Source organism: Paenibacillus sp. LK1 (assembly GCF_002750415.1).
GTDB lineage: Bacteria > Bacillota > Bacilli > Paenibacillales > Paenibacillaceae > Paenibacillus > Paenibacillus taichungensis.
Genome location: NZ_PEII01000016.1, coordinates 1 through 57,671, shown reverse-complemented (window position 1 = coordinate 57,671; position 57,671 = coordinate 1). Strand labels below are relative to the sequence as shown.

At 43.2% G+C, this 57,671-nt stretch carries 45 protein-coding genes and 1 pseudogene (1 of these 46 running past the window's edge); 30 read left to right on the top strand and 16 right to left on the bottom strand.

Translation table 11 applies throughout. The features are described 5' to 3' along the window. From CS562_RS27975 to CS562_RS33235, 14 genes are all read left to right on the top strand, one after another. Positions 1-2,405 carry the final stretch of a golvesin C-terminal-like domain-containing protein gene (locus CS562_RS27975; protein WP_099858855.1) on the top strand. 2,662 nt of this gene lie to the left of the window's left edge, so the window shows 2,405 of its 5,067 coding nt (coding positions 2,663-5,067); the start codon falls outside the window, past its left edge; the stop codon is at positions 2,403-2,405. A gap of 460 nt (positions 2,406-2,865) precedes the next feature. Next, positions 2,866-3,432, top strand: coding sequence for a class I SAM-dependent methyltransferase (locus CS562_RS27970; protein ID WP_099858854.1), 567 nt, complete (start codon positions 2,866-2,868; stop codon positions 3,430-3,432). A gap of 513 nt (positions 3,433-3,945) precedes the next feature. Continuing rightward, positions 3,946-4,872, top strand: a complete 927-nt coding sequence (locus CS562_RS27965; RefSeq protein WP_099858853.1) for a GNAT family N-acetyltransferase — start codon at positions 3,946-3,948, stop codon at positions 4,870-4,872. Positions 4,873-5,219: 347 nt separating this feature from the next. Beyond that, positions 5,220-5,990: a beta-glucanase gene (gene bglS, locus CS562_RS27960; protein WP_099858852.1), complete on the top strand. Its 771-nt coding sequence runs from the start codon at positions 5,220-5,222 to the stop codon at positions 5,988-5,990. Positions 5,991-6,280: 290 nt separating this feature from the next. Then, positions 6,281-7,159, top strand: a complete 879-nt coding sequence (locus tag CS562_RS27955; protein ID WP_099858851.1) for an AraC family transcriptional regulator — start codon at positions 6,281-6,283, stop codon at positions 7,157-7,159. A 133-nt stretch (positions 7,160-7,292) separates the two neighbouring features. After that, positions 7,293-8,246, top strand: coding sequence for an ABC transporter permease (locus tag CS562_RS27950; RefSeq protein WP_099858850.1), 954 nt, complete (start codon positions 7,293-7,295; stop codon positions 8,244-8,246). Positions 8,247-8,268: 22 nt separating this feature from the next. Continuing rightward, the gene (locus tag CS562_RS27945) at positions 8,269-9,162 is read left to right on the top strand and encodes a carbohydrate ABC transporter permease (RefSeq protein ID WP_063563722.1); all 894 of its coding nucleotides are present in this window, start codon (positions 8,269-8,271) and stop codon (positions 9,160-9,162) included. Between the two features lie 72 nt (positions 9,163-9,234). Then, on the top strand, positions 9,235-10,878 hold the full coding sequence (locus CS562_RS27940) for an extracellular solute-binding protein (protein ID WP_099858849.1): 1,644 nt from the start codon (positions 9,235-9,237) through the stop codon (positions 10,876-10,878). Between the two features lie 107 nt (positions 10,879-10,985). Next, positions 10,986-11,978 (top strand): N-acetylglucosamine kinase, encoded by a 993-nt coding sequence (locus CS562_RS27935; protein WP_099858848.1) that lies wholly within the window; start codon positions 10,986-10,988, stop codon positions 11,976-11,978. Then, entirely contained in the window at positions 11,963-13,270 is a 1,308-nt protein-coding gene (locus CS562_RS27930; protein ID WP_099858847.1) for a 6-phospho-beta-glucosidase, read from the top strand. The genes CS562_RS27935 and CS562_RS27930 overlap by 16 nt, the downstream gene beginning before the upstream one ends. A gap of 679 nt (positions 13,271-13,949) precedes the next feature. Beyond that, on the top strand, positions 13,950-14,042 hold the full coding sequence (locus tag CS562_RS32685) for a hypothetical protein (protein WP_257219627.1): 93 nt from the start codon (positions 13,950-13,952) through the stop codon (positions 14,040-14,042). A gap of 363 nt (positions 14,043-14,405) precedes the next feature. Continuing rightward, a complete protein-coding gene (locus CS562_RS27925) occupies positions 14,406-15,107 on the top strand; it encodes a response regulator transcription factor (protein ID WP_076291338.1) in 702 nt (233 codons plus the stop codon). Positions 15,108-15,196: 89 nt separating this feature from the next. Then, positions 15,197-16,543, top strand: a complete 1,347-nt coding sequence (locus CS562_RS27920; protein ID WP_180287233.1) for a sensor histidine kinase — start codon at positions 15,197-15,199, stop codon at positions 16,541-16,543. 225 nt (positions 16,544-16,768) lie between these two features. Then, on the top strand, positions 16,769-18,808 hold the full coding sequence (locus tag CS562_RS33235) for a subtype B tannase (RefSeq protein ID WP_218966752.1): 2,040 nt from the start codon (positions 16,769-16,771) through the stop codon (positions 18,806-18,808). Positions 18,809-18,954: 146 nt separating this feature from the next. Here CS562_RS33235 and CS562_RS27910 read toward each other — a convergent pair whose 3' ends face one another. Then, entirely contained in the window at positions 18,955-20,427 is a 1,473-nt protein-coding gene (locus CS562_RS27910) for an MFS transporter (protein WP_099858940.1), read from the bottom strand. Between the two features lie 149 nt (positions 20,428-20,576). On the opposite strand from CS562_RS27910, the gene CS562_RS27905 reads away from it, so the two are divergent. The 3 genes and pseudogenes from CS562_RS27905 (at position 20,577) to CS562_RS27895 (ending at position 23,646) form a co-directional block, all read left to right on the top strand. Then, on the top strand, positions 20,577-20,999 hold the full coding sequence (locus CS562_RS27905; RefSeq protein ID WP_099858845.1) for a MarR family winged helix-turn-helix transcriptional regulator: 423 nt from the start codon (positions 20,577-20,579) through the stop codon (positions 20,997-20,999). A 697-nt stretch (positions 21,000-21,696) separates the two neighbouring features. Then, positions 21,697-22,013 (top strand): annotated as a pseudogene (locus tag CS562_RS33610) (MMPL family transporter); the annotation flags it as partial. 601 nt (positions 22,014-22,614) lie between these two features. Further along, positions 22,615-23,646, top strand: a complete 1,032-nt coding sequence (locus CS562_RS27895; RefSeq protein WP_099858844.1) for a phosphotransferase — start codon at positions 22,615-22,617, stop codon at positions 23,644-23,646. 253 nt (positions 23,647-23,899) lie between these two features. Here the strand turns inward: CS562_RS27895 and CS562_RS27890 are convergent, their stop codons facing one another. Further along, positions 23,900-24,277, bottom strand: coding sequence for a MerR family transcriptional regulator (locus tag CS562_RS27890; RefSeq protein ID WP_099858843.1), 378 nt, complete (start codon positions 24,275-24,277; stop codon positions 23,900-23,902). 18 nt (positions 24,278-24,295) lie between these two features. Here CS562_RS27890 and CS562_RS27885 point away from each other — a divergent pair, with 18 nt between their 5' ends. After that, positions 24,296-25,927: a glycoside hydrolase family 3 C-terminal domain-containing protein gene (locus CS562_RS27885; RefSeq protein ID WP_373561769.1), complete on the top strand. Its 1,632-nt coding sequence runs from the start codon at positions 24,296-24,298 to the stop codon at positions 25,925-25,927. A gap of 61 nt (positions 25,928-25,988) precedes the next feature. Here CS562_RS27885 and CS562_RS27880 read toward each other — a convergent pair whose 3' ends face one another. From CS562_RS27880 to CS562_RS27860, 5 genes are all read right to left on the bottom strand, one after another. Beyond that, positions 25,989-26,585 (bottom strand): class I SAM-dependent methyltransferase, encoded by a 597-nt coding sequence (locus tag CS562_RS27880; protein ID WP_257219626.1) that lies wholly within the window; start codon positions 26,583-26,585, stop codon positions 25,989-25,991. A gap of 34 nt (positions 26,586-26,619) precedes the next feature. Then, a complete protein-coding gene (locus CS562_RS27875) occupies positions 26,620-27,726 on the bottom strand; it encodes a sensor histidine kinase (RefSeq protein WP_099858842.1) in 1,107 nt (368 codons plus the stop codon). Next, positions 27,713-28,393 (bottom strand): response regulator transcription factor, encoded by a 681-nt coding sequence (locus tag CS562_RS27870; protein WP_079693707.1) that lies wholly within the window; start codon positions 28,391-28,393, stop codon positions 27,713-27,715. The genes CS562_RS27875 and CS562_RS27870 overlap by 14 nt, the downstream gene beginning before the upstream one ends. Positions 28,394-28,482: 89 nt before the next feature. Beyond that, positions 28,483-29,049: a class I SAM-dependent methyltransferase gene (locus CS562_RS27865; RefSeq protein ID WP_099858841.1), complete on the bottom strand. Its 567-nt coding sequence runs from the start codon at positions 29,047-29,049 to the stop codon at positions 28,483-28,485. Positions 29,050-29,094: 45 nt separating this feature from the next. Further along, positions 29,095-29,598 carry a DedA family protein gene (locus CS562_RS27860; RefSeq protein ID WP_099858840.1) on the bottom strand — a complete coding sequence of 168 codons (504 nt, stop codon included), beginning with the start codon at positions 29,596-29,598 and terminating at the stop codon, positions 29,095-29,097. Between the two features lie 316 nt (positions 29,599-29,914). On the opposite strand from CS562_RS27860, the gene CS562_RS27850 reads away from it, so the two are divergent. The 3 genes from CS562_RS27850 to CS562_RS27840 all read left to right on the top strand — a co-directional run bounded on the left by CS562_RS27850 (position 29,915) and on the right by CS562_RS27840 (position 32,711). Then, the gene (locus CS562_RS27850) at positions 29,915-30,394 is read left to right on the top strand and encodes an HIT family protein (RefSeq protein WP_099858838.1); all 480 of its coding nucleotides are present in this window, start codon (positions 29,915-29,917) and stop codon (positions 30,392-30,394) included. A gap of 114 nt (positions 30,395-30,508) precedes the next feature. Next, positions 30,509-30,844: a hypothetical protein gene (locus tag CS562_RS27845; protein WP_099858837.1), complete on the top strand. Its 336-nt coding sequence runs from the start codon at positions 30,509-30,511 to the stop codon at positions 30,842-30,844. Positions 30,845-31,208: 364 nt separating this feature from the next. Further along, entirely contained in the window at positions 31,209-32,711 is a 1,503-nt protein-coding gene (locus CS562_RS27840; RefSeq protein WP_099858836.1) for an alpha/beta hydrolase family protein, read from the top strand. A gap of 262 nt (positions 32,712-32,973) precedes the next feature. Here CS562_RS27840 and CS562_RS27835 read toward each other — a convergent pair whose 3' ends face one another. Further along, complete coding sequence (locus CS562_RS27835) at positions 32,974-34,737, bottom strand: methyl-accepting chemotaxis protein (RefSeq protein WP_099858835.1); 1,764 nt, start codon at positions 34,735-34,737, stop codon at positions 32,974-32,976. Between the two features lie 703 nt (positions 34,738-35,440). Here CS562_RS27835 and CS562_RS27830 point away from each other — a divergent pair. The 5 genes from CS562_RS27830 to CS562_RS27805 all read left to right on the top strand — a co-directional run bounded on the left by CS562_RS27830 (position 35,441) and on the right by CS562_RS27805 (position 41,507). After that, complete coding sequence (locus CS562_RS27830; protein WP_099858834.1) at positions 35,441-36,097, top strand: hypothetical protein; 657 nt, start codon at positions 35,441-35,443, stop codon at positions 36,095-36,097. Between the two features lie 262 nt (positions 36,098-36,359). After that, positions 36,360-37,352, top strand: a complete 993-nt coding sequence (locus tag CS562_RS27825; RefSeq protein ID WP_099858833.1) for a phosphotransferase enzyme family protein — start codon at positions 36,360-36,362, stop codon at positions 37,350-37,352. A 97-nt stretch (positions 37,353-37,449) separates the two neighbouring features. After that, positions 37,450-38,232 carry an SDR family NAD(P)-dependent oxidoreductase gene (locus CS562_RS27820; RefSeq protein ID WP_099858832.1) on the top strand — a complete coding sequence of 261 codons (783 nt, stop codon included), beginning with the start codon at positions 37,450-37,452 and terminating at the stop codon, positions 38,230-38,232. 277 nt (positions 38,233-38,509) lie between these two features. Beyond that, a complete protein-coding gene (locus tag CS562_RS27815) occupies positions 38,510-40,249 on the top strand; it encodes an ABC-F family ATP-binding cassette domain-containing protein (protein WP_099858831.1) in 1,740 nt (579 codons plus the stop codon). 787 nt (positions 40,250-41,036) lie between these two features. Further along, positions 41,037-41,507: an NUDIX domain-containing protein gene (locus CS562_RS27805; protein WP_099858830.1), complete on the top strand. Its 471-nt coding sequence runs from the start codon at positions 41,037-41,039 to the stop codon at positions 41,505-41,507. 393 nt (positions 41,508-41,900) lie between these two features. Here the strand turns inward: CS562_RS27805 and CS562_RS27800 are convergent, their stop codons facing one another. Continuing rightward, on the bottom strand, positions 41,901-42,773 hold the full coding sequence (locus CS562_RS27800) for a helix-turn-helix transcriptional regulator (protein ID WP_076291315.1): 873 nt from the start codon (positions 42,771-42,773) through the stop codon (positions 41,901-41,903). Between the two features lie 207 nt (positions 42,774-42,980). On the opposite strand from CS562_RS27800, the gene CS562_RS27795 reads away from it, so the two are divergent. Further along, a complete protein-coding gene (locus CS562_RS27795; protein ID WP_099858829.1) occupies positions 42,981-49,370 on the top strand; it encodes a rhamnogalacturonan lyase family protein in 6,390 nt (2,129 codons plus the stop codon). 128 nt (positions 49,371-49,498) lie between these two features. Here the strand turns inward: CS562_RS27795 and CS562_RS27790 are convergent, their stop codons facing one another. From CS562_RS27790 to CS562_RS27780, 3 genes are read right to left on the bottom strand one after another with little or no spacing between them, the layout of a single operon-like run. Next, entirely contained in the window at positions 49,499-50,962 is a 1,464-nt protein-coding gene (locus CS562_RS27790; protein WP_099858828.1) for a serine hydrolase domain-containing protein, read from the bottom strand. A 51-nt stretch (positions 50,963-51,013) separates the two neighbouring features. After that, positions 51,014-52,063: a HAMP domain-containing sensor histidine kinase gene (locus CS562_RS27785; protein WP_257219625.1), complete on the bottom strand. Its 1,050-nt coding sequence runs from the start codon at positions 52,061-52,063 to the stop codon at positions 51,014-51,016. Between the two features lie 29 nt (positions 52,064-52,092). After that, positions 52,093-52,767, bottom strand: a complete 675-nt coding sequence (locus CS562_RS27780) for a response regulator transcription factor (protein WP_099858937.1) — start codon at positions 52,765-52,767, stop codon at positions 52,093-52,095. Positions 52,768-53,115: 348 nt separating this feature from the next. On the opposite strand from CS562_RS27780, the gene CS562_RS27775 reads away from it, so the two are divergent. Together CS562_RS27775 and CS562_RS27770 are read left to right on the top strand one after the other, a co-directional pair. Next, positions 53,116-53,412 (top strand): immunity 53 family protein, encoded by a 297-nt coding sequence (locus tag CS562_RS27775; protein ID WP_099858826.1) that lies wholly within the window; start codon positions 53,116-53,118, stop codon positions 53,410-53,412. 310 nt (positions 53,413-53,722) lie between these two features. After that, positions 53,723-53,938 carry a hypothetical protein gene (locus CS562_RS27770; RefSeq protein ID WP_076291310.1) on the top strand — a complete coding sequence of 72 codons (216 nt, stop codon included), beginning with the start codon at positions 53,723-53,725 and terminating at the stop codon, positions 53,936-53,938. A gap of 210 nt (positions 53,939-54,148) precedes the next feature. On the opposite strand, the gene CS562_RS27765 is transcribed toward CS562_RS27770, so the two are convergent. Further along, the gene (locus tag CS562_RS27765) at positions 54,149-54,535 is read right to left on the bottom strand and encodes a hypothetical protein (protein WP_257219624.1); all 387 of its coding nucleotides are present in this window, start codon (positions 54,533-54,535) and stop codon (positions 54,149-54,151) included. A gap of 243 nt (positions 54,536-54,778) precedes the next feature. Next, the gene (locus CS562_RS27760) at positions 54,779-55,330 is read right to left on the bottom strand and encodes a TetR/AcrR family transcriptional regulator (protein WP_099858825.1); all 552 of its coding nucleotides are present in this window, start codon (positions 55,328-55,330) and stop codon (positions 54,779-54,781) included. A 149-nt stretch (positions 55,331-55,479) separates the two neighbouring features. Here CS562_RS27760 and CS562_RS27755 point away from each other — a divergent pair, with 149 nt between their 5' ends. After that, positions 55,480-56,400 carry a ketopantoate reductase family protein gene (locus CS562_RS27755; protein WP_099858824.1) on the top strand — a complete coding sequence of 307 codons (921 nt, stop codon included), beginning with the start codon at positions 55,480-55,482 and terminating at the stop codon, positions 56,398-56,400. A gap of 316 nt (positions 56,401-56,716) precedes the next feature. On the opposite strand, the gene CS562_RS33230 is transcribed toward CS562_RS27755, so the two are convergent. Further along, the gene (locus CS562_RS33230) at positions 56,717-57,058 is read right to left on the bottom strand and encodes a hypothetical protein (RefSeq protein WP_218966751.1); all 342 of its coding nucleotides are present in this window, start codon (positions 57,056-57,058) and stop codon (positions 56,717-56,719) included. Positions 57,059-57,108: 50 nt separating this feature from the next. Further along, on the bottom strand, positions 57,109-57,339 hold the full coding sequence (locus CS562_RS33225) for an alpha/beta hydrolase (RefSeq protein ID WP_218966750.1): 231 nt from the start codon (positions 57,337-57,339) through the stop codon (positions 57,109-57,111). Positions 57,340-57,671 lie beyond the last annotated feature (332 nt).

Below are 57,671 nucleotides of genomic sequence, written 5' to 3'. Positions count from 1 at the left end.
AGCCTGAGACGTATAATTACGCGGAGTCGTTCCATTGGCCGGAGAGTGGTAAATTTCAATATCCTAGGCTCAAGCTTCCAGAAGATATAGCTGGAGGCGTTCAAGCGGATACTTGGCTTGTTTCTCCGAGCGGATTGACGTTTGAAGCAGGAAGTACAACCGGCTATTATCGGATGAATGCTCAGGAAACTCCATTCATGCTGAGATTGTCGCTCTATACAGGGGATAAACTGCTGCAGGATATTGCTCATAATGCGGTTATTGGTCGATATTCCAGTTATCCAGGTTATTACTATAAGGGTTTCGCCGTTAGTCAACTTGAACCGGACTTTCCTCTGGAAGGCCCCAGCGGGGCTACATCCATATATTACCACCATATTCCGGGGCAGCTTGGGCAAACGATGGATTATTTGATCAGCGAACAATCATTAAAATCGAATGGAAGTATTACATTTCCTTCCGTATTTGAAACGAATTTTTTATGGTTCAAATATCACCTCTATGGGAATAAACCTGGTCAATTTTATGGTAATTCCGACGTTTGGCTTTGGATGCCCAAGGGGATTATTAAGACCAACCACCCTCAATTGAATTGGATAACGGGTGAGAGCGGTGATAAATTCTACATCGGGCTAAGCAATGCATCGTCAGAAGAAGTTCAGACTCCGATCGAATTGAATGAACAAATCATTGGATTCAACCCGACACAGGATTATACCGTAACGATCATCCGCGACAATGGTACACCAGAGCAAGCAGTTATGAGTGGCGGAATCATTCAAGCCACGGTTTCAGGCAAGGGCATCACCGCTATCATTGTAGAAGGACTTAACATTGACGTGCCACTGCATCAGGTTAGAACGGCTGATACATCGGATGCAAGCTATTTCTTTGATACCCACAGTCCAATTGATGCGGTTAAAGGCATGCTGATGGTTAAGCCCGACGAAACGGTCTACGATGCTTATGTGCAGGCAAAAACGACAAAACCAGCGACAATCCATTATTCCTTGGATGGCGGGGCTACGTATACGACCGTCCCAGATACGATATACCCAATGGAATGGTCGATACGGGTGAATGATTTATCCCAAACCTTCACGTATTATGTGGAATCGGAGGGGAAACAGACCCGCAAGCGGACACTTTATCTGCCTGATCAGGTTACGGAAACTCCAGTCCAACCCGATGGGCAGGAGAGTTCATCTATCATAGTGGATAATACGGAGGCGGAGACAGAAGGCGTCTGGATAAGGGATACGACGGCTGACAACTATTACTATGATAACTATGTGTATGCCAAATCTACGGCTGGCACAGCGACAAGCAAAATGAGATGGCGGCCTGAACTGCCGGAAAGTGTCACTTACAGTGTATATTACAAGATTCCGCAAATCACCGCTGCAAGTGAAAATTGGACAACGAATGCCTCATTTACCGTGTATTACAGCGGAGGCTCCGAGACCGTTACTGTTGATGAGACAACAGCAAATGGTACTTGGGTGCACCTAGGGGATTTTCCTTTTGCTGCAGGCGATAGCGGGTACGTGGAACTAACCAATAAGGCCAACAAGTCTAGGGTCGTTGCCGATGCGATCATGTGGGTGGACGCGAACCAGATACCGCAATTGGAGTCTGCTGTGATCCTGTCTGATCGGAACGAGTTGCAGATGACCCAAACCGCACAGCTGAGCGTAACCGGCTATTTGGATAACGGTTTGATCGGTGATCTGACACAGGCCAATGTACAGTATTTCGTTGATCGTACGGATCTGGCTGAAGTGAATAGCAGTGGGTTGTTGACTCTTCTTAATCTCGATGGGAACACGGATCACATCGAGGTATGGGCTACTGTCACGATTGACGGAGTGACCTTAACCACACCGGCTTTGAACATCACGATCAAGGACCTAACGGTTATCGTCGACAGTACAAATACAACTGGGTTATACACGACAGAAGGGTCTTGGAGCCAAAGTAATTTAGCCGGATACAAAATTGGGGTTAAATCCCGTTACTCAACAGTTCAAGGATCATCCGCAACGTGGAAAGGCCAGTTTCCAGAGGGGAAATATACGGTCTCGATCTACAAGCTCGTCCATACGACGGGAAATGATAATAATGTCAAAGTGGAAGTGAAGCATAAGACGGGCACCGAGGTCACCTATATCGATGCAACGGTCGGCTCATCGGGTTGGGTTAATCTCGGAACGTTCGACTTTACGGGTGACGGTAGCGAGTATGTCCGGTTAACCAGGGTTACGCCTACAACGGTAGACCCGCCAACGCTTCCTGCGGATATGATCTATACGAGAGTTGACGCAGTTATGTTCGAACGGCACTCCGATGGTGCGGAGTTGCTTGCAAATGAGGCGCCAGGTGAACCGACAACTTCTGAAGAATAGCGTTAAAGCTGCATGATTTCATATGTAAGGGTGGGAGCAATAGATTTATATCGCAGACAAAGAAAAGTCACCACCCTCATTTTGTATTAGTATGTAGTAAGCAGACGAATCATTGAATTTCTCGATTTAGATATATTTGTTACATGTGAATACCAAAAGATCTCTTCACTATTGAAGAGATCTTTTGGTGTACAACAACTGGGTGGTGCTGTATTTAAGATTGCTATTTACAAATCTTATTTCATACATTATAGTTATTAAAGATAATCAATATCTGTAATGTGCTCAGAGAAATAATTTCGGTGGATAGAATAATATATGAACTAAAAAGCCTATAGAAAATCTCCTAGGCAGAACTTGTTGACACCTTAGTCCCACAGGCAGGACTGACACCTATCCCGACGTCAGCTGGAAAAAAACTAAATATTCTTACAAATACGATTATACAAGGAGTATAAAAATGAATCCAAAACTACAAAGAAAAATTGAGCACTTGGAGAATATTGAGAGGTTCCCAGCAGAGGAGTTATTTAAGTTTATACAGCTTAATAAAGAGGACGAACTATTAGATCTTGGAGCCGGTACAGGTTATATAAGCTTTTCTTTTGCTAAATATGTGAAAAAGGTAGTTGCGTTTGATTACGATAATGATATTTTACAGTATCTAGAGGTAAAAGCTAAGGAAAAAGGGATAACCAATATTGAAATGACCGCTGCAAACTTTAAAGAGATGCCATTAGAGAGCGAAAGATTCGAAAAAGCTGTTGCTTCAATCTCGTTGCACGAGGTTCAACCTCTTTCATTGGTGTTGGATGAAATCCACAGAGTTTTAAAAGACAAAGGGATCTTTTTGTGCGTTGAATTAGAGAAGACGGAAATGACTAATGCTCCAAGGGTTTCATCGAAGGAGATGGAGGAAGAAATCGTTAAGGCAGGTTTTTCAGTTATTGATACGCTTCATCCATCAACACAAGTTGCTAATCAACCCGTATATATCATTGTTGCACAGAAGAAGCAGGGTAACTAGTGAATCTTCCTTCAATTGTAGTTGCCATAAGGTACAAAAGGACGGCCAAACCGCCCTTTTGCTACATAATATTAAGTTCTTATTCTGTGACGAGTGACGAGACAAGAAATTTGCCTGTATTCACAAATAACAGAGAGCTGAGAAACTTATCGAATTGATCATAATGGGTGTTATTTATTATAGGTTCTTCTCTCATAAGCGGAAATTTTTACGAATGTCTTTTATTCTTTAAATGAAGATCAACAATCCCCACTTGAGCAGTCTACTTTCCCTACAATAATAAATTTGTTATTTGAGTGATTCCTATGTTGAAGTTTTACGACAGGCCGAAATAGTCATGCATCAACTATTGTCCAACTACAACAGATTGATTTGAAGTTTGGAATAGAAGTAGTGGGACCTTCAGGGCTCCATTACTTTTTATTGTCGAGCGGTTAAAGTAGAATGCATATAGGTTGGGCGAAAATACGAAAATGATCACATTAAACGAAGATAAAAGAGAGGTTCGTACTTATGACAGTGACGTTTAGAAAACTAAGTGAGCTATCGATGGAGGAAAATGTACGTATTTGGAATCTAGGATTCGAGGGCTATTTTATACAGATGGTCATGACGATTGATGCTTTGATGACCAGGATCGTTAACGAAGGACTTTCCTTGGAGAATTCACTTGCTATTTATGTGGATGGTGAACCTGCAGGGTTTGTCATGAATGGATTTCGTGACGTAGATGGAAAGAAAGTGGCATGGAACGGTGGGACAGGTATTGCAACTGCGTTTAGAGGACAGGGCATTGGCAGAACGCTCATGTTAAGAAATCTAGAGTTGTACCGAGAACAAGGCGTGGAACTTGCTATACTTGAAGCGCTGACCCAGAATGAGAGTGCGATCAAGCTATATCAGTATGTGGGGTATGAAATTACGGATCGATTAATGATTTTACAACATACGGGTACAATAGATCCCCAATTACTGAAGCGATCTTTTGCGCATTCCTTTTCTATCACCAAAGGATTGCCCCGTGATGTATATGCGCTAGACTTCTATCGAGGTTTATCTGCTTGGCAGACACAATGGCCTAGCATGAAGGAGGGTGAATCTATAATCATTAGACAAGATGGCGAGCCTTTATGCTATGCATTGTATAAGCGAACATTTGATCAAAAGGGTAAAATGGTAACCATCTCGCTCTATCAATGTGAGGTCCTTCCTGGGCGGGAAGATGCAGAGGAGATTTATAAGCTTGCTCTCAGTGAACTGTTCGCCCCGTTAGACTATGTTTGCAGACGAGGGACATCTAACCTGCGTAAATCCAATCAACCTCTGAACGATCTATTGATAAAATTAGGTTTTACAACAAATGTTGAGCAAGTGCTCATGATGCGAAATATGAATTTTAATGAGATAAAAGAGAAACAGATAGATAATAGTAATATTTAATGACAAATTTTTTAAGCATTCGTTGAAGTCGTGATTCAAGAAATAAAGCAACACACATCATTAAGCTAAAGGGAAACGATAGCGCAAAAAAACAAGAAGACAGTCGATCACGATCGGCTGTCTTCTTGTTTAACTAACCGACAGGAGAGTTCATTGGCAATAGCGTCACTATAGCGAAAAACCGTTAAATAGTGCAGTTTAATCATTGAAATGATTGAGATTTACTACATTTTTACATGTAGTATGAAGATGATTCAGAGTGGAATTATTCATTCCGGAATCACAGAAATGCTTAACTTGTCGTGCTTATGTTTTCTTAATTACATTCCAAGGAAGAGGTGTTGTTCATGAAAAAGTTAATGGATTTTAGAAAGAAAATGTCGGCCGTGTTAATGGCAAGTGGCCTGATATTCGCGATGCTGTTACCCATTCAAGCGTCGGCGGCAGACATTGCTTTTAACGAACCTTTAAACGGAGTGAATCCTAATTTGTTCTATACCTCAGATGGATGGGCTAATGGTCCTGATTTCGGAGTGGGCTGGAAGGCGGTTAACCAGGAATTCGTGAATGGAATTATGGCTTTGCGACTTGACAATGCAGGGTGTCCCGCCAGTTGCTCGGGGAAAAATTATGCTTCCGCTGAATATTCGACCCATGTAAAGTATGGCTATGGCCGGGTTGAAGCGCGTTTAAAAGCGGCTTCAGGAGTCGGTCTCGTCACAAGCCTCTTCACGTATTCCGGGCAAGGAACAGGTACATCCAATGACGAAATCGACATTGAAATTTTGGGCAAAGACACGACGAAGATGGAAACTAATTATTTTACGAATGGTGTAGGCCAGCATAGCACGATCATCAATCTGGGGTTTGATGCCTCGCTCGATTTTCATAATTATGCGTTCGAATGGTCGCCATCATTCATTAAGTGGTATGTAGACGGTAAACTGGTCCACACGGAGAATGGATCACGTGGAACACTTCCGACCAGTCCTGGCTATATTATGGTTAATCTATGGTCGGGCTCGGGACCGGCTGAAATATGGACAGGAAAATTCAATTACCCAGGTATGCCGGTGCGTGCCTATTTTGATTGGATCAAATTTAAACCGGCTAACTGACGTTTGACAGATGGATTTTTTAACTGAATTTACAAATAAGATGAAATAATCCTAATGTAACTCTTTACGATACAAGCAGAAGTTGAAGTCCAGAGAGTTAGAAGTGATAAGGTTTATCAGAAGGACATTAAAGAGTTTACTCTGTAGTGAACTTTTAAAACGCTGTCCCGGGAGTAGTGGCTCTTGGGATAGCTTTTTTATTTACAAAAATGGAATATAGATGGTAGAGTTTTTACAAGATATGTATTTGTTAGCGCTTACAATAAAATACGTTGTGGGGGGAGTTATGAATGCCATCTATTTTGAGGGAAGAAGTGGTTCCGAAGGAAAAGGTAAAAATGAATAAGAAATATCCAGTTTATATCGGCGACACGATTGGTGTGACTGTCCATTATCAAAAGCTTCATTGGCATAATGTTCTTGAGATTAATTATATCAAATCCGGCACGGGCTACTACATCATCAACGGTCAAAAATTTGATTTCCAGCAAGGAGATGTGCTGCTTATCAATTCGAATGATCTTCACTGCGCTTACGAAACGAAGGATCTTGTCATGACTGTCATTACGTTCGATTCGACCTGGTTTATTCATAATCTCCGATTCGATCCGGAGCTATTCAGCCCGTTCCGCGACATAGACAAACATTACACGAATCTGATCCACCGTGATCATCCGTCCATGGACAGGCTGCGGTCACTTCTTCTTGAACTCCAATTGGAGCATGAGAGGGAGCAGCGTTCCTACACTACCGTTGTATATTCGCTTATACTCCAGTTTCTGACTATAGTAAATCGGGAGTGTCGAATAGAGGGGATTTGCGGTAGTCAACACCTTATCAGTGAGAGGCAGTATGAGAAAATACGTCAGGTGATTATAGTTATGGAACAAAACTTCGCCCATCCATGGACGCTGGAGGAGCTGGCCTCTCTTGTCTATCTCAGTCCTTCAAGGTTCAGCGAAATATTCAAACGTGCGGTCGGCATGCCTCCGATGCTGTACTTGATCCATATTCGACTGGAGCAAGCGGTCATGATGCTGGAGGGAGGTCATATGAAAATAATGGATATTGCCCTGGAATGTGGATTCCGCACGTTGACTAACTTTAATCGACTGTTTAAAAAGCACATCGGCATGACGCCGAAGACTTCACAAAAGCAAAATCCTTAGAAAACAGTAATATAGTGCTATATTTTACTGGTATTAGCAGAGAAATGAACTGGGTCAGGAGATACAATGAAGTGGCAAGCATCTCATGATTATGTCAATAAATCTAACACTAAATTAAAAAAGGGGGATGCCAATGCCGCAAGTGGAAATCAGCAGCAAAACGAAGCCGCTTGCTAAGAAAAGTCACCTGCACCGCTTTCTGGAGCAATGGGATATTCAACTTATGGTGCTTCCGGCCATGATGTTTATCCTGATCTTCAGCTACATTCCCATGTACGGAGTGCTGATGGCGTTTCAGGACTACAGTTTATTCAAAGGGTTTCTGAACAGTCCATGGGTAGGCTTCAAACATTTTGACGCGTTTTTCGGGACGCCGGAGTTTTGGACCATTATGCGGAATACTCTCGTCATTGGCATGCTTAAACTGTGCATCGGATTTCCGGCCCCCATCCTGCTCGCGGTGATGCTTAATGAAGTAGGGAAACATTCTTTCAAAAGAATTGTTCAAACGATCAGCTATTTGCCTCACTTTTTGTCGTGGGTCATCGTATCGGGCTTTGTGATCTCCATCTTGTCTACGGACAACGGCAGCCTAAACATACTGCTGCAGAAGCTGAGTCTTATCGATGAGCCGATTAACTTTCTGTCGGAGCCAAAGTACTTTTGGAGTATTTTGACCGTAACGAATGTGTGGAAGGAGATTGGTTTCTCCTCCATTGTGTATTTGGCGGCAATTGCGGGCATCAATCCCCAACTGTATGAAGCGGCTTCGATTGATGGTGCGAGCCGTCTGAAGCAGATTTTTTCCATCACTATTCCGTCCATTATGCCAATTATCGTTGTGTTTTCTATTCTGGCTATCGGTAATTTCCTAAATGCAGGATTTGAGGACATATTGCTGCTGGGAGGCAATCCGGTTTTGCGAGATGTCAGCGACGTGCTGGACACCTATGTATATCGAATTGGCATTCAGAACAGCCGATACTCCTACGCAACGGCGGCAGGGTTGTTTAAGGCCATCATCAGCGTTGTGTTATTGTCCGGAGCCAACTATTGGGCTCGTCGATCGGGGAACAGCCTTTGGTAGGAGAGAAGGGGGAGAGATACACATGAGGCTGTCGAATGGGGATCGATGGTTTGTTGGCATAATTTACGTCTCATTGGCTTTGTTTACATTTATTGCGTTATATCCGTTCTGGAACGCTGCCGCCATTTCATTTAACTCCGGGACAGATACGATGCAGGGCGGCATTACATTCTGGCCGCGTGAATTCACGCTTGAAAATTATCATGTGGTGTTTAAGGATGAGCGACTGATTGACGGTTTCATCATCTCGGTGCTCCGAACGTTGCTGGGTACACTGCTCTCCATTGTGGCAACAGCCATATTAGCTTATGGCATTTCTAAACGTGAATTGATGGGTCGCAACTTTTATATGGTAACTTGCATCATAACGATGTACTTCAGCGGCGGACTTATACCCAACTACTTGCTCATTCGGGAGCTGGGTCTGATGAACTCTTTTTGGGTTATGGTCATACCAGGCATTATCAGCGTGTGGAATATGATTATATTCCGGACGTTCTTTAAGGGTATCCCGCCCGGGCTTGAGGAGTCCGCCCGTATCGACGGTTCCTCTAACTGGGGGGTATTCATCCGAATCGTACTTCCTTTATCGGGACCGGTCATTGCTACGCTGTCGCTGTTTACGGCAGTGTATCACTGGAATGATTGGTTTGCGCCAAGTATCTACATATCCAACACGGATCTTCTACCCATTCAAACTAAGCTTCAGCAGATACTTAATGCCAATATCATGATGGAACAGATGCAGAACATGGATGCTGCTGCACAGGGCCGGATGAGCGCGATGAAAACCGTAACTACCAAATCGTTGTCCATGTCGACGATGATGGTGGCAACCATTCCGATCCTCTGCGTCTATCCATTCGTACAGAAATATTTTGTGAAGGGCGTATTAATCGGTTCTTTGAAGGAGTAATTCAAGCAAATCCCGGCCAAGGCTTTAAGCGTCCGCTTTGACCATAGATGAATCGCGAAGGGAGCACTCATAATGAAAAAAGGGGAAAAGAACCTTCTCTCTGGCTTGTCAGTCACACTTATCATTGTCATGGCTTTAATGGGATGTTCGGGTTCAGGAGGTAATACTGCAAGCCAAGAGAAGAATTCCCCAGTCTCGGGGGATACCTTTGTACTGGGAGAGAAACCGCTGGAGTTCTCATTCTACGGCCATTATGACTGGTACACAATGCCGGATTGGGGTAAGGATGCTGCGACGAAGTGGATCAAAGAGAATAAAAAGATCGACGTCGTGCCGATCAGCTCCGGTGGCGTCGCCAAGAACAAGCTCAGTACCATGATCGTCGCCGGTGAACTGCCGGATGTTATATGGATGGATCGTGGAGCGGATGTCGAAAAGCTCCGTTCTGAGGGGATGTTGGTCCCGTTCGATGATTATCTGAATAAATACCCCAATCTGAAAAAGTGGGCTGGGGAGTCTACGCTCGAATTGCTTCGCTCACCTGACGGTAAGCTCTATCAGTTCCCTAACTGGTATACGACGCAGCCAAACGGCAACGCAGGATATCTCGTCAATAAGAAGATTTACGAGGAACTCGGCTCGCCGAGCCTGGAAACACCAGAGGATCTGTACGTCTATTTGAAGCAAGTGAAGTCAAAGTATCCAGATGTCGTTCCGCTGGAGGTTGGTCAAACTGCTGCAGGAGTGGACATCATGGTATCTGCGTTTGCAGAAAATCGCCCACATACATTCAACAGTATGATCGCCGTTCCACAAGGGGATCAACTCGTATCGCTGTTCACGGATCCTGTCTATCGTGAGCTGCTGCAGTATATGAGCCGTCTGTACCGTGAAAAACTTGTCACTCAGGATGCCTTCACACAGAAGCTGGAGCAGGTCGAGCAGAAGGTTATAAACGGCAAAGTAGCCATTTATGTGGCGTCCAGTCCCACCGAGTTTGGCTCCAAGGGCAACAATCTGCTTAAAGCGCAAGACCCGGATGCTGGTTACATCATGGTATGGCCTGTACACAAAGCGGAGTTGGATCGCAACAAGATTTTCCCGGGTGATTATAAACAACTAGGCTGGAATGTCAGCGTCATTACGAAATCGGCCAAAGATCCAGAGGCCATCTTCGCCTTCCTGGATTGGTTCACAGGTCCTGATGGCCAACGTACGATTATGTGGGGGCCAGAAGGATTATATTGGGATGGAACGGACGAGGAGGATATGCCGCTGTTCACCGACAAATTCACAAGCGATGCTAAAGGTCGTGATGAGTTGATGAACGCAACGGTCAACTTTCAATGGAACGGAAACACGGTCTATGTGGATAATTCTAAGATGAAATTCGAGTCTACCCTTCCGCCAGAGAAGCGGAATTTTGAAACGTACTGGCAATCGGAGATTACGTGGAAGACGCAGATGAACACAACGGAGTTCGCCAATCTGGATCCTGCAAGCGATTCGGAAGAAGGCATTATTGCACAGCGCGTGTTTGAGATCTATGAGCAAGTTAGAGCTAAAGCGATAAGCTCCACAACTTCGGATCAGGAAGTGCTTTCGCTTCTGGATAAGGCTGAGGCGGATGCGCAAAAATCCGGTTATGACAAGTTGTTGAAGTACAAAACAGCGAGATGGCAGGAGAATAAGGCGAAAATGGCAGCAGCGAAATAAAAGTCATGGCTGGGAGAAGTCCTTTCGTTAAGATTTTTGCGCGAAGCTTTCGCCCGAAAGTCTTGGCTGGCGGCTTCATTAGCCGGGCGATATAGGAGAGATCACACTTGAATTATTACTTGGGAGTAGACGGTGGAGGAAGCAAGACATTGGCCGTCGTGGCGGACGAAACTGGACGAATATTAGGCAGGGGAATCAGCGGCTGCGGCAATCATCAGCTTGGTGCTGCCTTTGCAGAGAAAAGTATAACTCAGGCCGTTGATGAGGCTTATGCACAGGCGGGGCTTGGCAAAGAGAATATCACTTACGCTACATTCGGGCTTGCGGGAGCCGATCGTGAGGCGGATTTCCGCATATTACGGCCAATAATAGGCGCAATGGGTTTAAAGAAATATCGTATCTTATGCGATACTGTCATTGCCATGAGAGCCGGTACAAGGCAGACGGATGGGGTCGTCCTTATATGCGGAAGCGGGACGAATGGATATGGTGTTAACGTTGCAGGCGAGGAGGTTCAGATCGGAGGCTTCGGTTATGAATTCGGCGATTTTGGCGGAGGCGGTGAACTGGCCGTCGAGGTGTTTCGGACAGTCATTCGTTCATGGGAAGGTAGGGAGCAGCCAACTACATTGACGTCGCTTACATTGAAGGCGCTTACCTTCGAAACCGTGGAAGAGATGTACCACCGTTTTTTGGACGATGGAAGAAGGGCACCACATACTTTGGCGAAACTGCTGTTTCAGGCTGCGCCTGGGGATGAAGTCGCAAGAAAAATATTGGAGAAGCAAGGTTTGGAGCTGGGGAAAGTCGCCAGTGCGGTTATTCATAAACTTGGCATGGGCAATGATTCTTTTGATGTTGTATTGGCTGGCAGCGTGCTAACTCGTGGAGAAGGAGATTATGTGGTTCGGTATATCGAGTCTCAGGTTACTACAGCAGCACCGAAGTGCCGATTGCGAATCTTGGCCCTTGAGCCAGTAGCGGGTGCCATCCTGCTCGCAATGGATGAGAACGGGGTGAAACCAGATTCCACTGTGTATGACCAATTGCACCAAGCACTTGCCGTAAAGGAGAGAAATGTGAAATGGGCACTGGATTAAAGGTCGCTGTTATTGGGGGAGGCTCTTCCTATACCCCTGAGCTGATTGAAGGTTTCATCCGTCATTATGATAGTTTTCCGGTTAAGGATATCGTACTGGTGGATATTCCGGAAGGTCTTCACAAACTCACCGTTGTTGGCGGGCTGGCGAAGCGAATGGTTGAACGAAGCGGACTGCCGATTAGTATTACTTTAACTTTGGACCGCAAGGAAGGACTTAGGGATGCCCATTATGTATCTACACAGATGCGGGTAGGGTTGCTGGAGGCTAGAGCATGGGACGAAACGATCCCATTGAAATATGGAATGCTCGGGCAGGAGACGACCGGAGCCGGGGGAATGATGAAGGCTCTGCGTACCATACCTGTACTCTTGGAAATATGCAAGGATATGGAGATGTTATGTCCTGACGCCTGGCTACTTAATTTCACGAATCCGTCCGGAATGGTAACGGAAGCCATCATGAAGCATTCCAGCATACGTTCTATCGGTTTATGCAATTCCCCAATCGCCGCCTACAAGTGGCTGTCTGCACTTTATCAGGTGCCTGAGGAACGCATTTTTTGCGAGTTTGTCGGGTTAAATCATCTGCACTGGATCAGTCGGATCGAGATTGATGGAGAGTCCAAGCTGGAGGAGTTATTGGACGCAGGGGGGAGCTACTCGGCCAGTAACGTGCCGCAGCTTGCTTGGAACGCTATGCTGATTCGGGCGATTGGCGCTATTCCGTCCTATTATCTGAAATATTATTACCTTCACCGTGAGATGTTGGCGGAGCAGCAGGCTGCCGCAGCCATAGGGGAGACGAGGGCTGAGATGGTCAAGCGCCTTGAGGATGAACTATTTGAGATTTACAAGCGTCCAGAGCTAGTGGAGAAACCGAAGCAACTGGAGCAACGTGGAGGTGCCTATTATTCCGAGGCGGCTGTTAATCTGATGAAGGCGATTCATACGGATAGCGGAGAGGTTCTAACGCTGAACGTCATGAACGGCGACACTCTGGACTTTTTGCCAGAGGATTCCAGTATCGAAGTAAACTGCGTTGTGACGAAGAAAGGCGCTGTTCCGGTACCGATTACACGAATACCGGATGCCGCAGTCGGCCTGATTCAAGCGGTGAAGACCTATGAGAGTCTGGCCATTGAAGCGGCGGTTTCGGGAAGTAGGGAGAAAGCACTGCTCGCTCTTAGTTCACATCCGCTGACCGATTCAGTGTGTATCTCAGAAGCGATGCTGAATGAAATGCTGGAGCAGAACCGCAAATATTTGCCGCAGTTCTTCCATGAGAGGTAAAGGAAGTAAGTAATGTAAAGAATATTAATGAACAAGAATATGACTTAACCCTAAGTCAGCTTTAACTTATGAAGATGTCAAGATGTTCATAAATATCCTTAATTATCAATGTATTGATATTGCAACAGAAAGCATGAATTTGACTTTAAATTCGTTTAATAAACATAAGAGGGATAGAAATCAGATGATTTCTATCCCTCTTATGTTTCCCAATAACAGTATCTATTCAGATTTAATTTGTAGTTAGACTAACCTGTCATAAGCTACAGCATAATCTTTCTTAAAGAGGTTCTTTCTTTTCAGTAAGACAAGCTTGACACGCTAAGTTTTGAACATCCAGCATTGGTGGTTGTCCATACATACGTGCATATTCCCGACTAATCCAAGGATGATCCACAATTCTCCCTTCGCATCTGTTTTCACGAGAAAAGGTCGGTTTTTATTATTGAACGTTTTTAATGTATAGGTTTGATCTGCAGAGGTGCTCTTTGATAAATTTCCGAGCACTTCTGCTAAAATTACTGATTTCCGTTGGTGGGTTGCGTTGACACGGGATGAAATCACAGATGGGTTGTGCTACCGGATATCAGATGAATAATCTTCAACAAACCTTCCTGAAAGAGTAGCATAAGTTGCTGCTAACAGAAAAATTACGCGTTCACAAATTGCTCTTGCATGGTTGGTTCAAAAGGATGAGGTCACAGCACCAATAATCGGTTCGAACAAAATTAGCCATTTCCAAGATGCGGTTTCAACGTTATCGGTTAAATAACGCCTGAAGAAATTACAATTTAGAAGAACTTTATATACCGCATCCAGTAGTATAAATTGGATATATATCCTTTACTAAGATACGGTTCTGAATCGGAACAGAGGTGCATGGTTCATTAATCACGAAGTATGCCTTTTCTTTTGGAAGGAACATTATCCACCAGTAGAAGAGGTGAATTACCCAGACTTTGCACGTATCAATGAATTGTCTTTAAAAAAGTTGGATTTACACATAATTACATAATGCAAGTTCTCCCGTTCATTTTCTAATTCGAAATGTATCACTTGACTTTGCAGATATCAAACTAACATGATAAGTAGAGTTATGCATTTGAGATGTTAGTCCCATAATGGAGGAAACAGAATGAGAAAGCCTATTCACATACTTATTTGTGATGACAATTCAACAGTACACGAAACGATTGGCAGTTATTTGACTTCAGAAGGAATGTCATTCACCTCAGCCTATAATGGAAAAGAGGCACTGATATACGCTCGGAACAATCAGCCGGATCTAATCTTATTGGATATTATGATGCCTGAGATATTCGGAACCGATGTATGTAAAGAAATTAGAAAGGAAAGTTCTGTGCCAATTATTATGCTTTCTGCAAGAGGAGATGAGTTGGATCGGATTATTGGACTTGAAATTGGTGCAGATGATTATATTGTGAAGCCTTTCTCACCAAGAGAGGTTGTAGTTCGAATAAAAACGGTTTTACGGAGAGTATTACCTGAGTTAACCGTACTCTCTAAACAAAACAACATTTTTGAATATGAACAGCTCCGAATTGATCTGAACGGATACGAATTGTCTGTCGATGGTCAGCTAATACCAGCAACACCAAAAGAAATTGAAATTTTGTATTTACTTGCTACAAATGCTGGAAAGGTACTAAGTAGGGAACATATCTTATCCAAAGTGTGGGGATACGACTATCTTGGAGATACTCGCGCTGTCGATACACATGTCAAACGCCTTAGAAAAAAGCTTCCTGAAAACAATAACGGGTGGACTCTGAAATCAATTTATGGAATCGGATATAAATTTGAGGTGCACTCATGAAGCCTTCTTTACTAAAAAGAATGTTTGTTTCAATCGCTTTCATTCTTATATCCGTATTCTTGATTGCATTACTCATTGGAAGGGCATTCTTGGAATCCTATTTTATCGAAAACAAGCTATCGGAACTTCAGCCACAGATGGAAATAATTGCAGATGATATCGGAACTAATGGCTATTCATCTACTCGTTTGTCTGAATTAGGTTTTATTATTAAGGCTTATGATTTGCATTCAAAAGAAATGGATGCTTTTACTGATCAGTCCTCCTTGTCCAGAAAAGAAAGGAAACTAATTCTCCCTTTCACTGAGGAGGATATACAGCAGGCAATCAAACCGTATGTCAGTAAAATTCTTTCAGGTGGTCAAGTCGCAATTATCACAAACCTTGAAGTCTTTGGAGGTGACTCGATTCTCATCGGTCAACCCATCCGTAGTGAAGGCCATTTGATTGGCGGACTCTTTCTAATCAAATTGGTCTCGGACTATTCGAGTGCACAAACCGGATTTTATTTTACGATTATACTCACAGCTAGTTTGGCACTAATCCTGACGCTCTATATTATTTATCGAGTTATCCGTTCCATGATTAATCCGATTCTAGATATGACCTCATCCTCCGAAGCTATGGCTAGAGGAGAGTATGGCGTCCGGGTTCAGGAAACAGGTTATGGTGAACTGGGAGACCTCGCCCGATCTTTGAATATCCTTACCTCCCAATTAGAGCAGAATCATCAGGCTTCCCTTAAACTGGAACAGGTACGCCGTGATTATGTGGCGAATGTGACGCATGAGTTACGAACGCCGCTCGCTTCTATTCGGGCGATGAGTGAAACGTTATGCGATAATATGTTGGTTGACGAAGAGGGCAAGCAGCGATTCTATCACTCTATCCTTCATGAATCATTAAGTCTTCAACGTCTTATCAATGATATGCTCGAACTGTCCAGGTTGCAGTCAGGATCTTCGGCCATCCAAAAAGTGAACACTAGTCCAGCCCAACTTATGGAACGATTAAGTACCCGATTTACCGTTTTGGCTGAAGACATAGATATTCGCTTCACGATAACGGAAAACGCTTATCATATGCCAGATTTTTTCGGACATGAAGATCGAATCGAGCAGGTATTCACGATTCTTTTGGATAATGCTTTTAAGTTCACTGAGCCTGAAGGCAAGGTCACTATCGATGCAAACTGGAATGATACTTGTATCTATCTCTCTGTGACAGATACAGGGATGGGAATCGATATGGAGGATCTTCCTTACGTCTTCGAACGTTTCTATAAGTCAGATAAATCCCATGCAGGACCAGGAACAGGATTAGGATTATCTCTGGCTAAGGAAATTCTAACCCAATTGAATGAATCCATTTCGGTCGAGGCTACAGGGACAGGTACTCGCTTTATTTTCACTTTGCATAGGAGTATCAAAAGTTGAATAGGTGTTTGAGCTTTTGAACAAATACATGAAGTAAATGCTTGTTTAGGTCGGCCTTCCCCAGAAATGGACTGGGGAAAGTCGCCCTATTTTTTTGCAATGAAATTTCAGTTGACTCCTAGCTTCGATATTTAGCCACCCTCACGCCACTTTTTCGCCACATTGTTTTGCTAAATTAGGAAAAGGAAAGTTACCTACCATCTCAAATTCAAAAGGAGAATGTATATGAAAACTAAAAAATGGGTTGCTTCATTGCTTGCTCTTGCTCTGATGAGTATGCCGCTAGTTAGCGTAGCCAGTGCGGCAACAAGTACAGAGAACAAATTGTACAGCTTGGATTTTGACACAACGAATTACACGGAGAAGAGCCTAACTTATAACGGTCAAACGATTAAATACCGTGCATATGAGAAGATAGTATACGTGCAGCGTCCGGTTGACACCCAATATGAAATTATGAATATTTATGTCCCAGAAGAATACTTTGAAGGAGGAACGATTAACAACTACACAGCGGACACGGCCCCTATTTACTTCCCTAATACTGTTGCGGGTTACCTTCCTGGTACACCTGGAAGCCCGGGACAAGGAATGGGAGGGGGAGAAAATGCAATCGTTGCACTCTCCAAAGGTTATGTCGTGGCCGAACCCGGAGCACGAGGTCGTACAACACAAGATGAAGATGGCACATATACAGGAAAAGCGCCTGCCGCTATTGTCGATCTAAAAGCTGCGGTTCGCTATCTGCGTTATAACGACGAAGTTATGCCTGGAGACGCCGAGAAGATTATTTCCGATGGTACCAGTGCTGGAGGTGCAATGTCTGCATTGCTCGGTGCAACAGGCAATGACGCGGATTATGAGCCTTATCTAGAAGAATTAGGTGCGGCCGATGAGCGTGATGATATTTATGCATCAGCCGTATACACGCCAATTACTGACTTGGAGCACGCAGATATGGCTTATGAGTGGCAGTTTAACGGAATTAATACAGTTACACCAAGAACATTTGGACTTGCTGCAGGACAGGGTGGACCCAAAACATCAGAAGACGGACTGCCTGAACTTTCGGAAGGTGACTCGCCTGAACTCCCAGAGGGTGGATTACCTGAAGGTGGGATGCCTGGAGGAATGGGAGGAAACAGCACCCCCACTAAATTGACCGAAGATGAGATTAAAGTTTCTGACGATCTGAGCGCCATGTTCCCGTCATATTTAAACAGCCTGGGTCTGACAGCACCGGATGGAACGGCATTGACGCTAGGATCCGATGGCAATGGTACTTTTAAGGAATATGTTAAATCCTATGTCATTGCATCGGCTCAAAAAGCATTGGATGAGGGTATTGATCTGTCCGACAAAACTTGGATTACCATTAAAAATGGCACAGTATCGGATATCGATTTCGACCAGTATATTATCTATCTAACAAGAATGAAGTCACCATCTGCCTTTGATGGATTAGATTTGGGTAATGGAGAAAATCAGTTATTTGGAACGGATACCATTGATAATCAGCACTTCACAGAATACGGCATGGAGAATGATACAGCAGGGGGTACAATGGCGGATTCAGAACTTATCAAAATAATGAATCCCCTTAATTATATCGATACCGAAGGAGCGGATACTTCAACATACTGGCGGATTCGTTTCGGTACCAAAGATAGCGATACTTCTCTTGCGGTTTCGACAATTCTCGCAACGACACTGCAAAACAAAGGATACAATGTGGACTTCGCGATGCCTTGGGATGTCACGCATAGCGGTGATTATGACTTGGAGGAGCTGTTTGCATGGGCTGACCAGATTGTTGCAAAGTCCTCGAGTGAGTCTGATGATGATCAATCAAAGACATCTGACAATATCACCGTTAAAGTCAACAATGAGGATGTAGCTGCTTCAACTTATGAGCATGATGGAAGTGTTTATCTGAAGCTAAGAGACTTGGCGATGGCTGTTACTGGGTCAGACAAGCAGTTTGAAATCACTTGGGAGCCGACCAAAAAAACGGTAAACCTGGTTTCAGGCAAATCTTATACGCCAAATGGCGGGGAACTTGCCGGAACAACCTCTTTGGCTTCTGAACAAGTCACGTCAAAAGCATCCACGATTTACTTGGATGGCCAACAAGTTCAATTGACAGCATACATGGTTCAGGGTAATAACTATGTGAAGCTAAGTGAAGCAGCTAACCTATTGAACTTGGATTTGGTGATTGATAGCACTACAAATACCGTAACAATTAACACTGTGGCAAACTAACATTGATATATTTGAAATGAATGAAAAAAGGAAGCCCAAGTAATTGAGGGCTTCCTTTTTTCTGAAATGTTTACTTTTATCCGGATTGCTACGAGGTCAAAAACCTAACATTTGAAAATCATACCATTACTTTTCGATGTATATTATTATCGAGACCGTAAATGTTCACTGCGTAAAGTCCGTTTTGCCGACCATAGCCTCCAACCCGTAAGTACTGCGGCTACTAAGCATATTGAAGCGGAGGTCATGAAGACCACGTGCATGCCTGATAGAAAAAGATCGGGGCGGTCCGGCACAAGTCCTGTAACCCTACGACCAGCCAAGTTGCTCATAACACCAAACAGAGTGGTAGTAGCAACCGTAATTCCCACGACCATGCCCATATTGCGGACGAGCGAGTTAATACTGCCTGCAATTCCGAGTTGGGTTTTGGGGACTTTTGACATTACCAACGAGTTGTTCGGAGATTGAAACAAACCGCTGCCGAGACCGAGCATACCGATCCAACTCCCAACCAGAATAATAGAACTGCCGCTATGGAGTCGAGCAAGTCCGACTTGAGCGATGACCATCACAACGAGTCCTGCGAAAGTGAGCAGTTCGGAACCAATTTTGTCCGATAATGCGCCACTGAGTGGAGCTACGATTACCATGACAATAGGAAACAGCATAAGCAAGAGCCCAGCGTGGGAGGGTGTAAGATTCAAAATACTTTGAGTATAGAACGGTGCGATGATGTTAAAACAAAAGTTGGCCACAAATACCAGAAAGCCGCATAAAATGCTTAAGCTGAACAGCGGATTTTTAAACAGGTCGAGCTTTAGCATTGGTTCTGGATTACGAATCTCAACGAAAAGGAAAATAACAAAAACAATGGCGGAGATGATTAACGCAGCGACGATCCGCATATCCCCATAACCGACCTGCTGCCCGAGCAGTAGACCTGAAAATAAAGCTATGATAAATAAAGGGAATAGCAACCCCCCGGCCTTATCGATACGCACCTTCAGTTTGGTACGATCAGCAGGAAGTACCTTCCACCCAATCGCAATCGCGATCAGTCCAACCGGGATATTTACCAAAAATATGTACTCCCAACCCAGTCCGGATACGATAATACCGCCGAGGCTCGGTCCAGCAATGCTGCCAAGCGAGACAAATGTACCGATCAGCCCCAACGCTTTTCCCCGTTCTGTTGTTGGGAAGATGTCTGTAATGATGCCCTGGCTGTTGGCCATCGTCATCGCTGCGCCCAAGGCTTGGAGTAGTCGTGAACCCAGGAGAAACGGCAGGCTGAAGCTGAGCCCACATAGAAGGGAACCAACCGTGAAAATAATCATACCCCATTTGAACACTTTTATTTTACCAACGATGTCTCCGAGCTTGCCGAAAAAGAGGATCGCTGCACAAATGGTCATCAGGTAAGCGGTGACTATCCACTCCGCTTCAGCTACTGTCAGATCCATCCGCTTCGCGATAACAGGCAGAGCAATATTGACGATACTGCCGTCGAGCGTCGACATAAATGTAAATAAATTCAGGACTATCAGGATGATCCAACGTCTTTTCTGGATTACTGGGTCATCTTGATAAGTAATGAAACGATTCTCGTCTTCCAGTTTCACTAAATAATCACCCCTTACTATCGTCAAAATCAATTAGTTGCATTAGCAACTAATTTGGTTTTGATTATACTTTAAGTTAGTTGCGTACGCAACTTGCATGAGGTAAAATTTTTGGATACAAAAGATCTTAAGGAGGTACTGGATTGAAGAAACCTTCGATTGGCAAAATGTTGTCCTACATTCATCGTATTAACCAAAAAGAATTGGCTAGCATATTAAAACCATTTGATATCGGCGGTGGCGGGCACCACAATTATCTTAAAGCCATCTTGTCGAATCCCGGGCTCAACCAGGACCAGCTCACAAATGAAGTGAAGTTCGATAAAGCGACTACGACCCGTTGCGTCAAGCAGCTAGAGGAGGCGGGATACGTTTACCGTTCGGTGGACTCTCGCGATCGTCGTTCTTACCTGCTTTATCCAACGCAAAAAGCGAAAGATTTCGAACCTGTGCTGAAACGGATTTTGGATGAGTTCAGCCTTCAGATGACGAATTGTTTGTCCGAAAGCGATAAACAGCAGTTTGCGGACCTGCTCAAAAAAATTTACGACAGTAAACAGGGTTAGATGATCAAGGTCATAGCAACTGACGCGGATATTACCGGAAAAGAATGGATCATAATCATGACGGGGTATCTGGAAATTGCCCGAGTGAATACAATCATGATTCCGGCTCTGTCACTCGCAACCGCGATTTGCCTGATAACCAGTAAACCAAGAACAGCTGAGACAATAAAACATTGAATCGATCAAGGATCCTGCAGGTACACTTATAATCGTAGCTATCGAAATGCGTCCTGTGGATATAGCTACTGCCTGCGCCATTTTGTGTTTAAACACCAAACGAGACCTGTTGCAATAGAGATAACCTAAAATCCACCCGCACTAAATCCTAAAAGAATTTTGCTTGAGTTGAGCTTCTGGCGATAAGGTATTATGCATGATGCAAAGTATTCTTCGAATTCAACAAAACTATGTATCTTCATTATCGTACTCAACATGAATTCAACACAACACCACGAATAAAGTGTCTCAGTATTTTGATTCCTCCGTCTCTTTAATTCCCTTTACATAGGAGCAGTTGATTCAGCTACATTGTGTTTCTTTGTAAGCGGCTTTTTCCTCAATGTTCGATCATATAAATAAGGTTTTCCGTGATATTCCTATGCATTCTTTTGCTTCTCCTTTTTATGTATATCAACTTTTATCTCCAAATTAGCAACATGACTCTGGAATTCCGAAGCAATTCGTTTACATCTCGCCGCAAGCTATTCTTGAAGCGATGAAAAACTTGGGAACAGTCATTATGTCTGCAGCGGTTATTCTGGGCGGTACGTTTGCGGTAAATGCTCCCTTCTGGCGTAATGTCACTCCTGCAGATTGCAACAATTGTGCTTTGTGGACTGTTTAATATACGCTTTGCTCATGCTGTCGCTATTCATTCCCGTTATGGTCCGTTCGTTCGGGCCAGCGAACTGGTGGCCTTTCATGGGCCGCAGGACGAATGAGGAGCAAGAGTGTCGTGCACGCGACGGGAATCAGCTGAAGGAGCAGCATGTCTCCCATGATTCCATACACTAAATAAATAGAAAAGGATTACCTAGGGCATGTATCAACGGCTCGGAGGTAATCCTTTTGTTTAACGCTGCTCCTCAAAAAGCATTTAGAATTTTGACTAGTTCCTGTTTTCAATCTATACTATAGCTAGTTTCAATATAAGGGGGAAGTATCAAGTGTCTGCTGTTGTTCTTAGCTAGTTAATTGCATTAGGTTTATTTCATTTAAATTGCAGAAATCCGCTTATTTAAGTGGTTTATTTTTTCGTGTAATAAAATGGAATAACCCCTGCATTAGTTAAGAACATGGGACATCAACTACTTCTAGTTGACTGCGGAACCGTGCTCTCATGCATGGTTTTTTTTACATTAAGCCTATTTTGACAAGTGTCATTTGTTTGACATTCGGTTGAATTGGACATTATGTTATCCGTTAGTCAATTCTCTACAGGGGCAGAAGATGAACAATTTGTTCATTTTCTGCCCTTTTTTTTGTTTTGAAAAATAATGAGGAAGGAAGTGAACTCGAAGGCACGTTGGACACCTATTTGCTTGAGATTTCTTAGGAGTTCAAAAAATTGCTCTATTGAGTAACTTATATTAACTAGATTGGTAGGTAGATTAATTTGGAACATAATATGATCATAATTGCTCAAGGTTTAGCTGAAGAACTACAACGTGGAAAAATACGTCATCTAGAGCAAGGGTATATGACGGATGCTGAACGTGGGTGGTCTGGTGCGGATGTACGTCGTATAGAGGTTACTTATGAAAATGGTCAAAAGGAGAGCGTAATATATAAAGAGGCTGCCCTAAAAGAACGCATGGCAATGAAAACGTTAACTGACCAGGGCCATCAGAACACGCCCGCCACTTTTTCACTAGATCTAGAAACAGATGAGCCTAGATGGATGGCGATAGAAGATCTGGGTAGTGTTAAATTTCCTCCGCCTGGCGTAGACTGGTCGCCAAGAGTTGCGGAGGCATTAGCTAGAATCCATGCCCTTAATATGCATAGAGGATCGGAGATGCTGTGGCTCCCCCATGCTGACCGTCATTATTGGGAAAATTATTTAGTTACACAAGTGTCTGTGGACCATTTTCAAACGCTTATAGAGCAGAACCCCGAATTTTACAAGGAATTTGGCGCGTATCTGCCATTACTACGTGAAAAAGCCAATGCTTTTGCACGTGATATGGTGGCTTTGTATGATGAGAAGGAAAGCCTGACTCTTACGCATGGAGATTTGCAATCCGTAGACGGTTCCCACATCCATTATTACAAAGGAAAACCCTATTTTATTGATTTCGGATGGTGTTATTATGCGCCCTTTTATATTGATCTGGCTAGTTATTTTAACCTTGAGGATGCCAAAATTTATTACAAGGAATTAATTGCGAACGGTATATCACTCAGCTATGATGATTTTTATGAAAGATTGAGGGCAGCATTTCGTTACTCTGGGTTGATATACTTATATCCCAGTATTAGACAATGGTCTCTCGGGCCTACTGAACTAACGGGTAAACGTCTGCTTCATATGTTGAAGATTATACTTACAGGCGAGTTTCCAGAGCGTAGGATTGATTACTCTAGCAAGCTTTTCTCAGAGCTGCTCAATGAACATAAGAACGGTACACTTCATAAGCTCAATTAAATTGTTTCATCATGAGATTGCTATTTAGTAGTACGTTTGCGTCCCAACAAGCGGGGAAGCTACGGCACTCTCATCAAGATGAAGCTTCAGTCACCTTTTTACTTCTCCAAAAAAGCTGCCAATTCGGCAGCTTTTTTTGATTTTAAACTTGGCAAGTAAGCCTTTCTTAATCATATAAAGAAAGGTACTGAGAATTTAACGGCTATCGAGTCATTCAAATCTGTTAAAAGAATGGAAATCAGTTTAGTGGAAATTAATCATGAATTTCTTGATGGCTGATGTTTAAGTTTATTTTGTTGGTTAGCATTTTTCTTAATATCATCTCTGACTGATATAAATCTTCTTTTTGTTTTTCGATTTCGGCTAGTTTACTATATAGCAGCTTAATTTTCTTATCGATCGAAATATCATCACCATTACTGGATTGAATCTCGGTGATTTCCTTCAGGGAGAAGCCTACAGAATGAACTGTTTTGATCATTAACAGATGCTCAATTACATCGGATGAATAATTTCTATAAGTGTTATCGTCTCTGTCTATATATTTCTCAGGAAGCAGATCTTGTTTCTCATAAAACCTGATTGTTGAAACAGCTACTCCAGTTGCTTTGGAAACTTCACTGATTTTCATGAGGGCACCTCAAAACATCTGCTGAATGACATTTTGAGAGAAGAATGGGGTTACGAAGGTGTTGTCCTGTCCGACTGGACTGCCGTTAATAATCGGATTCGCGGCCTGAAGGCTGGACTTGATCTTGAAATGCCGGGTCCTGCTCATTACAATACGAAAGCGATCGTGGAAGCCATTCAGAACGGGGCTCTTTCCGAAGAACAGCTGAATCGGAGTGTTGCCCGCGTTTTGAAGCTGGTCGAGCGGGTGACGAGCAACCAAGCCACAGACTCTTACGGAGATCAAAACTATCATGCCCTTGCACGTAAAGCGGCAGCCGAAAGTATTGTCCTTCTGAAAAACGAAAACGCGATTCTTCCGCTGCAGCCGGATTTGATCTCGTCGATTGCCGTGATTGGACGGTTTGCTAAGAAACCCAGAATTCAGGGGGCGGGCAGTGCAAAGGTAACCCCTACTAGAGTCGACATTCCTTGGGATGAAATAAAAGAGCTGGCCGGGGCTACGGTAACATTGGGTTACGCTGAAGGTTACCCGGAGGATGACGCCATTCAGGAAGACTTGATTAAGGAAAGTGTATCTTTGGCCATGAACTCCGATGTGGCAGTCCTGTTCGTTGGTCAACCGGAATATGCCGAATCGGAGATGCGCGATCTGAAGAGCATCGATCTTCCGGAGCATCAAGTGAAGTTGATTCAGGCGGTTGCAGCAGTTCAGCCTAAGTGCATCGTGGTGACAAGCAGTGGCTCTGCTCTTGTCATGCGCCCATGGGTGCAGCTTGTGCCTGGTGTTGTTCATTCTTGGTTGTCTGGCCAAGGGATGGGTAGAGCGATCGCAGAAGTATTGTTTGGACAGGAGAACCCGTCAGGCAAATTATCCGAGACCTTCCCAGTGAAGTTGTCGGATAACCTGTCCCATATGCGGATTCGGGGAGAAAACGGCAAACTGTATTATCGCGAAGGTCTGTTTGTAGGCTATCGATATTACGACCGTAAAGAACTTGCACCACAATTCCCGTTCGGTCATGGTTTGTCCTACACTTCGTTTTCCTATACGGACCTCGAAGTAGCTCAAGTGGAGAAAGGGGTTACGGTGTCCTTTCAACTGAAAAACACGGGCAAGCGAAAAGGGAAGGAAGTTGTTCAATTATACGTGCATGATGAGGTATGCAATTGGACCCGTCCGGAGAAGGAATTAAAAGCTTTTGCCAAAATCGAGCTTGAGCCGGGCGAAAAACGCAGAATCGTCTTCGAGCTTGAAGAGAGAGACTTCTCATACTATAACACCAAGTACAATCGTTGGGTTGCAGAGAGTGGATTTTTCCAAATCGCACTGGGTAGCTCATCCAGAGACATCCGGATCACCGAACGTTTGCATTGCAACTTCGGAAAGGAAGAAGTCACGTTCCATAAGTTCAGCCTGCTCAGCGAATGGTTGAGCGATTCCACGGCAAAAAAAGTGTTAGAAGAGTGCCTGGATGAAATGAACGAGCACGTCACGGACAAGGTGTATCTAAACGAAGAATTTGTTGGATTCTGGGAGGACTTTCCTGTAGTGAAATTGTTCCAGATGTTTGGGCAAAATTGGATGATTGATCGGTCGCCTGACGAGGTGATTCAAGAACTTATTGATCGTGTTGAGAAGGCACGGTAATCTTACTTCCTTTAAAAACCATCTTTTTATAGATGGTTTTTTTCTTTAACACTTCGTATGGTTAGTATACTGCTTCTCTCGTTTCACTGTGTCCTTCATCTTTCTTTTTGCGACAAGTATACACAAAAACAGGAGGGAAGCTGAGGGGCACAAATTTAATTTTCTCAATATCGAATAAGTCAGCCAATCGTTTCTTCATATGAAGTGAGTACTGGTATAACACTAACATTCCTCCAGGTCGAAGCGCTGTATGCATCTGTGAAAGGATGTTTTGTTTCATTTCTCTGGAAAAATTAAAAAATGGAAGTCCGCAAATGATACTATCCAACTGATGTACATGTTCTTGATTGATCTTTTTCAAAAGATAGGATGCATTCGAATGGAACATGAATTCAGGATATATTTTCTTTAGATTACTCCTCATTTTAGGGTCTCTCTCAAATAAAAACACAGTTGCAGATTTCGGTAATTCTGCTCTCATAAGACGTGTGATGACACCTGTTCCTGGCCCCAGCTCTGCAATCGTTTTAACTTCATCCCATTGTACAGACTGGACAATTTTATGGGCTAGAAATTTGGAACTGGGAAGGACACTTCCTACTCGTTTGGGGTTCTTTAAGAATCCTTGCAGGAAAAGAAACGGTTCGGATGTTTTCAATGCGGTATCCTCCATTTTTGAATTCAATGATGTATCACTTGATGTTGGCAGGCAAGCTTAACTGGAACGTAAATACGTTATGCGTATGTTGAAGCGTTAGGGTACCCTGATGTAACTCCGCAATATTTCTTGCAATTGAAAGACCCAAACCAGACCCTGTTTGAATACCTTCGCTGCTTCTTGAATAATCTACCTTATAAAAGCGATCAAACAGCTTATCTTTTTGCTCTATTGTGAGCGGCGCACCTTTATTTTCGACTTTAATGGTAATGTGCTCATGGCGTATACTCATTCGAATGTAAATCGTACTAGGTTTCACAGAATACTTCAGGGCGTTCATAAGAAGATTATCGATGGCTCGAGCAATCTTATCACTATCCACGCAGGCCATAAATGGGGCATCGCCAATCTCTTTCTCGATATGAATACCATTCTCCTGAGCTAAAGGTTCAAATTCAAACAGCAACTGATCCAATAGCTGGTATAGGTCAACCTTTTTCAAATCCAATTGGGTATCCACTGAGGTTAGACGTGTGTATTCAAATAAGTCATCGAGCAGCTTCTTTAAATGTGTTGCTTTGTTATGGGTGTTCTGAATGAAGCGGTCATACTCTGCTTTGTCTTGAAATGATTCTGTTCTTAGAAGCTCAATATAGCCGATGATGCTGGTAAGCGGTGTACGCAGGTCATGTGAAATGCCTGTGATCATGTCCATCTTGGATTTCTCCAGCTCACGCTCCTTAACGATCAGCAGCTGCAACTGTTCAGTCATGTGATTGATGTTGGAAGCGACTCTCCCAAGTTCATCTTGTCGATTAACGGGCACCCGGTAGTCCAGATTTCCTTCTGAAATGAATTGCAATCCTTGCTCCAAGGTAATGAGATCTCGCACAATTTTTCGTGTAGAAAACAAAAAAATTAACGTGAAAATTACGATGAAGATTGGTGTTAGGACATAAGGAAAAATGTAGAGAAGCGAGGGCCATCCAAATCTTTCACTAATTTTTGCGGCACCTATGATCAACATATTATTTACACCTACAGAGCCAACAAACGAAATCAATAAACTGATCAACATTCGATATAGGATGTTAATCTGTATCTTTTTTTTAAACTGTGGCAATCGTCTAATCAAGTTTATAACCCACTCCCCATACCGTTTTAATATACTGAGGTTCTCGTGGATTCACTTCCAGTTTCTCTCGCAGATTGCGAATATGGACCATAACCGTATTATCCGAATATCCGTAAGGTTCTTTCCATACAGTTTCGTAAATCTTCTCGGAGCTAAATACTTGTCCAGGATGGCTGGCAAGCAGCACCAGAATGGAAAACTCCAGTGGAGTTAGTGGAATGTCATTCTCCTTTAACTTCACGGAATGTTTACTTGTGTCAATGACAAGGTCCTTGATCAGGATAAGTGAATTGAATTCTGCTTTGCCAATCAGTGTTTGACGTCGTAGCTGAGCCTTAACGCGAGCTAGTAATTCTAACGGATTAAACGGTTTGACCATGTAATCGTCAGCACCGGTAGTCAGACCTGTAATTTTATCAATGTCCTCTTCCTTGGCGGATAGCATAATAATGGGGGAGGTTGATACTTCTCTTATTTTGAAGCAGGCTTTGATCCCGTCCATAATGGGCATCATGACATCCAGTATAACGAGCTGGACCGAAGTAGTTTTGATAATATTTAGTGCTTCTTCACCATTGGCTGCTTCAATAACCTGATATCCTTCGTTACGTAAATAGACATGAATGACATCACGGATGTCGGGTTCATCATCTACAATGAGAACGGTACTCACAATCCAACACTCCTTTTATGACTGTTTTAAATAAGATTTTAAATCCTTATAAAGAGAATAGTATCAGTGTAAACCATAGCTTGAGTTGTTTAAATTGTTTCCTTTTTGCGGCAGACATAAACGAAGGCAGGAGGGACATTCAAGGGCACTAATTCTATCTTTTCAATGATAAACTTTTCGGATAGTGTCTTTTTCATTTGAAGTGAATATTGAAAAGCGATGAATAACCCCTCTGGTTTGAGTGCCTTATGGATCTGGTCTACCAATGTATTCCTTAATTCAGACTCAAAGTTGAAGAAAGGCAACCCGCTAAATACACAGTCCAGTTGCTCAACGCCCTCTTGCTTCATGGATTCCACTAATCGAGAGGCGTCTGGATAACAGGGGAAAGCAGGGTATTCAGTCTTCAGATTATTCCTCATCGTCTCGTTCATCTCAAACAATAACACGTGGGTTGAATCTTGTGCCTGTTGATGAATATAACGAGTGATGGCACCTGTGCCCGATCCGAGTTCGGCGACTGCTTTTACGTCTAGCCAAGGCGCTTGGTTCACCATTTTGTTAGCGAGAAACCGGGAACTGGGTATGATGCTGCCAACATGTTTGGGGCTTTGAAGAAAGCTTTTCAGAAATAAAATAGGTTCATTGGAATTCATGTTTGTGGTTCCTCCGTATATGTGATGGTATGTTATCAAAATCGATTAGAATTGTAATAAATGAAGTATTGATAGAATGGGAGTACCGAAGTAAATTCCCACTGTAAAATACGTTATGGTCCAAAGCAAAGCACTGGAATATGAAATGAGAGCAAATTTTTGATACTGAACGCCGCTCAGTCCAATGACCAGAGGGAGAACATATCGCACGATTGGAATAAATAAACCGATGCACATCGCCCAATTGCCACTCTTATTCAGAATCAGTTCAGCCTTAACGAAGTGTTTATTATGTTGAAATTTGTGTTTTATCTTGGGTCCAAATAACTTCCCTGCAAAATAAGCAAAGGTAATGGCGGTTAATAGTCCTGTTAGAATGCAGAAGTATGTGATACATGAATTGATAACACCTGTGTGACTTAAAATGGCACCACTGATGATCGTGATCTCATTTGGAATTGGAATCCCGAAAGGGCCTAACGAAAAGGCAAAATAAAAAATCGGATATCCATACTGATGAAGTAGCTCTAAGATCGTATTACTGATCATTGTTTTGCCTCCACTCTTGTCGATATAGAAATCATAATGAAAAAAACTAAGGAATTAATAAGCATAATTCTGAAGAAAATCTAAAGATTACATAAGCAAAGCGTTACTACGGTATGTTCAAGACAAAAAGCCTTGCCAACTTACTGGCAAGACTTGATAAGGTGGATATATTCAGGAGTGGTGATCAAGAGAGCCGGGCATACCGGAATAAAAACGAGCTCAGATTGATTATCCATGTTGAGGATAACGCAACGAACAAAGGTTGCCTGCGTCTAATAGCTAGTTGGAAAAATATGAAAGGAGTGGAATGAGAAAGATGACAGCATCAATTTCACATAAGCCCGAAGGGTACGAATGTCCATTTTGTTGTGTTTGGGGTATCGAGCGACCTAATCAAGGAACAAAAGAAAGGGATATCATCTATCAGAATGAAAAGGTAACGGCATTTATAGCGAGCAAATGGTGGCCAAACAATAAAGGACATGTTCTTGTTGTTCCGAATCAACATTTCGAGAACATCTTTGATCTCCCAGCGGATTACGCTGGTGAAATTCACCGCGCGGCTCAGCTTACAGCATTTGCAATGAAAAGTACATATGGATGTGAAGGGATTTCTACGCGGCAACATAATGAGGCCGCCGGCAATCAAGACGTGTGGCATTATCATCTCCATGTTTACCCTAGATATGTGAATGATCAACTTTATCTGTCAAAGGGTTCTCCCTCCGATCCAGATGAACGCACTTTCTATGCTGATAAGTTGCGTTCTTGGATAAAGAATGTATTTGCATCGTGAAAACGAACATTGGCTTGGTGAAAAAGTGCGTCATCGATTACAAAAGAGTTTTTTTATCTTCTAGGACATTGAAGGTTCCAGTAGTGATGATTAAAAAGAGGAGGGCAATGTAAAATGGAATTCAAATTTGGGGACGTTTCTATTCTTCTCCCCCCTTTATACATTACAATTATCGGAATCATTATTTTTTTCTTTTTAGTAAGGTGGAGCAAGCAATTAGAAACAAGACGTTTTACAGTTTTCTTTTACTTTTTGATCAGTACTTCCATTATTCCAATTTTTTCTCGTTATACAACAGAAGGTGTCTTTCAGCTTTGGATTCCCTTAGGATTTATAGTGATCTTTCTGTACTTGTTTCGCAGCACAAGATATCATCCATCTAAAATGAAAGCCAGTATTTTAGGGCTTTCCGTAGCAATATACCAGTTAATTCTTCAATATGTCGGATAGATTTTGATATTTCTCCTCTACTATTAAGGCTCGTAAAAGCGATTATGTAGCAATAATTCATACATTTTAATGGGATAGATTGTTTGTTGGATAATTTCTAAATTGTGTATAAGTACACGAAGAAAAAAGGCATGCACTATCCTGTGTATGCTTGACGCAGTACAAGAACATTATTACATTCAAAGTCGCTATTTTAGCGGCTTTTTTGATTTAAGTAACTAAGTTACTATCCAAGATGAGCACAGTTACAAGGTAGAATTACAAAATTGTAAGGTAGATGTAAGTAGAATCGATAGCTCAGGCCAACCTGCCAGGATAATATTGGAACAAACAAAAATAGAAATTTTTTAAAAGGAGAATCGAGATGAGGCTGTTTGAACTGTTGTTTTTTTTGTCAAACATCGGCTTGTTTGCATTAACATTCTTATTAAAAAAAAGACGGAACAGAACTCCGCTATTCGTTGCAATCGGGATCGCCACACTTTTACTGATCATTCAATGGACGGTGGAAGGATACAGAGTTCAGCTATTTTTTCCATATTGCATAACAATCATTTTTATAGCCATTTCAGCTTATAGCTATTTTAGAAAAAACGGCCCCAAAAAAATTCCGCGATTCTTGTTGGGTTCAGCTTATAGCGCTATAGCGATAATGTTGGTCGTAACAGCGGGTCTTATGTATGCTTTTCCAGTATTTAATCTACCTGAACCGACAGGCGAATTTAAGGTAGGAACGCAAACTTTTCATCTCGTGGATACAAATAGGGAAGAGATTTTCGAAAAAGCCAGAGAAGGTAAGAGAGAGTTGATGGTTCAGGTATGGTATCCGGTTAAAGTTGGCACCGGCAAGTACGCACCCTTTATTCCCGATACTCCAATTTTACGTTACATGGCCGCGAACTATGGCCTTCCTGAGTTTACTCTTCAGCACTTGAAGTATGTGTCCAGTCATGCTTATTCGGGAGCCGAAGTCTCCTCGGCACAGACTTCATATCCGCTGATCCTTGCGAATCCCGGCTTCGGCTCGTCCAGGTTCCTCCATACGACGCAAGCTGAAAATCTCGCGAGTCACGGATATATCGTGGCAGTGATCGATCATACCTACAATACATTTGCAACCGAGTTTCCGGACGGTCGAATCACGACCAGCAGAACCAACGACTTATTCTCTCCCGACGATGATTACCGAACGGGAAGAGAAAATCGCGACAAGTTGGGAAAAGTGTTAACCAGCGATGTGGCGTTTACGCTGGACCAATTCGAGCTCATCCAATCGGGACAGATTTCAAGTCCTTTAAAAGGGAGGATTGATCTCGGACATGTCGGGGTGTTCGGTCATTCTATCGGCGGAGCGACGGCCTACGACGCTTCTTACGATCCACGAATCACGGTCGGAATAGACTTGGATGGAGGACTGTATCGACTGCGTGAAAGCGAGGATCTGAGAAAGCCGTTTTTGTTCATCAACTCTGAAAGCTATTTCGAAGAATTAAACAGGGTGATCAATAATCGGGTCTACACAGATGCAGAGCTTGACCGGATGGGATCAACAAGAGAGTGGATGGATCAAGTAACGGAAGATAAAAAGTTGGAGCTTGAACGTATGCGCGAAACGGCCGACGCAGGAGGACAAATCCTCTATATCGAAAATACAGAGCATTTGAATTTTACCGACGTACAGTTCATTTCTCCGGTTTTCAATATGCTGGGCATTACAGGAAAGATTGCGCCAGAAAGAGCGAACTCCGTTATCAATGCTTATATGCTGGATTTCTTCGATATGTATCTGAAAAATCAAGGAGGAGACTTAATAAAAGGACCGGATAGCCGCTTTCCGGAGGTGAAGTTCGCAACCTCGCTATTATAAATAACGGAACAGACTATCGATTTTAATATATGCTATTACGTACAACTAGCTCTTCTTCTAAGACCAAATGTTTTGCGATACCTGTTCCCATAACGCGACTATTTGGCTTTTGAAGAGACCTTCTTAATAAAACGGTACTCATTCCGGATTCACCAGAATTTTGGGATTGATCTTAACCATATGAGCGTTTGAGGATTCCTCAAGGTAATTAGATAAAGCAAAACCCCGCCGTCTGAGTCAACAGGAGCGGGGAGCTTCATTATTATGAATCTGATTTATGGAGTTCGATCTGAAATTGATCAGAATATGATTTGAGGTTCCCTGCAAGGCTGGAGAGCTGTCCGGAGATGTTCGACAATTCGTTCGCCGACCGCTGCTGCTCCTCAGCACTTGCCGTGACTTCTTCAGCCATGGCTGAAGTTTCCTCGGTTGCGGAAGCAATATAGCTCAAGTGCTGTTCTACTTCCTGACGAATAGAGTGCATATCCACTGTACGGATTTCCAAACGTTGAGCCAGCTCATGCACTTCGTTCGATAAGCGGCTAACCTGTCTGAACGTCTGGAGGCAATCAGCGATCTGTTCTTCCTGTTCCTTGACCGCCACCATATTGGCATCAAAATGACTGCCCATACGATGTATCTCTTGAACAAATGAACTCAGGATCTCATCAATCTCCTGGATCGAACGTTCGGATTGCTGAGCGAGCTGTCCCATTTCACCAGCAACGACCGCAAAGCCTCTTCCCGCTTCGCCAGCGCGGGCTGCCTCGATTGAAGCATTCAGCGATAGAATTTGAGTTTGTTTTAAAATGTTGTGTATTTGTCCGCTAATGGAGGAAGCGAGTTCCGATTGAGTCGTCAGTGAACTGGAAATTTCCTGCTGATGCTCGACGCGCTTTGCATTCTCTCGGCTCTTTTCAAGCAGAACCTCATGTTCACGTGTAACTTGTATTTGCACGGCAGATAACTGCTCTGAAGTATGGGTAAACTGTTGCACATATGAACCTACTTCATCCATTATTTTGCCGAGACTCTCTGAGTGCTGGACAGATTGTTCTGTCTCTTCGGCCTGTTTCGTAGATCCTATGGCAATTTCTTCGATTGCTCTGGAAAGTTCTTCGGTCTGACGCAGGTTCGTTTGAGCCGTTTCCGCAATATTTTTCGAGGACTGCTGCAAGGTATTGGATCCTTGCTGTATTCCCATCAGAATGTTCGTCAATTGGGCAACCATGACATTAATCAAATCACTGATGTCACCGAGTTGATCGTTTGTCATATGTTTGGATACGACTTTGAGATTCCCATCAGCAACCTGTTCGAGGCTTGACTTAATATCGCGTACTTGTCCGAGTATGCCTCTTACTACGAATAGCATCATAACCAAAGATAGAATTAGTACAACCACAAAAATCGGGATAATGGTCCGATAAGCATTATTCAAGGATGTCTCGGAGACTTGGTTCACTGTTGCAGCAGAAATATCAATGCCCAGATAGCCAATAACAGTACCTTGCGAATCCTTAATTGGTGTAAAGGAGGACAATAGCTGCCCCCAGGTTGGATCATCTACAATGCCCGTTGTGACGACTTCACCACTTAACAAGCGTTCCTGAATCTGGGGGTTGAATTCCATTGCAGTCCCGTAAGGACTGTATTCCTTATCTTCCCAATCCGCTCCATCCACGGTGTAGATCCACCCGTTTGAAGTCTTGTTATACATATAAACGTATAAGGCTCCCGATTGAAGCCTAACTTTAACGAGTTCGTCTCTAAGACTTTTGTATTCGTTGCTCTCCTCCGAAGCAGTAGAGGATAATGTCTTGATTAATTCCGATTCCTGGCCTAGTTGAGAGGCAGTATTCACTGCCAGCTGCTGATTGTTGTGCTGCATGGTCATTAATGATGCATTTTCACTAGAGTCGATGGTGGTCCACATAATTAGACCGCCCATGGCCAGTAGCGGAACCAGAATGATCAAATACAGTTTGAACCTTAAATCCATCTTTTTCTTACGAGTCTGTCTCACGTTCTGTTCCCCCTTGGAAGTAGTAAAGCAATAGGATTTTCGTATAACCCATACTATTTATCGTAAAATCGAAGAGGGAAATGAAGACTAATGCTAGATTTATATTTACATATGGGCTGATGGGCATTCCTCTTTCCCTAAATGTTGTACCCTTACTGAATTGTTTTGCTGCATGATATAACACGCCTCTAATTATGTGGAATGAAAAACAATGAAATTTTATCATAAGATGATAAAATATGTAAGATATATTCATTGTTATGATTTCGGCGATTTCTATGGTGGCGGTGGTCTGGACGGCGAGGTGTTTGAGACAGTCGTTTACGATAATTATTTAGTTACATCAAGGTAGCAACGTTCACCAAAAAATGATGATTGGGTAGGAGATAACCATGTTTCGTGAGTTTTCACATGAAGATAGGGTCATATTTGAATTAAAAGCCGAGGATTATAATTATGATCACATCATTCAGGCAATCGACTACATCTGCCCAGATGAATATAGTGAAGTAGAAATTACGAGCTACTATGAATGTTTAAGCTATTTTTTCACTTTCTATTAGAGAAGTATCGTTTTAACCATATCTGTTGAAATTATATTTTATTGGTGATATCAATATTTACTTCCTAAATTTATACAAGTGATAGTTGTAATTCTGATATAATAGATACTTCATGATTTAGATGCAGAAGGGAATGATAGATGAGAATGAGTGGGTGGAATGTTGCGTTTTATTCCGTTGTATTTGTATTTGTGCTGGTGATGTTGTGGAAAGAACAATCTGTTTTCCTTATAGTGGGAACGGTGATGGTCGCCACACTTATTGCGTTTACGATTCACATTTTGTACCCAATGGCTTGGGAAACCCGGATGGACCGTGTGGAAGTTTTTTTACGCAAAAATCATCATACGCCCTATATTTATATTTATTATGTGACTGCCAACAGACTTGATGATGAAGTCGATATCACGATGGAGAAACTTAGAAAACAGACGACGAAAAAATCGAGGCAAGCGATATATCAGGCTGCTTACGGTGCTTATCGCAAGGACTTGACTGTCGTTCAGCAAGCGGTACTCCAGATGCGCAGATCAGATTTCCGTACATATTATGAGACGTTTTTGCTTTTGGAGGAAGAGAAGAGTGAGCAAGCAAGGGAGCATCTGAAATTGATTAGAAGACAATGGATGCGATCTGCGCTTCTTGCTGAAATAGAACGCCAATCGGGTCATCGCGAATTGGCTATCCAGCACGCCACGGAAGCGATGAATGCCTCCAAAGGTGTCGAGCGCTACACGCTGACTAAAGATTATGAAAGGTATTATGCAGTTGAGCAACAAGAAAAGGTTCAACTTTGAAATTGGCAATTCTGGAATATCCCTTCGTTAGGTTAGATAAGTCCATCTAATTGTAAAGATATCTGTTTCATTAAGCTAATGGGCAGGTTAGTGGAATAGATCAACCATTTTTGTTGACTGTAAAAAGTTGGATTAGTATGATTGCTATGGAATAGAAAAATCTTGAAATTGGGGCTTTCGCATGTCACCAGGCATTCATTTTATTAAATTTAGGCAACAGAGAGTTAGGGCATAATTTAATCTTTATTACTAAGGAGAACTAATGGACCCAAAAATAAAATTATTGTTCTTGGACGAACATGCTGCAGAAGGCGCCGCGCGTTATGGGGTCAGCCAAGAGGAACTCACTTTCATTGGAGGTTTTCAAAACTTTATATATTCCTATAATCGCGATGAATTGAAATATATTCTCCGTTTCACTCCGAGCACTCTTCGCACGTCGGAAGGACTTGTAGCAGAAATGGATTGGATTCATTATCTTTCAGAGAGTGGTATAGCAGTGTCAGAACCGATTTCTTCAATTAATGGAGAGTATTGCGAACTAGTTCAAGGCAATAAAATGGATTTTTACGTAACCTCCTTTACACATGCACCAGGCCGTAAAATCGGATATCCAGAATGTCTGGGCAATTCTATACTTTATGAAGAGTGTGGACGTATAACGGGCCGACTTCATGAATTAGCCAAGCTTTACAACCCTACGATTGCCAAAAGGCATACTTGGGAGTTTAATGAATACCTCTTACGAGCCGAGGATTATTTGCCGTCAGAACTTCAACCAATCCTTAATGCCCTTGATGAACTTAAAGTACAATTGTCGAGTCTGCCTGTTAATGCGGAGAATTTTGGTTTGATCCACGGAGATATTAATGTGGGAAACTTCACGATCAATCAAGCTGGGGGATTAACTCTCTTTGACTTCGACGAGTGCCAGTACAGTTGGTATGTGGAGGATATTGCTATCCAGCTGTATTACTTGCTATATGTATTCGGAGAAGATTCGAAGTTTGAACGAAAGGACCAGTATGAACTTTTCATAAAGCACTTCGAGCTAGGCTATATAGAGGATGGCCGACGAATGCCAGACAACTGGAAGGATTTGTTGAAGCTTTTCCTTAGACTTCGCGAAATCATTGTGGTTGTCGGTATGCATCGGAGCTGGGATTTAAGCAAACCAGATGACTGGACCCGTGATTTCTTGCAAGATAGTAGGATGAGGATTACTAAAGGTATCTCGTTGATCGATGAGTTTTGAACGACTAAATGTAGGATAGTCATTTAACTAACGGGAACGTTAGCTGAATATAAACCGTCTAATTCAATTAGTGGACACATAAAGGGAGGAAACACAAATGGATTTAGGATTAAAGGATAAAATAGCACTAATTACAGGTGGCAGCAAAGGGATCGGGCTAGAGACAGCAATTGTTCTAGCATCGGAAGGTGCAAAGGTGGCAATCGTCGCACGCAACGAAGAGGCGCTTCAAGCTGCGGCGAAACGTATTAAGCAAACTACAGGAACAGATGCACTAGTCATTTCTGCAGATATTTCAGTAGAGGCAGAGGTACGAGGTGTGGTGGAGCAGACTGTACAGCATTTCGGTGGATTGGATATTTTGATTAACAATGCTGGAACGTCTGCGGCTAATCCGTTTGAAGAGGTTGGCAGCGAAAGCTGGTATTCAGATCTGGATTTGAAAGTGTTAGGAGCAGTCCATAGTTCTAAGGCAGCAGTTCCTCATATGCGTCAAAGAGGTGGCGGTTCCATCCTTAATGTGACGGCGATTGTAGGGAAGGCACCATCTGCATCTTCTTTGCCAACATCAGTCAGTCGGGCGGCTGGACTCGCACTAACGAAGGCCATGAGCAAAGACCTCGCCAAGGACAATATTCGTGTTAACGCCGTGTGCATTGGTCTAATTCGTAGCGATCAGATTGAGCGGAAGTGGAAGGCTGTAGCACCTGAACAGAGTTGGGAGGAGTTCGCTTCCAATCCCATTCACGGTATCCCACTCAAGAGAATAGGTCAAACAGAAGAGGCGGCAAAAGTGATTGCTTTTCTTGTATCGGGTGCAGCCTCCTATGTAACAGGAACTGCCGTGAACATAGATGGTGGTACATCCCCTGTATTATAGAAATGTAGGAGATATGTTGAAAAGTGTGACTCAATGAAAAGCCCTAAATTAGGGCTTTTTTACTTGGGAATTAGTGGCGAGGGATAAGAACTTGTACTGGTTGATTCTGAAAATCGTCCAACAAGTCATCATTCTATAGAAAGTATTAGAACTTCGAAGTGAGGGTAAGGGCTAAAAATCGATTGTACTTGGTGGTAAACAGTGTTACTCTAAAAGTCTGTGTTCGACAATATATTCAATACTAGCCACCAATTTAGTTATAAAGAAAGGTAACACTATGATAAAAGTTGAAAACTTATCCTTCTCATTTCCACAAAAGGAACTATATAAAAACATTTCATTTACGTTTGAAGAGGCACAACATTGTGCTTTTATCGGAACAAGCGGCAGTGGGAAAAGTACACTGATCGATATCCTGATGGATCCGGAACGATATTTGTTCGAGGGCAAGTTAGAGATAGACCCCGATTGCAGAATCGGGTATGTGAGTCAGTTTTTACAAGTAGACAAAACGAAAGAAATGACCGTTTTTGAATATATCGCAGAAGAATTCATCAAGATACAAGATGAAATTACAGCGATTTATGCGGAGATGGCCACCACATCGGATATGGATTCCCTGATGGAAAAGGTTCAATTGGCTTTGGATGCCTTCGAGGCGATGGATGGGGATAATTTCGAAAAAAACATCAATAAACAGTTAAACCTTGCCAACCTCATGAAGCTCAAAGATCTTAGTATATCCGCCATAAGCGGCGGGGAATTCAAACTTATTCAAGTGATGAAGGAAATGCTGAATCGTCCAGACTTCATGATTATGGACGAACCCGATGTGTTTTTAGACTTTGAAAATCTGAACGCACTTAAAAAATTGATTAACTCCCACAAGGGAATGCTGCTGGTCGTTACGCACAACCGGTATCTGTTGAATCATTGTTTCAACAAAATCATACACCTTGAAAACACAGAGATTCAGGAGTTTGACGGGCGATTTATCGATTATAACTTCTCGCTGCTTCAGACTAAGATCGAGCTGCAAGAAATCGCGGTTGCTGAAGCTGAAGAAATTGAGAGATACGATCACATCATCGACAATCTTAGAGAGATCGCCACGTATAATTCGGAAGCCTCCAGAGGCAGAGCGTTAAAAGCCAGAGTCAAGTTTCAAGAGAGATTGGAAGCACGTCGAATAAAAGAGCCCTTTGTCGATATCAAACAGCCAAATATCAGTTTTGGTATCGATAAGGAAATGGAAGAAGCTGTTGTGGTTAAAGTCAATAATTATAGCGTTTCCTTTGATGAGCTGCTTTTGGAAAATGTGAACTTTGAGATCAAATCGACAGATAAAGTAGCCCTGATTGGTCCAAATGGAACCGGGAAAACGACTTTACTCCGAGAAATCTTTAAAAACAATCAGGATTCCATTGAAATCAATGCTGATGTTAACGTGGCTTATTTATCTCAGGTTCAAGGCGAAATGCTAAAAGATTCGAATACCATACTAAATGAATTCATAGATGCTGGGTTTCAAACGTATGATGAGATTAGATCGTATCTTCGAAACTATGGCTTTGAAGGAGAAATCCTTGATCAAAAGATTGAATCGTTATCTGGCGGAGAAAAAAACATGCTTCAATTGGCTAAAGTTTCTGCCAGTCAAGCCAGCGTATTGCTTCTAGATGAACCGACAAGCCATTTGGACATATATACACAAATCGCATTGGAGAAAGCCATTGAAGACTACAAAGGTGCGATTCTCATGATTTCTCATGATTTCTATTCTGTTGTAAATGGTATGGATTATGTTTTAATTATTGAGGACAAGACGATTAGCAAAATGAGTATACAAGAATTTAGAGAGATGATTTATGCGAGTCATTTTGATGAAGACTATCTAGAAAATGAGCAAAAGAAAAAGTCTGTTGAGATGAAAATCGAATTGGCTTTAAAAGATACTAATTTTGAACTTGCCAAAGTTTTGGTTGATGAGCTTGAAGAGCTGATTAAGTTGCTTTAATTACAGCTCTCTGATTGAAATGATTACAAGAACATTGTCCCATTGAAAGTCGCTATTTTAGCGGCTTTTTTTTATTTTATCGGTACAAGTTCGTGTCCCGAGCTAACGATGATTGGCTGCTTTCATTCAATTAAAGGCAGGTTAGTGTAACTTTCAACTTTTAGATAACGTATAATTTAAACAGGATTCTAGACATGAATACATTCAATGGAGGGGCTAGATTGAACAAGTATGTGTTACATATCGTTGCAAGTGTAATTTGTATATTGACACCTGCTGTTGGTCTCTTATATGGTTTGTGGGATAGCCACCAACCCAAAATAGGACCTGTCGGAGACGGGAAACCGAATTATCCTACAATACCTCAATGGATATCTATAGTCTCTTCTTTTATCTGTGGAATAGTTAATCTACCTCTAGCCATAATTCGATACAGACAAAACATAAAGCCTAATAAAGATATTAAAAGTTAATGCCTGTTACGCTAACGGGAGATAATCCTCAATAAGCTATCAGGCGGGTACGTTATAGTGAATGAAGCAAAATATATACTTGACTCTAGTGCATTATAGTGGGTATTATTTCCATACATTGATGATTAGGAGAATAGACGATGTTAACTTTAGAATTAAAACAATCTCACCATCATGGAAAGCGTTAATCCATCCTTTTAAAAATTGGGGATGGGTTAACGCTATTCGCGCTTACCATCCTGTGATATGTAACGCGCAGGACTTAGGTCTAGCGCGTTTTTTATTTTTGGTACAAAAGAAATGGAGGAGTAAAAATGGCAATCATGACAGATTCAAGAGGTAATATTTTTTTGGAATTTATTAATATTGAGTATGATAAGGTCACAACAATTACACTGGATGCTTCACTAACACATGCTCTAATCGTGGCGAAGTTCCAAGGAAAGTATCTCTTCATGCATAATAAGTGGAGAAAGAATTGGGAGCTGCCGGGAGGTATTATTGAAGCTGGAGAGAATGCTCAACAATGTGTAATTAGAGAATTATTTGAGGAAACCAATCAAAATATTGATACGGTTGAATTCAAAGGTTTAATGAAATTTAGACTTCAGCCCAGTTTTCATGGACCTGAACGGACAGAGTATGGAGCTCTGTTTGTGGGTGAACTGTACCAACTTGATGATTTTGTTGAAAATGATGAAGCTTCTTCAATTATCCTTTGGGACGGTACATCAGAGATTGGTGATATCGCAGAAATAGATAGGAAGTTAATTGAATTCGTGTGATACGAACACGACCTTAAACTTACCGTTACAGGCAGAGTGGAGAACCAGTCGGTATCTCAATGGAATTGCGATTCATGATGAACGTAATAAAGAAGCAATTTAATCCGTGAATTCTCTTAATCTCAGAAAATCGAAATGTTCGTTATGATCAGCCCAGATGAAGAGAAAATAAAGCTGTAAAAGTCGGTTTTAAAATTGTTTAAAATTGAATCTTTAATGTCGAGGTACAAAAACATTGTTCCATTGAAAGTCGCTATTTTAGCGGCTTTTTTTACATTATCGGTACAACTGAAAACCGCATGTCTAAATCCAATGATAAGAACATGTTGGCAATTTGAGGCCGAAGATTAAACGTGAAGAGCTTGAAAGATTCCTCGCAAATAGCGGATTTGGCTATTCATAATAAATGGCCTCGTAAGGAAACTCTAACTTATTCATGCGATACTCTTTAGGCGACATGGACATATATTGCCGAAAAACTTTGCCGAAATAGCTGGGACTCTCAAAACCGCATTGTTGGCCAATTTGGGAAATCGGGAGTTCCGTTGTACGGAGTAGTCGGATTGCAACCTCAATGCGTCTGTCCTTGAGATAGGCTAGCGGTGATGTTTTCTCGGATTTCTGGAATAATCTGCACAAATAGTGTTTATTGATATCGCAGTGACTGGCCAGCAGATCCAGCGTCAAAGGAGCTGCATAATTCTCTCGGATGAATTTTTTACATTTCTCGATCGTTGTTATTGAAAGGGCACCGATATCCTTCTCCGCATCCCGACTTGTCTGCACTAGGATAAGCAACCACCGATAGATTTGCTCGGACAAGCGATACTTGTCCGTAACTTTCTCTTGATGAATCAAATGGATAATTTGCCATAACTCTTGAATCAAAGGGGAGTCCGCGTTTCGTCGAATGACATGTCCCTCATTTTCGTGGATCATATCCCAAATTCGGTTGGCTTCATCCCCTCGAATGTTTATCCATATAAATTCCCATGGTTCGTTATTCTCTTGTTTATAGTAATAGCAATGTTCTCCGGAGATTTTAACAAGTAGTGCATGTCCCTTCGGTAAAGGAATCGTTTGATTTTCAATATCCAGATAACCCTGACCATTAAGCGTGTATTGAAAAACAACATGCCCCGGGTCCGGTCTATTGTCACTTGGACAACGATATTCCTCGCTTGAGACGATCTGCCATCCAATAGAGTCAAGTGTCATGATTGATGTATCGTCATTACGAAAAGCATAAGAGACCGTATGAACCATACTTTCATCCCCTGCCTAAAAAAGTCAATTATATTATATAATACGTCACATTTTTTAGATTGTCTGTCTTTTTTTAGAGCTGTAAGATAAATGTAAGCGGTAACATAAAAAAGGGGGTGACTGTAGTTTGCGTTCATTTGACAACCAGAAGAGCAGATCGAACTTGTGATTCTAAAATGATTTTTTCGATAAGGAGGACTTAATCCGATGAACCGAAGAACTGTTTCCATCCAGAAATCGATATTTGTATCTTTATTAGCGCTCCTTATGGTTATCTCACTGGTCATACCCCCGGCGCCGGTGCGTGCAGAGTCACCAAGTAGCAGTAGCCTACCGGGTCGCCAAGGAGAATATCTTAACCGGGGTCTGGTTGCGGTTCTTGTAGACAATGGTGTTTTTTTAAGCTGGAGGTATTTAAATAATGATCCTGATGATATCTCTTTCAATATATATAAAAACGGAACCAAAGTGAACGCGTCGCCCATAAGCGACGTGACGAACTATGTGGACACCACTGGTTTCGACAGCTCGCAGTACCAAATATCCACTATCGTTGCGGGAAAGGAGCAAATGCTGCCGGAGGTTGTATCGGTCTGGCATAATGATTATTTGCCTATTCCGCTGGATAAACCGGCTGACGGTCGGACCAAAGATGGTGGAACCTATACGTATTATGCAGGTGACGCATCTGTAGCTGACTTGGACGGCGACGGCGAATATGAAATCGTCTTTCTGTGGAGTCCGAGCAATTCCAAGGACAATTCGCAGGCAGGTTATACCGGCAATGTGTATATCGATGCCATCAAAATGGACGGTACGAAGTTGTGGAGGATTGACCTGGGAGTTAACATCCGTGCCGGAGCGCACTACACGCAATTAATGGTGTATGACCTTGATGGCAACGGAAAGGCCGAAGTTGTGGTCAAGACGGCGGACGGCACGAAGGACGGCCAAGGCACGGTCATTGGCCACGGCACGAAAGATTACCGTAACGAGAGCGGATACATACTGTCAGGGCCTGAGTATCTCACACTGTTTGACGGTGAGACTGGCGCGGCCGTATCCACCGTCAATTATGATCCGCCAAGAGGCAACGTCAGTGATTGGGGTGACGGCTATGGCAACCGTGTAGATCGGTTCCTTGGTGCCATCGCTTATCTGGATGGCACGAAGCCAAGTGTTGTGATGAGCCGGGGTTATTATACCCGCACTGTGCTTGTTGCTTATGATTATGTTGGTGGGGAACTCGTCAAGCGCTGGACGTTCGACACAAACGAAGCAGGAAAACAATATGAAGGACAGGGCAATCATAATCTAAGTGTGCTGGATGTCGACAATGACGGCAAGGACGAAATCATGTTTGGCGCTCTAGCCATAGACGATGACGGCAGCTTGCTGTACAGCACCGGACTCGGCCACGGCGATGCCATGCACGCTGGTCAGCTCGATCCAAACCGAGAGGGCTATCAGATGGTAAGCGTGCATGAGCATTCAGATGCTGCATACGGACTGGAGATGCGCGATGCGGCAACAGGTGAAATTCTCTGGGGGGAGAAAACAGGTTTTGACACCGGTCGCGGGATGTCGGCGGATATTGATCCGAACTATCCGGGATACGAATCATGGGCCACAACCATTACCAACGGGCAGAGCGTTCCCGTAACCAATACCTATTCGGCTGCCGGAGAGGCTATCTACACGGTGGACGAAGGGCCCGAAACCGCCAATTTCGCCATCTGGTGGGACGGAGATCTTCAGCGTGAGCTGTTTGACCATGAGTGGGATAACAGTACAGCCAAAGGTATCCCGCTCATTTATAAATGGGATTACGAAAACAAAAAGCTAAATGAAATCTTCCGAGCGACCGGTACGTTAACGAACAACCATACCAAAGGGAATCCGGCGCTTCAGGCGGACATTCTGGGCGACTGGCGTGAGGAAATGCTGCTGCGAAGCGAAGAAAGTTCGGAGTATCGTCTCTATACAACGACCATTCCTACAGACTATCGCATTCCTACGCTGATGCAGGACCCTGTGTATCGACTTGGCGTAGCCTGGCAAAATGTAGCCTACAACCAGCCGCCTCATACCGGCTTTTATCTTGGAGCGGAAGCTACCTCATTCCCTAAAGCCGATCTGACGCTGACTCGCGATGCAGAAATGCCAGAGCCGGTCTATCGCTTTAATTTCGGAACAGAGACTGCATCGGGAAGTACGAACATACAGGATACGCTCTACGCGCAAAATTCAGGATATGGGTTCGTGGATACAACCGGTGTTACCGTAGGAGCAAATGAGGTTTCGGTTGCGGCAGGTACGACATTTGCTGTTGACCTGCCAAATGCCAACTATAAGGTTACACTACGTTTGGGCAACGATACGCATGACTCAAACGTCGGGGTCAAATCCGAATTTGTGCAAAAGCTCGCCGTAACGAATGTGGCAGCCGGAGCACCGCTGGAGTATTCCTATGATGTTGCATTGGTGGATGGGCAGCTCGATTTCCTCTTCACCGGTACAGCCATAGACATCCAGGATATCCTCATTGAGAAATATCCAGAGAAAGTCGCCGGTTCGGCAACAACGATCTATATGGCCGGTGATTCAACCATGCAATCTTACAGTGAAATGCAGGCTCCTCAAGAAGGGTGGGGCCAGCAGTTCGGACGTTATTTCTCGAATGGGGCAGTTATCGTGAATGATGCAATCGGTGGCCGAAGCAGCAAATCGTTTATGGTAGACGGCCGACTGGACACGATCCTGCAGCGAATCAAACCGGGGGACTTCTTCTTCATTTCCTTTGGTCATAACGACGCGAGTGTTGGGATACCGGATCGGTATGCATCACCGGAGGACTATAAGATTTACTTGGCTCGTTATGTAAACGGTGCCAAACAGCGCGGCGCTACACCGGTATTACTCACTCCGGTTGGACGCAGAGATTTCAATACGGTGACTCAGGAATTCAACGTCAGCTTCCCGGCATACGTGCAGGCTGCCAAAGAAGTGGCAGAGGAGCTTGACGTGCCGCTAGTTGATCTTAGTAAGTTAAGTATTGCGTACTACGACAAAATTGGTAATACAGCTACGGAGAAAGTGTTCCTTTATGCTAATCCGGGTGAATATCCAAAATATCCGAATGGGATCAACGATAATACCCATTTCAGCAGCTATGGTGCGAAGAAAATTGCCGGACTCGTTGCTGGTGCGGTCAAAGACATGGAGCTGAGCATTTCTTCGCTGGTCATCGACCCGGATATTTCCGAACCCGAACCAGAGCCGGAAATCCAGCTATATGAGGAGGATTTTGAAGGCGACGCTGCCGACTACCAGTATGCAATGGTTAATGCCACTGGTATTGCAGGAACCATGACCGGAACGGTCGTTGAACAGCCTGGAAATAAGATACTGTCCGTCACGGGGTCAGGATCGGGCAATCGGGCCAAGGTATTCCGTCTGTTCGATGCGGTAAACGGCGATCAGGTGAAAGTGAACTTTGACTGGCAATCCGGTAATGTGAGTGCCTATCCGTCAGAAGGTCATCTCACAGTACAGGATTCTAACGAGAATGCCCTTTTCACGCTGTATACGAAAACCGGAAGCACCAAAATTCATTATTTTGTCGGTGCATATAATCCGGACTACGGTACGGGCGATACGGCCATACCCGAAGGGGGAACGGCTACAGAGATTTCCAAGAACCAGTGGGTCGATGTGGATGCAACCGTTAATTTTGCCAAGAAAACACTGGATCTGACATTGACGAATCTGGCGGATCCGACAGTTACACAAACGATCAAAGATATCCCGCTGAGTTCCGGTGTATATGCGGACAACGTCAGAGCCATTCGGTTCCTAGGGACGAGAAAAGGCGGTGGAGGCACGTTGAACTGGACTACGCAGATCGACAACGTGCGAATTGAAGGCACGGAGCTTCCTTCGGAGGGCGGCGATCAAGCTGCCTTAATCGCTCTGTACGATGGGATCAAAGCACTTGATCTGTCGGAATATACAGAAGCATCGAAGGCAGTGGTGAACCGGGCTTTGGCAGCTGCAGAAGCGATATTCAATACGGAAGCCACCCAAGCTCAAGTTGACCATGCGTTTAACATGTTAACTGTGGCGAAAGATTCATTGACAAGTGAACCGGGCGAAAAGATTAGCGAATACAAATTTGATTTTGGTTCCGGCGGCACTGCCGAAGGATACACCAAGGTAGATGCCAAAAGAGCGTATATTGAAGGTAATGGGTATGGCTTTGCCGATACTACGCTAACCAAAGATGAGAACCGGGAAACCGGGGATGCGCTCAAGGAGGATTTCACACGGGTAAACGGCACCGCCTTCCTGGTGGAAATGGAGCCGGCCAATTACCGGGTAACGATGACCATCGGGGATGCCCAAGAATCGACCAGCGCGAATGTCGTTGTAGAGCAGATGACGAAGCTTCCGCTCACAACCATTGCCAAGGGCGAATTCAAAGAAATTACGTATGACATTGCTCTGATCGATGGCGTCTTTAATTTCGACTTCACCGGAAATGCACCGAAGATCAATGCACTGAAGCTGGAGCGCCTGCCAGATAACAGCGCAAGCGATGAACCTGTAATTTATTTGGCTAGTGATTCCACCGTGGCCAATTACGCGGAGAATTATCGTCCGCAAGCGGGTTGGGGCGAAACGTTGGGAAGATATTTTGATCAGAATGAGGTAAGCATTGATAACCGGGCAGTTGGAGGATTGAGCAGCAAAACCTTCCTGGTCGGCGGATATCTTAATGATATTTTGCTCGACATTCATGAAGGCGATTATCTGTTCATGCAGTGGTCTCATAACGATTCCACGCCGTCACGTCCGGAGCGTTATCTTACACCCGAGCAGTTTAAAGTATATTTGAAAGAATACATTAACGGTGCTGTGCAGAGAGGTGCAATTCCGGTTCTGGTCACGCCAGTGAACCGTCGTGATTTTACCGGAGAGGTACTGAACAAGAGCTTCCCGGAATACGTACAGGCAATGAAAGAAACGGCGCAGGAAACGGAAACACTCATCATTGATCTGAACCAGGCCAGTTGGGAACATTTCCAGGAGCTTGGCACAGAAGGAACCAAATCGATATTCATGTGGGTAGGTACAACAGAGGACAATACGCATTTGCAGATGAACGGTGCAATCAAGGTAGCCGAACTCGTGGCACGTCTTGTGAAAGATTTGAATATACCGTTATCTGATTTTGTCACGCTGGAAGGGGAGTCACCTGATCAGGAAGCTCCGCATACTACGGCAAATGTGGAAGGAGAATCCCAGAACGACTGGTATACGACTCCAGTACAAATAACCTTCACAGCAACCGATGAAGATTCCGAAATCGAAGGGACCTATTATCAAATCAATGGTGGCGAAACGGTGAGTGGTACGCAGTTGACCCTAACTGAAGAAGGAACACATACCATCACCTACTGGAGCGTCGATGTTGACGGTAACAAAGAGAGTGAACAGTCTTTGTCCATATCCATTGATCTCGTACCTCCAACCATTGAAATTCATGGTCAATCCGAGTACACCATTGATCAGCACGTGGAAATTGGCTATACAGCCTCCGATACGGTATCCGGTGTGGCAGAACCGACGGGTGTGCTCCTGGACACTCCGGCGTATACACTGGAACCCGGCCTGAACCAGGTTACGGCAACCGTCTCCGATTTGGCTGGCTGGGAACAGACGATAGAATATAGTTTCGGGGTTATTGCTACGTTCGACAGTCTGATCAATCTGACCAATTCCTTTGCGGATGAATCGATAGATCCTAATGCCGGTATTCTTGCTGATCAGCTTGCGAACACCTTACAGCAAGCAAACCAGGCAGCAAACGATCATGAAGGAGCAAAGGCGCGTCAACTGCTTGCAGCCTACGGTAATGACGTTCAAGCAGCTAGAGGAACCGTATTTACGGATGAGCAGGCAAATGTGCTGCTTAAGTGGGAAGAATGGCTCAAGCAGGCAACCCCACTAGCAAACGGGGCCCCTGGCACTCCGGTGTTATCTGACAATAACGGTTACGACACAGGGCTCAAAGACGGAGACTATACTGTAACGATGAATTTATGGTGGGGCAATAACGGCAATCAGTTCAAATTGTATGAGAATGGTGAGTTGATCAAGGAAATTTCTCTGGTCGATCAATCCCCATCCGCCCAGTCCGTTAAAGTTGATATAATTGGAAAGAAAAATGGTACCTATATTTATACCGGTGAATTGATCAATGCACTGGGTACGACCACGAGTGTTCCGCTGACAGTCATCGTCACGGATGCTTCCCCGGGGCAATCTGTTCTGTCGAATGACAACTGGGATGGAGACGGTAACTATAATGTCACCATGAATCTGTGGTGGGGAACGAACGCAACCGAATACGAACTTTACGAAAATGGTGTTTTGATCGACACACAATCACTACAATCCCGTACACCTAGTGCACAGTCTGCGGTTACCGCAATCTCTGGAAGGGTACCTGGAATCTATGAGTATGAAGCTATACTTCGTAATTCTTCAGGGGAAACCAGATCATCCAAATTAAATGTGACGGTACGAGAGTAAGCTGAAATGTTTGAGGCATTCCATTAACATTAAGTGATTAGAAACAAAGTAAGGTAAGTATATAAAAAGTGCTATTCCTCATCATTTTGAGGAGTAGCACTTTTGTTTATTTTGAGAAATTGAATCGGCTATGCATAGCCGTTCTTTTTGTTCTCAACATAGATGTAATAATAGCAAGCCAAATGCAAGAAATTGACTAATGACCATACAACAAGCCATATGATTGGAGACGACAGGGTAGTCCAGATGCCGAACCAAGGCAGCACACGTCCTCCGCCGATAAACGTCACGAGAGGGGATAAGGACAAGAGAACTAGTACCGGGATCAACCTTCCGACAGTAATTAGAATCAATTTGCTGAAGGTTAGGCGTTTGTTCCTTCTACGGATGCGAAAATAGGCATGCACGCCCCATATAAGGGTAGCCAGGATCAGCGCAATCATGATTGTTTCCATATTTCTGCCGTTCAGAAAAGAGAATGTGGGCTTCTCACCCCTCATTATATTCGCGATTCCATCGATAAAAGCCGAGTAATTCACAAAAGCGCTTAATCCGGAATTAAACATCACCGCGATACCCATCTGATCGTCCAAATAAACTATTTCTTCCGACTTGTACGTCCAGAAAATGCCGCTATGGGAGATCGTTCGGCCGACGGACTCGTCCTGGTCAGCAAGCCAGCCCATGCCGTACGGACCGATGTCTCCGGGTTTATGATACTGTTTCATCAACGCAGGGGAAAGCAAGCTGCCGTGATATTGGGCAAGCATCCATAGGGACATGTCCTCCGCAGTTGAAACAATGCCGGCGGGGCCATCAATGAACCAAAGCGGTTCCGATTGACCTAAGGAACGTCCCAAACTCAAGTAATGTCCTAGCGGAATAGTTTTATTATCATGTATTTGCTGCGTCGTGGCGACGCTAAAGGTATGGTTCATTCCTAACGGTTCAAAAATATGTTTTTTCAGGTAATCCGAAAAGAACTCACCGCTGACGCTCTCCACGAGGTTCGCCAGCAATACGTAATTGGGATTATGGTAGCTGTAGGCTGTTCCTGGGTTATGGGCAAGTTGAACCTTGTTTAATAAACGATTCGTCTCATTCAGCGATTGGAATTGCGGATTTCTCGTCATATCAGGATTTACTATGTCATTGAGACCACTGGTCTGATTCAATAAATGACGGATCGTGATGTCAAGAACACGGGGATCCTGAGGAGAAAGCTCTGGAAAATAGGAAGCGTAAGTCGCATCCAGATCAATCATGCCTTTTTCCGCCAGCTGCAGAACGGCCAATGCGGTAAAGGACTTACTTAACGAAGCAATAGGAAAAGAGGTGTCTCCCGTAACGCTTTGACCATCCGCGAATGTCCCGTAGCCTTTTGCGTAGAAGACCTCATCGTTATTGGCAATCGCCAGTGAAGCAGCTTTAATGTGATTGGCTTTCATGGTCCGATTCATATAATCGTCGATCTCCTGCAAGACTTCTGTCCTGTCTCTGGCTGCATTGGCGGATACGGGGGTTCCCCACATGGTAAATAACAACAATAAACAGCTGATGGTAATATACATTCTTTTTCTCAGTTTTAACATGATAACACTCCTTGAATTCAAGATAAGGAAATGCTATCAAATAATTTTCAACTATTTATCAACTTGATTCCCAATACTTACCGTTACGCTTCCGCCGCCGTGAGGTCCGTTTGCGACCTGGAGACTTCCTTCGTGTTTTTCGCAAAACACCTTGCAAATGTAAAGACCCAACCCGCGATGTTCGGACGAATCCCACACTTCGCCACGGTAAAAAGGGAGTACAGCCTTAACCAGGGCTTCGTCCGAGAAACCAGGACCGTCGTCTGAAACGGTAATTTTCATTGTGTCTTCCTGAAGGTCATAACGAACGTTCACTTGACTGGATGCGTATCTCACCCCATTTGCGACCACATTTTCGAAAATCTGCATGACAAGATAGGGATCCACATGTATTGAGGCATTATCATATTTCAAAGAAGAGACGAAGCGTATACCGAACTGTCTTGCTATTTGTTCGCCGCTGCTGTCCAGTAAAGTCGTCAATGAGATCGTATCCATCGACTTGAAGTTCAACAGGACATCCTCCAGTCTCTGAATCGAGTTCATGGCCTCGGCATAGCTCTCCAGACGCAAGATGTGAAGGTTCATGGTATGGATCAGGTCCAACACCTTTTCTTCCGATAACTTCTTCTCGGGCAGATAAGTGGCGAGAAACTCAGCGTTTCCTTTTAACACCGACAGGGGGGTTCTCAGATCATGGGCAAAAATCGCATTGAGCTGCTTCCGCTCCTCAACCGAACGCCAGAGCGTCTTTACGTTTTTCTCTAACTGTGAGCGCATGTTTTCAAATGCCGCGATCAATTCGCCCATCTCGTCCCGGCTGTCATAGGAGATTTTGAAGCTTAGATCGTTGGCCGAAATGCTTTCGGATGCTTGCTTTAATAGCTCCAGCGGACGTTTTAGTTTCCATCTGTAAAATAGAACTGCCATGGTGACAATCCCTGTTGCCACGGTTAGCAGCACAGCCGCGACTAGAGAGGGCAGCACCCAATCCGTTTTTCCAAAACGCAGCCGCAGGTTCTCTGCCCAGGAGAACTCCATGGTTATGACGACCAGCACAGCAATGAGCGTGACGACACACAACAGGATAAAAGATTGCAATAAGCTAAATCGCTTTAGCGGTAGCCTATTCATGAGCTTGGCCATTTGTATCCGACTCCCCAAACTGTTTCGATTCGGTTATCGCAACTGTATTCCTTTAATTTGGAGCGAATACGCCGGATATGCTCCGCGATCACGCTGCTGTCGCCTTGATTGTCCATGCCCCAAATCGTTTCGTACATGCGTTCTTTTTCGAACACCATGCCGGGATGCGTGGACAGCAATTCGATAATGTCGAACTCTTTTTTGGCAAGAGGAATTCGCTTCTCCCGGTAGTAGAGTTCCCGGGCTGTATAGTCAATGACCAAGTCTTCGTTAAACCTTATCGAGGATTTGCTTTGGATTCGCTGTTCTCTGCGCATATGCGCTTCGACCCTGGCCCCCAGTTCGTGAATACTGAAAGGTTTCAGGATATAGTCATCGCCTCCGGCCCGAAATCCGGCTATTTTATCTGCATCTTCGATTCGAGCCGTTAAAAATAAGATCGGGCAAGAGACGAAGCCACGAATTTTCTCGCACAATTGAAGACCGTTCTGCTCAGGCATGTTGATATCTAGCAAAACGAGATCGGGTTGTTGTTCCACTTTCCGCAGCGCCTCCCGGCTGTCCTTGGCCGTCATGACGGAATATCCATTTATTTCAAAGTAATCAGTCAGCAACTTTCGAAGATCTGCTTCATCGTCCACGATCAGTATCTTAGGCATCAATGCTCCGTCTCCCATATCTAAATGTTTGAATTGAGCATAGCAAAAATCTTCAAGCAATGTAATCTCCATTGAAATTGGATTTTTCACCTGGAAATCAATAAGTATTCTAGGAATGAGATATTTGGAAAATTTTTTATTTGGTAAGTGTTCCAATCATATGGTATAACTCTTCTTTCTATAAAAAAGAAATACAATAGATTTGATAAGGTACAACGTCTTGATGGAAAAGAAAAAGGTCCCATTAATAAATAACAAAATAGAATCTGCCAATACCCCATGTTAATAGTGAATCTTAACATGGGGGAGTTAGGCCAGCTATGAAATTTCAAAGAAGAGGTATAGATGATGAATACATTAACATGGGTTCAGAACTGGTATTATGAAAACTGTAATGGGGATTGGGAACATTCATATGGTGTGAAAATTGATACAGTAGATAATCCCGGTTGGTCTGTTGAAATCAACTTGACAGATACTTATTTAGAAAATGTACCATTTGAGTCAATTGAAGAAGAGAGAAATGATCAAGATTGGTTTTACTGTATTGTGAGGGATGGAGTATTTCATGGTGCAGGAGGAGCAATGAATCTAGAAGAGATACTAATTTACTTTGAAAATTGGGCTTCAAGCATAGAAAGATGATAAAAATGGTAAGACACCTGTTAGTCTGGAAAAAGCAGTCAATGATAGGTTTGTAACGGGAGAATGGGACCCATATTATAATGAGTTAATGTATAAATATTAGTTTATGTTTAATTTAACCTTGATGCTGTTTGATCAGTGGTTAAAGGTTAATGTGGTACGAAATGGATACGAAGGCCTGGGTTCACAGAAACTAGTATTTATACAATCCATATTATAGAATATTAAATACAGGTAATTATTCCAGATATGGGTTTTAATATTCATACAATACTTTAAATTTTCTGTGAACAAGAGGTGGAGAACAGGTATGAAAAATAGAAACGTAACAGGTATTGTAGTGGCCATAATTTATTGTGTTGTCCTTTATGTTTTTTTAACTGATGCCCCCCCTGGTGAAGCTCCAAATAATCCGTTTTGGGTTTATTCATTGTTTCCACTTGGAGTTGTTGTAATTACGTCTCTTTTTGATTATGTGATCAAGTTCGATTTCTTCAGAAAAAAGAAGAGTAGTAGAAAAAAGTAAAGAATGAATGGTGTCGCGGTACAAGCACTTTGTTCCATTTATAGTCGCTATTATACCGGCTTTTTTTGTTTTAAGTAACCAATTTCATGTCCCAAGCTACGGACAAGAAATTGTATCAAGAACTTAAGCTGAGCCGTACCACAAGTGAGGCCAAAAAATTGGAGTTTTAATGTGGGCCACGCGGACTAAGGGTGCATCAGAAGAGCAAAATCAATAGTCCGGTGCGGCGTACTTCGTTACGTCTGGCTCGAATACCACTCCATTGGACAAGTCCAGCTCCACATGGGTGGTGCCGCGAACATCGGTCAGCACGAGTATGCGCGAGCCAACGACGGGAACGCGGTCGGCGCTGGTGCGCATGTGCGCTGAGATGATAATAGGAGCATCGTTGACGATATAGCTTACCTCGACCGTGAACATCGGGAAATTGAAGATCCATCGGTTTGTGAAGTTTACGGCAGTCAATGTCCCTGCGAATGAGGAACCCTGCAAGCGGAGAAGCTGGATGTCCGCCTGACGTCGCGCGGCGTGGGCGATTGAGCCGGGTAACTGAAGGAGCACGATAGCCGCTATAAGAGCGAAGCCAGCTCCGACCACGGCGCCGAGCTCTGGCGGGATTGTCGGCGACGTCGCTATGGATGCGAGGTCGAAAGGGCGTGATGGATTGCTTTTCAGCGTCCAGAGCAGTAGGACTCCCGCACTTGTAACTAGCCCTCCTGCGATCGCGAGTGTCGCGAAAAGGCCGGCGACCCTGGTGTCTTTATGGAGTATATTGTGTAAACAACTTATGCACACTTTTTTATTGTTATACAACATATGGATTTGGTTTGAATGACAGACTCATTCTTTAGAATAGGGCGTAATTCCTCTTGAATATAGGTTCTCCATTAACTTGAAAAATTCTTCTGACGATAAATCCTTTTGACGCTGGATCCAAAGACGAAATAAAGAAAGAGAAGTTGTCAGGTAAAACTCAATGAAGTATGGCGTTAAGGAATGGTTTTGCGGGACGTTTAATTCTAATTGATTCAAAGTAATTTCTTGTTTTAAGCGTTTTAAAAAGCGGGCACTTCCATAATCACCCAAAAGGGCATTGAGAACCAGGATGTGTTCCCTGTTATCCAGACAATGGAGCGTATCTTGAACTGTATGCACTGATAGTTCTTTATTCGCCATTTCTTTCTTCATTTCATTGAATAAGTCATTTTCAACAGAGTCTAACAATTCGTAAATGTCAGTAAAGTATTGATAAAAGGTGCTGCGGTTATATCCTGACTTATTCGCAATTTCCTGAACCGAAATTTTCTCAATCGGCTTTTGGCTATATAACTCACAAAAAACTTCTACAAACTGTTGTCTTGTTTTCTCCGTTATTTGGGGTTGCTTTTTCATGTTTTCCTCCTACTAGCGAATAAGAATATCATCCGACAAATCATAAAAATCTGATGGTTGATCAAGGAATAATAAAGATTTACAATCACATCATACAACATGTTGTCGGATAATCAAAAAGTAAATGTTAAAAAGTAGGGGTGGCTTAAATGTCAGCAAAACAAGATAGAATATTAATTTTTGGTGCAGGTGTCATCGGGAGTATGTACGCAATTAAGTTTATTGAAGCAGGGTTTGACGTTACCCTGTTTGCACATTCGAATAGATTTAAATCATTAAGAGAAAATGGCCTGCAATATAAAGAAAAAGGTACAGTTAGATCGGTACAAGTGAATGTCATTGATACGCTCGCAAATGACGATATATACGATTTTATTTTCGTTACCGTTCGTTATGATCGGTCCGAATCAGCGTTGTTATCGCTAAAAGATAATCAAAGCAAAAATATAGTTACGATGACTAGTAATTCAATTGGATTTTCTTCGTGGCTGGATATCGTAGGGGATAGACTTTTACCCGCTTTTCCAGGCTTCGGCGGACAGATTAAAGATGGAGTATTGTATGCTCGATTTCTACCAAAATTTATAGCGGCAACTGCATTTGGAGAAATTAATGGTGTAGTGACAGAACGCATAGAAAACCTCGCTAAATTATTTAAAACAGCAAAGCTTCCTTACGTTATTAAAAAGGATATGCAAGCGTATCTAATCACACATTCCGTATCAGACATTGCCATGTTAAGCTTTTTGCATTCTGAGAATAAGATCATTGACAAAAAAACAGCCAAAATCAGAAAGACGGCACGCCAAATAACAGTCACTTTAAAAGCGCATCTAAGGGCTATACAAAAAGCTGGCGTTTCAATTGATCCACCAATGCTGAGAATGGTGCTTAAATTTCCAAACTTATTTTTGGATCTTTTCTTTATGACATGGCTACGAACTAAAATGGTTAAGGATATGATGTTGCCGGATTATGCGAATAATGCTAACAATGAGATTGTGCAGCTAAGTAATGATTTATTGAAATTTTTAAGTCAAAATGATATCAAATCGGTAGTTCTTGACTAAACTAACGGGAAACCATAATTGAACAACAACAGCGGCAGTCTAAGACTTTATTTATCAAGTCTTGTTCTGCCGCTGCTTTATTTTGGACCCACTCTAAAACTTTATTTCCACAGTGTTGGAGGCAATCAATATAACGCTTATGCGACGCCAACTCGATCATATATAGAGCAATTTTTGCCCACATCTAGGGACACAGATCGAAATGATTTCATCCCTCTTTCGCTGTATATTATCCTTTAGGTTATAGACGTAAAGTAGATACGCTCCATCACCAGTAAGAGGTGGCTAAAGGAGTGTATCTAGCTCTTGTTAAAGTTTACTTGGATTCAATTCGACCAATTGGATCTGGATCTTCTGACAAAGTCTTTTGAACTGCCGACCAACTGTCATGTTCAATATCGAGCGCATGACAAAGATAAGCCCATGAGACCAGCTGAATTAAGGCGACATGTTCAGGATTTTCATCTGTTGTTTCCGTAACTTCATAACCTGGGATTCCGCCAAGTGAGTGTTTTGCACCGAATAGGGTGAGCAGGCTCTCGGCCCCTGGGCTTAAGAAGTAGGGGTCGGACATCCATTCTGGGCCGCGGACGGTCAACTGATACTTTTGCAGGGTGTAGTCCTGATCCCCGACGATCACAAGCGTGGGCGTGGTCATGTGCGTGAAGCTCACGTTCAAGTGCGGCATATTCTCGGCCGCGAACGTCGTCAGGCTGTCGCCACCTTGTCCAGCGGTGGCGAACAGCACGCCCGCTTTGAGTCAGACAGGTCCACGTCCTTCTTAGTTTCTGGGTCGAGGACTCGCAATCCCAAGAGATTGCCCGCCGTTTGGCCACCGAAGGAATGTCCAGCTGCTGCTATTCGGCTTCGGTCAGTGCGTCCACTGAGACCTGGTACGGCAGATTCAATATGGTCTAAATTATCTAGGATTCGCTTCATGTCCTCGACACGGTAACGCCAAATCCGTGGTTTACGAGGATCGTCATGAGTAAGATCGATTTCTATGAGTATTCCACCTTCTTCACAGTCCTTTATAGTTAGGTATATTGCCTTTCTTATATCTTTTCATAATTAGTACGGAAGAACAGGGGATGATTATAATTAACTAAGGTAACTCTGTATTTGAAAAGGTGAATGGTGCGGGGGGGCAAAAATAATTTTTAAAGTAGTTGACACTCGTCGCTACTCAGTGTTACGATGTACAGGTAATAAGTAATACTAAGTAGATTTCGGTTTCCAAAAATTATTGAGTAATAATTTCCCTCGGTACT

What these genes read in the sequence shown, in the direction of transcription:
- CS562_RS27770 (WP_076291310.1), top strand. Translation starts at nt 53,723, where the DNA reads ATGAAAAATAGAAACGTAACAGGTATTGTAGTGGCCATAATTTATTGT.
- CS562_RS27890 (WP_099858843.1), bottom strand. Translation starts at nt 24,277, where the DNA reads ATGAAAATCAGTGAAGTTTCCAAAGCAACTGGAGTAGCTGTTTCAACA.
- CS562_RS33230 (WP_218966751.1), bottom strand. Translation starts at nt 57,058, where the DNA reads ATGACCACGCCCACGCTTGTGATCGTCGGGGATCAGGACTACACCCTG.
- CS562_RS27775 (WP_099858826.1), top strand. Translation starts at nt 53,116, where the DNA reads ATGAATACATTAACATGGGTTCAGAACTGGTATTATGAAAACTGTAAT.
- CS562_RS27860 (WP_099858840.1), bottom strand. Translation starts at nt 29,598, where the DNA reads ATGATCAGTAATACGATCTTAGAGCTACTTCATCAGTATGGATATCCG.
- CS562_RS27795 (WP_099858829.1), top strand. Translation starts at nt 42,981, where the DNA reads ATGAACCGAAGAACTGTTTCCATCCAGAAATCGATATTTGTATCTTTA.
- CS562_RS27815 (WP_099858831.1), top strand. Translation starts at nt 38,510, where the DNA reads ATGATAAAAGTTGAAAACTTATCCTTCTCATTTCCACAAAAGGAACTA.
- CS562_RS27865 (WP_099858841.1), bottom strand. Translation starts at nt 29,049, where the DNA reads ATGAATTCCAATGAACCTATTTTATTTCTGAAAAGCTTTCTTCAAAGC.
- CS562_RS27950 (WP_099858850.1), top strand. Translation starts at nt 7,293, where the DNA reads ATGCCGCAAGTGGAAATCAGCAGCAAAACGAAGCCGCTTGCTAAGAAA.
- CS562_RS27970 (WP_099858854.1), top strand. Translation starts at nt 2,866, where the DNA reads ATGAATCCAAAACTACAAAGAAAAATTGAGCACTTGGAGAATATTGAG.
- CS562_RS27925 (WP_076291338.1), top strand. Translation starts at nt 14,406, where the DNA reads ATGAGAAAGCCTATTCACATACTTATTTGTGATGACAATTCAACAGTA.
- CS562_RS27930 (WP_099858847.1), top strand. Translation starts at nt 11,963, where the DNA reads ATGGGCACTGGATTAAAGGTCGCTGTTATTGGGGGAGGCTCTTCCTAT.
- CS562_RS27805 (WP_099858830.1), top strand. Translation starts at nt 41,037, where the DNA reads ATGGCAATCATGACAGATTCAAGAGGTAATATTTTTTTGGAATTTATT.
- bglS (WP_099858852.1), top strand. Translation starts at nt 5,220, where the DNA reads ATGAAAAAGTTAATGGATTTTAGAAAGAAAATGTCGGCCGTGTTAATG.
- CS562_RS27945 (WP_063563722.1), top strand. Translation starts at nt 8,269, where the DNA reads ATGAGGCTGTCGAATGGGGATCGATGGTTTGTTGGCATAATTTACGTC.
- CS562_RS27780 (WP_099858937.1), bottom strand. Translation starts at nt 52,767, where the DNA reads ATGCCTAAGATACTGATCGTGGACGATGAAGCAGATCTTCGAAAGTTG.
- CS562_RS27830 (WP_099858834.1), top strand. Translation starts at nt 35,441, where the DNA reads ATGAGAATGAGTGGGTGGAATGTTGCGTTTTATTCCGTTGTATTTGTA.
- CS562_RS27760 (WP_099858825.1), bottom strand. Translation starts at nt 55,330, where the DNA reads ATGAAAAAGCAACCCCAAATAACGGAGAAAACAAGACAACAGTTTGTA.
- CS562_RS33235 (WP_218966752.1), top strand. Translation starts at nt 16,769, where the DNA reads ATGAAAACTAAAAAATGGGTTGCTTCATTGCTTGCTCTTGCTCTGATG.
- CS562_RS27790 (WP_099858828.1), bottom strand. Translation starts at nt 50,962, where the DNA reads ATGTTAAAACTGAGAAAAAGAATGTATATTACCATCAGCTGTTTATTG.
- CS562_RS27940 (WP_099858849.1), top strand. Translation starts at nt 9,235, where the DNA reads ATGAAAAAAGGGGAAAAGAACCTTCTCTCTGGCTTGTCAGTCACACTT.
- CS562_RS27825 (WP_099858833.1), top strand. Translation starts at nt 36,360, where the DNA reads ATGGACCCAAAAATAAAATTATTGTTCTTGGACGAACATGCTGCAGAA.
- CS562_RS27820 (WP_099858832.1), top strand. Translation starts at nt 37,450, where the DNA reads ATGGATTTAGGATTAAAGGATAAAATAGCACTAATTACAGGTGGCAGC.
- CS562_RS27965 (WP_099858853.1), top strand. Translation starts at nt 3,946, where the DNA reads ATGACAGTGACGTTTAGAAAACTAAGTGAGCTATCGATGGAGGAAAAT.
- CS562_RS27850 (WP_099858838.1), top strand. Translation starts at nt 29,915, where the DNA reads ATGACAGCATCAATTTCACATAAGCCCGAAGGGTACGAATGTCCATTT.
- CS562_RS27845 (WP_099858837.1), top strand. Translation starts at nt 30,509, where the DNA reads ATGGAATTCAAATTTGGGGACGTTTCTATTCTTCTCCCCCCTTTATAC.
- CS562_RS27755 (WP_099858824.1), top strand. Translation starts at nt 55,480, where the DNA reads ATGTCAGCAAAACAAGATAGAATATTAATTTTTGGTGCAGGTGTCATC.
- CS562_RS27955 (WP_099858851.1), top strand. Translation starts at nt 6,281, where the DNA reads ATGCCATCTATTTTGAGGGAAGAAGTGGTTCCGAAGGAAAAGGTAAAA.
- CS562_RS27840 (WP_099858836.1), top strand. Translation starts at nt 31,209, where the DNA reads ATGAGGCTGTTTGAACTGTTGTTTTTTTTGTCAAACATCGGCTTGTTT.
- CS562_RS27800 (WP_076291315.1), bottom strand. Translation starts at nt 42,773, where the DNA reads ATGGTTCATACGGTCTCTTATGCTTTTCGTAATGACGATACATCAATC.
- CS562_RS33225 (WP_218966750.1), bottom strand. Translation starts at nt 57,339, where the DNA reads ATGAAGCGAATCCTAGATAATTTAGACCATATTGAATCTGCCGTACCA.